Origin of the sequence: Catenuloplanes sp. NPDC051500 (assembly GCF_044454585.1) — a bacterium.
Classification (GTDB): Bacteria; Actinomycetota; Actinomycetes; order Mycobacteriales; family Micromonosporaceae; genus Catenuloplanes.
In genome coordinates this window covers 150,880-207,672 of the sequence record NZ_JBITDX010000008.1, presented here as the reverse complement: position 1 = coordinate 207,672, position 56,793 = coordinate 150,880, and the positions used below count along the sequence as shown (strand labels likewise).

General features: G+C 71.0%; 46 protein-coding genes. 22 read left to right on the top strand and 24 right to left on the bottom strand.

Features of this window, described 5'->3' with window-relative positions:
- The first annotated feature begins 714 nt into the window (after nucleotides 1–714).
- From ACIA8K_RS18525 to ACIA8K_RS18515, 3 genes are all read left to right on the top strand, one after another.
- Nucleotides 715–1,155 carry an anti-sigma factor gene (locus tag ACIA8K_RS18525; RefSeq protein WP_396060368.1) on the top strand — a complete coding sequence of 147 codons (441 nt, stop codon included), beginning with the start codon at nucleotides 715–717 and terminating at the stop codon, nucleotides 1,153–1,155.
- Between the two features lie 74 nt (nucleotides 1,156–1,229).
- The gene (locus ACIA8K_RS18520) at nucleotides 1,230–1,898 is read left to right on the top strand and encodes a copper homeostasis protein CutC (RefSeq protein ID WP_396060365.1); all 669 of its coding nucleotides are present in this window, start codon (nucleotides 1,230–1,232) and stop codon (nucleotides 1,896–1,898) included.
- 119 nt (nucleotides 1,899–2,017) lie between these two features.
- Nucleotides 2,018–2,443, top strand: coding sequence for a hypothetical protein (locus tag ACIA8K_RS18515; RefSeq protein ID WP_396060362.1), 426 nt, complete (start codon nucleotides 2,018–2,020; stop codon nucleotides 2,441–2,443).
- On the opposite strand, the gene ACIA8K_RS18510 is transcribed toward ACIA8K_RS18515, so the two are convergent.
- From ACIA8K_RS18510 to ACIA8K_RS18500, 3 genes are all read right to left on the bottom strand, one after another.
- Nucleotides 2,416–2,919 (bottom strand): DUF6924 domain-containing protein, encoded by a 504-nt coding sequence (locus ACIA8K_RS18510; protein WP_396060359.1) that lies wholly within the window; start codon nucleotides 2,917–2,919, stop codon nucleotides 2,416–2,418. The genes ACIA8K_RS18515 and ACIA8K_RS18510 overlap by 28 nt on opposite strands.
- A gap of 148 nt (nucleotides 2,920–3,067) precedes the next feature.
- Nucleotides 3,068–5,266, bottom strand: coding sequence for an MMPL family transporter (locus ACIA8K_RS18505; RefSeq protein ID WP_396060356.1), 2,199 nt, complete (start codon nucleotides 5,264–5,266; stop codon nucleotides 3,068–3,070).
- A gap of 25 nt (nucleotides 5,267–5,291) precedes the next feature.
- Nucleotides 5,292–5,852, bottom strand: a complete 561-nt coding sequence (locus ACIA8K_RS18500; protein ID WP_396060353.1) for a TetR/AcrR family transcriptional regulator — start codon at nucleotides 5,850–5,852, stop codon at nucleotides 5,292–5,294.
- A 317-nt stretch (nucleotides 5,853–6,169) separates the two neighbouring features.
- Between ACIA8K_RS18500 and ACIA8K_RS18495 the strand changes: the two genes are divergently transcribed.
- Nucleotides 6,170–6,685 (top strand): GNAT family N-acetyltransferase, encoded by a 516-nt coding sequence (locus ACIA8K_RS18495; protein WP_396060350.1) that lies wholly within the window; start codon nucleotides 6,170–6,172, stop codon nucleotides 6,683–6,685.
- On the opposite strand, the gene ACIA8K_RS18490 is transcribed toward ACIA8K_RS18495, so the two are convergent.
- The gene (locus tag ACIA8K_RS18490; protein WP_396060347.1) at nucleotides 6,582–7,457 is read right to left on the bottom strand and encodes an SDR family oxidoreductase; all 876 of its coding nucleotides are present in this window, start codon (nucleotides 7,455–7,457) and stop codon (nucleotides 6,582–6,584) included. The genes ACIA8K_RS18495 and ACIA8K_RS18490 overlap by 104 nt on opposite strands.
- 74 nt (nucleotides 7,458–7,531) lie before the next feature.
- Nucleotides 7,532–8,500: a zinc-binding alcohol dehydrogenase family protein gene (locus tag ACIA8K_RS18485; RefSeq protein ID WP_396060344.1), complete on the bottom strand. Its 969-nt coding sequence runs from the start codon at nucleotides 8,498–8,500 to the stop codon at nucleotides 7,532–7,534.
- Between the two features lie 112 nt (nucleotides 8,501–8,612).
- Here ACIA8K_RS18485 and sigJ point away from each other — a divergent pair, with 112 nt between their 5' ends.
- Together sigJ and ACIA8K_RS18475 are read left to right on the top strand one after the other, a co-directional pair.
- Nucleotides 8,613–9,521, top strand: coding sequence for an RNA polymerase sigma factor SigJ (gene sigJ, locus ACIA8K_RS18480; protein ID WP_396060341.1), 909 nt, complete (start codon nucleotides 8,613–8,615; stop codon nucleotides 9,519–9,521).
- An 83-nt stretch (nucleotides 9,522–9,604) separates the two neighbouring features.
- Nucleotides 9,605–10,756, top strand: coding sequence for an NAD(P)/FAD-dependent oxidoreductase (locus ACIA8K_RS18475; protein WP_396060339.1), 1,152 nt, complete (start codon nucleotides 9,605–9,607; stop codon nucleotides 10,754–10,756).
- 68 nt (nucleotides 10,757–10,824) lie between these two features.
- On the opposite strand, the gene ACIA8K_RS18470 is transcribed toward ACIA8K_RS18475, so the two are convergent.
- Both ACIA8K_RS18470 and ACIA8K_RS18465 read right to left on the bottom strand, forming a co-directional pair.
- A complete protein-coding gene (locus tag ACIA8K_RS18470) occupies nucleotides 10,825–13,419 on the bottom strand; it encodes an FtsX-like permease family protein (RefSeq protein WP_396060336.1) in 2,595 nt (864 codons plus the stop codon).
- On the bottom strand, nucleotides 13,416–14,147 hold the full coding sequence (locus ACIA8K_RS18465) for an ABC transporter ATP-binding protein (protein WP_396060334.1): 732 nt from the start codon (nucleotides 14,145–14,147) through the stop codon (nucleotides 13,416–13,418). The genes ACIA8K_RS18470 and ACIA8K_RS18465 overlap by 4 nt, the downstream gene beginning before the upstream one ends.
- 177 nt (nucleotides 14,148–14,324) lie before the next feature.
- On the opposite strand from ACIA8K_RS18465, the gene ACIA8K_RS18460 reads away from it, so the two are divergent.
- From ACIA8K_RS18460 to ACIA8K_RS18450, 3 genes are all read left to right on the top strand, one after another.
- Nucleotides 14,325–15,491, top strand: coding sequence for a sensor histidine kinase (locus ACIA8K_RS18460; protein WP_396060332.1), 1,167 nt, complete (start codon nucleotides 14,325–14,327; stop codon nucleotides 15,489–15,491).
- Nucleotides 15,488–16,144, top strand: a complete 657-nt coding sequence (locus ACIA8K_RS18455; RefSeq protein WP_396060329.1) for a response regulator — start codon at nucleotides 15,488–15,490, stop codon at nucleotides 16,142–16,144. Before ACIA8K_RS18460 ends, ACIA8K_RS18455 begins: the two co-directional genes overlap by 4 nt.
- Before the next feature lie 280 nt (nucleotides 16,145–16,424).
- On the top strand, nucleotides 16,425–17,426 hold the full coding sequence (locus ACIA8K_RS18450) for an MsnO8 family LLM class oxidoreductase (RefSeq protein ID WP_396060326.1): 1,002 nt from the start codon (nucleotides 16,425–16,427) through the stop codon (nucleotides 17,424–17,426).
- A gap of 53 nt (nucleotides 17,427–17,479) precedes the next feature.
- Here the strand turns inward: ACIA8K_RS18450 and ACIA8K_RS18445 are convergent, their stop codons facing one another.
- The 5 genes from ACIA8K_RS18445 to ACIA8K_RS18425 form a co-directional block, all read right to left on the bottom strand.
- Nucleotides 17,480–18,598 carry a substrate-binding domain-containing protein gene (locus tag ACIA8K_RS18445; protein WP_396060323.1) on the bottom strand — a complete coding sequence of 373 codons (1,119 nt, stop codon included), beginning with the start codon at nucleotides 18,596–18,598 and terminating at the stop codon, nucleotides 17,480–17,482.
- A gap of 75 nt (nucleotides 18,599–18,673) precedes the next feature.
- Nucleotides 18,674–19,966 carry a multiple monosaccharide ABC transporter permease gene (mmsB, locus tag ACIA8K_RS18440; RefSeq protein WP_396060321.1) on the bottom strand — a complete coding sequence of 431 codons (1,293 nt, stop codon included), beginning with the start codon at nucleotides 19,964–19,966 and terminating at the stop codon, nucleotides 18,674–18,676.
- Entirely contained in the window at nucleotides 19,963–21,510 is a 1,548-nt protein-coding gene (gene mmsA / locus ACIA8K_RS18435; protein ID WP_396060318.1) for a multiple monosaccharide ABC transporter ATP-binding protein, read from the bottom strand. Before mmsA ends, mmsB begins: the two co-directional genes overlap by 4 nt.
- 1,203 nt (nucleotides 21,511–22,713) lie before the next feature.
- Complete coding sequence (locus tag ACIA8K_RS18430; RefSeq protein ID WP_396060315.1) at nucleotides 22,714–23,967, bottom strand: N-acetylmuramoyl-L-alanine amidase; 1,254 nt, start codon at nucleotides 23,965–23,967, stop codon at nucleotides 22,714–22,716.
- Between the two features lie 329 nt (nucleotides 23,968–24,296).
- On the bottom strand, nucleotides 24,297–25,292 hold the full coding sequence (locus tag ACIA8K_RS18425) for a LacI family DNA-binding transcriptional regulator (protein WP_396060313.1): 996 nt from the start codon (nucleotides 25,290–25,292) through the stop codon (nucleotides 24,297–24,299).
- Nucleotides 25,293–25,397: 105 nt separating this feature from the next.
- On the opposite strand from ACIA8K_RS18425, the gene ACIA8K_RS18420 reads away from it, so the two are divergent.
- Nucleotides 25,398–25,523 carry a hypothetical protein gene (locus ACIA8K_RS18420; protein ID WP_396060312.1) on the top strand — a complete coding sequence of 42 codons (126 nt, stop codon included), beginning with the start codon at nucleotides 25,398–25,400 and terminating at the stop codon, nucleotides 25,521–25,523.
- A gap of 138 nt (nucleotides 25,524–25,661) precedes the next feature.
- Here ACIA8K_RS18420 and ACIA8K_RS18415 read toward each other — a convergent pair whose 3' ends face one another.
- Nucleotides 25,662–26,525, bottom strand: coding sequence for an aldo/keto reductase (locus ACIA8K_RS18415; RefSeq protein ID WP_396060310.1), 864 nt, complete (start codon nucleotides 26,523–26,525; stop codon nucleotides 25,662–25,664).
- A 111-nt stretch (nucleotides 26,526–26,636) separates the two neighbouring features.
- On the opposite strand from ACIA8K_RS18415, the gene ACIA8K_RS18410 reads away from it, so the two are divergent.
- A complete protein-coding gene (locus ACIA8K_RS18410) occupies nucleotides 26,637–27,875 on the top strand; it encodes an MFS transporter (RefSeq protein WP_396060307.1) in 1,239 nt (412 codons plus the stop codon).
- 24 nt (nucleotides 27,876–27,899) lie between these two features.
- Here ACIA8K_RS18410 and ACIA8K_RS18405 read toward each other — a convergent pair whose 3' ends face one another.
- On the bottom strand, nucleotides 27,900–28,592 hold the full coding sequence (locus ACIA8K_RS18405) for a hypothetical protein (protein WP_396060305.1): 693 nt from the start codon (nucleotides 28,590–28,592) through the stop codon (nucleotides 27,900–27,902).
- A gap of 159 nt (nucleotides 28,593–28,751) precedes the next feature.
- On the opposite strand from ACIA8K_RS18405, the gene ACIA8K_RS18400 reads away from it, so the two are divergent.
- From ACIA8K_RS18400 to ACIA8K_RS18390, 3 genes are all read left to right on the top strand, one after another.
- The gene (locus ACIA8K_RS18400) at nucleotides 28,752–29,207 is read left to right on the top strand and encodes a pyridoxamine 5'-phosphate oxidase family protein (protein ID WP_396060302.1); all 456 of its coding nucleotides are present in this window, start codon (nucleotides 28,752–28,754) and stop codon (nucleotides 29,205–29,207) included.
- Between the two features lie 618 nt (nucleotides 29,208–29,825).
- On the top strand, nucleotides 29,826–30,842 hold the full coding sequence (locus tag ACIA8K_RS18395; RefSeq protein WP_396060300.1) for a hypothetical protein: 1,017 nt from the start codon (nucleotides 29,826–29,828) through the stop codon (nucleotides 30,840–30,842).
- 26 nt (nucleotides 30,843–30,868) lie between these two features.
- A complete protein-coding gene (locus tag ACIA8K_RS18390; RefSeq protein WP_396060766.1) occupies nucleotides 30,869–33,127 on the top strand; it encodes a putative bifunctional diguanylate cyclase/phosphodiesterase in 2,259 nt (752 codons plus the stop codon).
- Nucleotides 33,128–33,158: 31 nt separating this feature from the next.
- Here ACIA8K_RS18390 and ACIA8K_RS18385 read toward each other — a convergent pair whose 3' ends face one another.
- The 3 genes from ACIA8K_RS18385 to ACIA8K_RS18375 form a co-directional block, all read right to left on the bottom strand.
- A complete protein-coding gene (locus tag ACIA8K_RS18385; protein WP_396060297.1) occupies nucleotides 33,159–33,584 on the bottom strand; it encodes an SgcJ/EcaC family oxidoreductase in 426 nt (141 codons plus the stop codon).
- Nucleotides 33,514–34,536: a helix-turn-helix domain-containing protein gene (locus ACIA8K_RS18380; protein WP_396060294.1), complete on the bottom strand. Its 1,023-nt coding sequence runs from the start codon at nucleotides 34,534–34,536 to the stop codon at nucleotides 33,514–33,516. Before ACIA8K_RS18380 ends, ACIA8K_RS18385 begins: the two co-directional genes overlap by 71 nt.
- Before the next feature lie 792 nt (nucleotides 34,537–35,328).
- Nucleotides 35,329–37,302: a glycosyl hydrolase family 28-related protein gene (locus tag ACIA8K_RS18375; RefSeq protein WP_396060291.1), complete on the bottom strand. Its 1,974-nt coding sequence runs from the start codon at nucleotides 37,300–37,302 to the stop codon at nucleotides 35,329–35,331.
- 296 nt (nucleotides 37,303–37,598) lie between these two features.
- On the opposite strand from ACIA8K_RS18375, the gene ACIA8K_RS18370 reads away from it, so the two are divergent.
- Nucleotides 37,599–37,994 (top strand): YbaB/EbfC family nucleoid-associated protein, encoded by a 396-nt coding sequence (locus ACIA8K_RS18370; protein ID WP_396060289.1) that lies wholly within the window; start codon nucleotides 37,599–37,601, stop codon nucleotides 37,992–37,994.
- A 148-nt stretch (nucleotides 37,995–38,142) separates the two neighbouring features.
- Here the strand turns inward: ACIA8K_RS18370 and ACIA8K_RS18365 are convergent, their stop codons facing one another.
- Nucleotides 38,143–39,291 (bottom strand): globin domain-containing protein, encoded by a 1,149-nt coding sequence (locus tag ACIA8K_RS18365; RefSeq protein WP_396060286.1) that lies wholly within the window; start codon nucleotides 39,289–39,291, stop codon nucleotides 38,143–38,145.
- A 394-nt stretch (nucleotides 39,292–39,685) separates the two neighbouring features.
- On the opposite strand from ACIA8K_RS18365, the gene ACIA8K_RS18360 reads away from it, so the two are divergent.
- Together ACIA8K_RS18360 and ACIA8K_RS18355 are read left to right on the top strand one after the other, a co-directional pair.
- The gene (locus ACIA8K_RS18360) at nucleotides 39,686–41,248 is read left to right on the top strand and encodes a DHA2 family efflux MFS transporter permease subunit (protein ID WP_396060284.1); all 1,563 of its coding nucleotides are present in this window, start codon (nucleotides 39,686–39,688) and stop codon (nucleotides 41,246–41,248) included.
- A 76-nt stretch (nucleotides 41,249–41,324) separates the two neighbouring features.
- A complete protein-coding gene (locus ACIA8K_RS18355) occupies nucleotides 41,325–41,861 on the top strand; it encodes a hypothetical protein (protein ID WP_396060281.1) in 537 nt (178 codons plus the stop codon).
- 14 nt (nucleotides 41,862–41,875) lie between these two features.
- Here the strand turns inward: ACIA8K_RS18355 and ACIA8K_RS18350 are convergent, their stop codons facing one another.
- Both ACIA8K_RS18350 and ACIA8K_RS18345 read right to left on the bottom strand, forming a co-directional pair.
- Nucleotides 41,876–43,378: a von Willebrand factor type A domain-containing protein gene (locus ACIA8K_RS18350; RefSeq protein ID WP_396060278.1), complete on the bottom strand. Its 1,503-nt coding sequence runs from the start codon at nucleotides 43,376–43,378 to the stop codon at nucleotides 41,876–41,878.
- 206 nt (nucleotides 43,379–43,584) lie between these two features.
- Nucleotides 43,585–46,962 (bottom strand): bifunctional proline dehydrogenase/L-glutamate gamma-semialdehyde dehydrogenase, encoded by a 3,378-nt coding sequence (locus tag ACIA8K_RS18345; RefSeq protein ID WP_396060275.1) that lies wholly within the window; start codon nucleotides 46,960–46,962, stop codon nucleotides 43,585–43,587.
- Between the two features lie 155 nt (nucleotides 46,963–47,117).
- On the opposite strand from ACIA8K_RS18345, the gene ACIA8K_RS18340 reads away from it, so the two are divergent.
- Nucleotides 47,118–48,026: a LysR family transcriptional regulator gene (locus ACIA8K_RS18340; protein WP_396060272.1), complete on the top strand. Its 909-nt coding sequence runs from the start codon at nucleotides 47,118–47,120 to the stop codon at nucleotides 48,024–48,026.
- Here ACIA8K_RS18340 and ACIA8K_RS18335 read toward each other — a convergent pair.
- Nucleotides 48,008–49,624, bottom strand: a complete 1,617-nt coding sequence (locus tag ACIA8K_RS18335) for an Hsp70 family protein (RefSeq protein ID WP_396060269.1) — start codon at nucleotides 49,622–49,624, stop codon at nucleotides 48,008–48,010. The two genes, ACIA8K_RS18340 and ACIA8K_RS18335, sit on opposite strands and share 19 nt — an antisense overlap.
- A 35-nt stretch (nucleotides 49,625–49,659) precedes the next feature.
- Between ACIA8K_RS18335 and ACIA8K_RS18330 the strand changes: the two genes are divergently transcribed.
- Nucleotides 49,660–50,595, top strand: a complete 936-nt coding sequence (locus ACIA8K_RS18330; RefSeq protein WP_396060267.1) for a serine hydrolase domain-containing protein — start codon at nucleotides 49,660–49,662, stop codon at nucleotides 50,593–50,595.
- Between the two features lie 138 nt (nucleotides 50,596–50,733).
- Here the strand turns inward: ACIA8K_RS18330 and ACIA8K_RS18325 are convergent, their stop codons facing one another.
- Together ACIA8K_RS18325 and ACIA8K_RS18320 are read right to left on the bottom strand one after the other, a co-directional pair.
- Nucleotides 50,734–51,786 carry a YbhN family protein gene (locus ACIA8K_RS18325; protein WP_396060265.1) on the bottom strand — a complete coding sequence of 351 codons (1,053 nt, stop codon included), beginning with the start codon at nucleotides 51,784–51,786 and terminating at the stop codon, nucleotides 50,734–50,736.
- On the bottom strand, nucleotides 51,783–52,619 hold the full coding sequence (locus ACIA8K_RS18320; protein WP_396060263.1) for a methyltransferase domain-containing protein: 837 nt from the start codon (nucleotides 52,617–52,619) through the stop codon (nucleotides 51,783–51,785). The genes ACIA8K_RS18325 and ACIA8K_RS18320 overlap by 4 nt, the downstream gene beginning before the upstream one ends.
- Before the next feature lie 197 nt (nucleotides 52,620–52,816).
- On the opposite strand from ACIA8K_RS18320, the gene ACIA8K_RS18315 reads away from it, so the two are divergent.
- Both ACIA8K_RS18315 and ACIA8K_RS18310 read left to right on the top strand, forming a co-directional pair.
- Nucleotides 52,817–53,542, top strand: a complete 726-nt coding sequence (locus tag ACIA8K_RS18315; RefSeq protein ID WP_396060261.1) for a CDP-alcohol phosphatidyltransferase family protein — start codon at nucleotides 52,817–52,819, stop codon at nucleotides 53,540–53,542.
- A 23-nt stretch (nucleotides 53,543–53,565) separates the two neighbouring features.
- Nucleotides 53,566–54,480 carry an endonuclease/exonuclease/phosphatase family protein gene (locus tag ACIA8K_RS18310; protein ID WP_396060259.1) on the top strand — a complete coding sequence of 305 codons (915 nt, stop codon included), beginning with the start codon at nucleotides 53,566–53,568 and terminating at the stop codon, nucleotides 54,478–54,480.
- On the opposite strand, the gene ACIA8K_RS18305 is transcribed toward ACIA8K_RS18310, so the two are convergent.
- Entirely contained in the window at nucleotides 54,470–55,264 is a 795-nt protein-coding gene (locus tag ACIA8K_RS18305) for an alpha/beta fold hydrolase (RefSeq protein WP_396060257.1), read from the bottom strand. The two genes, ACIA8K_RS18310 and ACIA8K_RS18305, sit on opposite strands and share 11 nt — an antisense overlap.
- An 86-nt stretch (nucleotides 55,265–55,350) precedes the next feature.
- Between ACIA8K_RS18305 and ACIA8K_RS18300 the strand changes: the two genes are divergently transcribed.
- Nucleotides 55,351–56,022 (top strand): GPP34 family phosphoprotein, encoded by a 672-nt coding sequence (locus ACIA8K_RS18300; protein ID WP_396060255.1) that lies wholly within the window; start codon nucleotides 55,351–55,353, stop codon nucleotides 56,020–56,022.
- Nucleotides 56,023–56,793: the final 771 nt, after the last annotated feature.

Here is a 56,793-nt window from a genome sequence, read left to right as displayed (position 1 = left end):
GGACCCCCCGTGCGGTCCGGGACCCGCTCACCCCGCCGCTCCCAATACGGTGAAAAGTCACAACCGGTTCTCCACCCTGCGTGGGTACGGGCGAGTCGCCCCATCCACGGGACGGATCGACGGGGTCGTATTGTGGCGAGTGTGACCGATGGCGAGCGCACACCGGAACCGGGTATGCGCCCTGACCTGCCCGATCCCGTTTTCGAGATCGACGACGAGGAACTTCCGGACTTCCCGGAGACGCCGCCGCCATATCGATCGTCGCCACCGGCCGGCACGCCGGTCCGGGAGACGGCGACCACCCCGCTTCCGGATGCCGGGACGGCGCCGCCCGAGTACTGGCCGGAGCCGCCGAGGGAGCGGGTCGAGTCCGAGTTGGAGCCGCCGAAGGGACGCAAGGGCTGGAAGAAGCGCGGCAGAACCATCCCGCCAACACCCACCCAAGCGCCACCACCGGTTCAGCCGCTGTCGGTGCAGCCGATGCAGGCCCAGTCGCCGCTGGCACAGCCGATGTCGGCCCATCCGCCGCAGGCCCGATCGCAGCAGTCAGCCCAGGCGGGCTCGCTGCCGGCCCCGCCACCCGCTCGGCCGGGCTCGTTGCCGCCACCGGCCCGGCCGTCGACTGCGCCGTTGCCGCCAATGCCGGCGCCAGATCAGCCCGGTGCACGGCATTCACAGTCGCGCTCCCTCCCCGTACCCGCGGATGGGTCAAGGTTGTCCCGGCGCCCGTGGGCGCTGCCGCTCGCGGCGCTGGCTGCTGCCGCGGCGCTGACCGCCGGGGTACTGGTGGTGGACCGGGCGCTGACGCCGCCGAACCCGTTCCTGGAGGGCGGCACGGAGTTCGCCGCGACCGGGGACGGTGGGGTGTCCGGGACGGTGCGGCTGGTGCCGACCGGGACCGGCACGGGCGTGGTGCTGGAGCCGGAGAACCTGCCCGCGGCCGAGGTTGGCGACTACTACGCGGCATGGCTGCGCGCGCCGGACGGGCGGACGGTGCCGCTCGGCTCGTTCACCGAGCGGCGGACCGGCATTCCGATCTTTCTGTGGAGCGCGGTCGACCCGGCCGATTTCCCGGAACTGATGGTGACCGAGCAGTCCGAAAACGATCAGCCCGCGCCGACCGGTGCCGTGGTCCTCACCGCCCGCCTGGGCTGAGCCGCGGTGCGGTAAGTCGGATCACAGACCCCGCTCAGCGTGGCGGATGCGGCGCATATGGGACCATGCCGCCTATGTCGCGCCCGCTCCTGGAAGTCATCGCGCTCGGCCCCGCCGACGCCCGCCGTGCCGCCGAGGGCGGCGCCGACCGGATCGAGCTGGTCAGCGACATGGACTCGTCCGGTCTGTCGCCGGATCCGGCAACGGTCGAGGCGGTCCGCGCGGCAGTCGACATCCCCGTCCGGGTGATGCTCCGCGACCGGGACGGCTTCGCCCCGCACGATCTGACCGCGCTGCGATCGGTCGCGAAGACGCTGCGCGGTGCGGGCGCCACCGAGTTCGTTCTGGGCTTCCTCTCCCCCGGCGGCGGCGTCGACCTGCCCGCGGTCTGCGAGCTGCTTGACGTGCTGGACGGCGCGCCGTGGACGTTCCACCGCGCGATCGACCACGCGGCCGACCGTGTTGCGGCCTGGTCCACGCTGCGCGGCCTGCCCGGACTCGACTGCGTGCTCACCGCAGGCGCGCCGTCCGGCGTCGGGGACGGCCTCGACGTGCTCGCCTCGGAGGCGGCGGCCGGCGTTCCGGTGCTGGCCGGCGGCGGTCTGCGCCCCGCTCACGTGGCCCCGCTGCGCGCGGCGGGCGTGACCGCGTTCCACACCGGCGGCGCGGTACGGCCGGACGGGCGCTGGGACCTGCCGGTCGAGCCCGGACTGGTCGCGGAGTGGCGCGCCACGCTCGCCTGAAGAATGGCCTGCACACACTGCGGCGGGGCTCACGGGCTGGCCGCGTTTGCGCTGGGGCAGGGTGGGCACGACACCGTCACGGCGCTGCTGGTGCCGCTGCGGTCCGGGTGAGAGGAACGATGACGATGCTTGCGGTCGCGGCGCAGGTGCTGCTCGGGCTGATTCTGGTGGGTACCGGGACCGGGCACCTGACGGTGCTGCGCGAGGAGTTCCATGCGCAGGTGCCGGCCTGGGTCCCGCTTGACGCCGGGTTCGTGGTGATCGCGTCCGGGGTGGTGGAGGTGCTGCTCGGGCTGGCGTTGCTCAGCGTGTGGCGGCAGCCGTACCGGGCGGTCGTGGGTGCGGTGGTTGCCGCGTTCTTCGTGGCGATCTTCCCGGGGAACGTCGCGCAGTTCACCGGGCACCGGGACGCCTTCGGCCTGGACTCGGACCTGGAGCGCGGTGTCCGGCTGCTGTTCCAGCCGCTGCTCGTGGTGTGGGCGCTGGCCGCGACGCACGTGCTGCGGACCTGGCGCGCCTACCGCCGGCGGGACAGTCCGGCGTAGTCGTCCGCGTCGAACGGCACGCCCTTCAGTGAGGCGATCGCGGCCAGGACCTTGATCTGCCCGTCCAGCCCGCCGCACCGGTAGACGCCGTCGTCGCCGACGCTGCGGACGTACTCGTGGAAGTAGCCCTTCGCGACGAACAGGCTGCTCGCCACGTGCCACAGCACCTCGGGTGCGGACCGGAAGACCTGGCCCGGGTCGTCGATCAGGTCGACGACGAGCAGCGGGCGGTCCGGCGTCGCCATCGTCACCGTGTCGGCGAGCGCGACCATCTGGTGGGCGGGGCGGCGGGGAACGAGTTCAAGCGCGCTGACCGGACTCAGCCCGGCGTACCGCGGGTCGTCGACGAACGTGAACGCGGCGGACACCAGATCCCCGCCGGGCGGGTACGCCACAGCCTTCCGGACCCTGTCCCACGCGTCCGGGTCTGCGAAGTCGGTGCGCACGACAAGCGTGCTCTCGGTGACAGGCAGCATGTCCGCAATGTAACAACCGCCCGTCCCCCAGCGGCGCGAAACGGACGACTCCAGCCGGCGGAGGGCGGCCGGATGGGTTCGCCGTGCGACTCATCGCCGACGGGTGAGCGGGCAAGCCGGTTCCGGACCCCGGCTTGCCCGCCACCGGTCAGTGACTCACGCTCTCCGAGGACGACGAAGACGACGAGGACGACGCCGTCGTCTCCGGCGTCTCGGTGACGGTGCGTTCCAGCGCCGCCCCCTCCACGTCAAGCACCGGCAGCCAGCTCAGCCAGGACGGCAGCCACCACGCCGCACGCCCGAGCAGGCCGAGCGCGGCCGGGACCGCGATCATGCGGACGATGATCGCGTCGAACAGGATGCCGATGGCCAGGGCAAACGCGATCGGCTTGATCGTGTCGTTGCCCTCCGGGACGAAGCCGGCGAAGACCGCGAACATGATCGTCGCAGCCGCCACCACCACCGGAGCCGCCTGCTTGAAGCCGGTGATCACGGCGTCGCGCGGGGAGGCGCCGTGGGCGTGGGCCTCGTGCATGCGGGAGACCAGGAAGACCTGGTAGTCCATGGCGAGGCCGAACAGGATGCCGATCACGATGATCGGCGAAAGGCTGAGCAGCGGCGCCTCGACGTCCGTGTTGACGATCTGGTTGAGCCAGCCCCACTGGAAGACCGCTGTGGTGGCGCCGAGCGCGGAGCCGATGGTGAGCAGGAAGCCGAGAACGCCGATGACCGGGACGAGGAGCGACCGGAAGACCAGGATGAGCAGGATCAGCGCGAGGCCGACGACCAGGATCAGGTAGCGGGGCAGCGCCTGGTCGAGCTTCTCGGAGACGTCGACGCTCACCGCGGTCTGGCCGGTCACGTAGATCGCGTCGTCGCCTGTCGCGTCCACCGCGTCCCGCAGCGAGTGGACCAGGTCCTTGGTCTCCTGACTGTCCGGTTCGGACTTGGCGATCACGGTGACCAGCGCGGCGGTGTCGTCGGGCCGGGCACCGCCGAGCGCGGCAAGCGCCACGTCGTCGAGTCCGCCGAAGGTCGCGGCGATCGAGGTGGCACGGGCGGTCGCGCCGGGTCCGTCGACGAGCACGACGAGCGGCCCCGTGAACCCCGGACCGAACTTCGTGGAGATCAGCTCCTGCGCCTTCTCCTGCGTGCTGCCGGGGGGCGCGGGCTGGATGAGCGTGGTCTGCATGGAGAAGAACGGGATCGAGACCACGCCGAGCACCACGACCGCGGCCAGCAGGCTCAGCGTACGGAACCGGGTGACGGTGTCCGCCCACACGCGGTAGACCGGCCGGGCCGGCACCTCCGTGGCACCGGCGGCCCGCAGCTTCTTCGGCAGTGCGCGCCGCCCGACGAAGCCGAGCACCGCGGGTACCAGCGTGATCGCGATCAGCACGGCCACGACGATCGTGGCGGCCGCGGCGATACCCATCTCGGTAAGGAACGGGATGCCCGCGATGGAGAGGCCGGCCAGCGCGATGACGACGGTGATGCCGGCCGTGACGACTGCGGATCCGGCCGTGCCGACGGCCAGGCCGGTGGCGGCCTCCGGGGTACGCCCGTGCAGCAGCTCATGCCGGTAGCGGGTGACGATGAACAGCGTGTAGTCGATGCCGACCGCGAGACCGAGCATGACCGCGAGGATCGGCGTGGTGGACTGCAGGTCGACGAAGCCGCTGAGCGTGGTGATGCCGAGCGCGCCGATGCCGACGCCGACGACCGCGGTGAGCAGGTTCATGCCTGCCGCGACAAGCGAGCCGTACGTGATGGCGAGCACGACAAGTGCCACGACCACGCCGATCGCCTCGGCCGGTCCGCCGATGTCCGCGCCGCTCTCCTGGCTGGCCTCGCCGCTGACCTCGGTGTTCAGGCCGCCGTCGCGCGCCTCGGCGACCGTGTCGAGCAGCGCCTCGCGCTCCTCCACGGTGATCTCCGGCGCCGCGACCTTGTAGGTGACGGTGCTGTAGGCCGCGCTCAGGTCAGGGGAGACGGTGGGGCGCTGCGGTTCGAGCGGGTTGCTTGCGCTCTCCACGCCGGGCAGCGCGCCGAGCTTCTGCACGTACGCTGTGATCTGCGCGGCCGTGGCCGGGTCGCTTACCTTCCCGCCCTCCGGCGCCGCGATCACGACCTGTGCGGTGCCGCCGGACCCGCCGCCGAACCGCTCGTCGATCAGGTCGAGCGCGGTGGTCGACTCCTGGCCGGGGATGCTGAACGAGGTGGACATGGTGCCGGCCAGCGTGGCCGCGCCGACACCTGTGCCGATGAAGACCAGCAGCCAGACGATGGTGACCGTCCACCGGTGCCGGAACGAGCCCAGCCCGAGGCGATGAAGGAATGTTGCCATGCCGTTGGTTCCTCTCCAATAACGTTCAGCGCGAATGGCCGAGCGCGTCGTAACTGGCCGCGATCAGGTGTTCCCGGAGCTGCGTGCGCGGTTCGAAGTCGCTGAGCGCCACCACCGGGATGACGATCGCGCCGAGCGCCGCGATCACCCGGACCGCGCGGCCGAGGTCACCGTCCTGGTCCCGGCCGATGCCGAACGCGGTGAGCAGCGGATCCGCGATCATGCCGATCTCGTCCCGGTCGTCCTCGGCCGAGGCGCGGCTGAACATGGCGAGCGTGAGCGACATCAGCCCCGGGCTGCTGAGTCCGAGGTCGACGAGCCCGGCCAGCAGCAGCCGGTCCCGTTCCGGCCCGACCGGCAGCTCCTCGACGCCGGCGATCTCGTGGATCACGCCCGCACACTTGCCGATCGCCGCGTCCCAGATCGCCCCCTTGCTGGGAAAACGATGCAGCAGCCCGGTCTTCGAGTACCCCGCCGCATCAGCGATCCGCTGCACCGACGTCTCCGCGAACCCGTGCCTGGCGAAGAGCGCCGCCGCATGCTCGAGGATCTCTTCGTCGATCTCTTCCTTGGTCTGTCGCGGCATAGGACCAACCTAGTCCGTACCGGACCACACTGGTCCGCACCCGACCGTAACGGTCCTCACATTCGTCGCCCGATTTATGCTCTCATTCCAGACAAGTCAGACAAGCAATATGCCCAAAGGCCAGATCAAGATCATCCAAAGGCCGCCACGGTACGACAGCGGCGCGCCCACCCCGGCCTGCGAAGCGAATACCTCTGACTGCGCGGTTCCGCCTCCGGGTCGTACCGTGGCGGCGTTCGATCTTTGATCTTCGGCATCATCCGGGGTGAGCCGTCAGGAGCGAAAAAGCGCTTTCCCCCGGCACCTATCCTGCGGGCATGAGACTTGAGCTCGTGACGCCGGCCAATTACCAGGCGGCGCTGGCGCTGTCCGTGCGCGACGATCAGCAGGGGCTTGTCGCACCGGTGGTGAAGTCGCTTGCGGAGGCGTATGTCTTCGGGGAGACGGCCTGGCCGCGATTGATCTACGACGGAGACCGGCCGGTCGGGTTCGTGATGGCGTTCATCGATCTCGCGTGGGACGACGACGAGTCGGACCGGCGCTCCGGCCTGTGGCGGCTGCTCATCGCGGCGGACGCGCAGGGCCGGGGCTACGGCCGGTTCGCGGTCGACGCGGTCACCGAGGAGCTGCGGTCGCGTGGCATCGACCGGACCTATGTCACGTTCGTGCCGCGGGACGGCGGGCCGGAGCCGTTCTACCTCAGGCTCGGGTTCGTCAAGACCGGCGAGATCAGCGAGGGTGAGACGGTCGCGGTACGGACGCTGCGTCAGGGACCGGGGGTGCCACCGCCGGATCCGGCCGCGCCAGGAACTCCCGCGCGCCCCGCAGCCTGACACTCAGCCGCTCCTGAGTCCAGGCACAGTCCAGGCGGAGGTCGAGCGGGCCGGGCGGCCCGGTCTCCGCGCGCAGGCCGGGGTGCAGGGTGGTCTCGTCCAGCCCGTCCCGGCGGCAGATGAGCCGGGCGAGTTCGTAGCGGCTGATCGCGTCCGCGCCGGCGACGTGGTGGATGCCGGTGTGCTGCCCCCGGCCCAGCTCGAGCAGCGCGGCCGCGAGGTCGGCGACGTGGATCGGGAGGCGGATGTCGTCGGTGAACAGCACCCGCTGCCGCACGTTGCGGACATGCGCCACCTCCCCCTCGCCGATGATCAGCGAGGTGCGCGCGATGACCGCGTCCGGCAGGAGGCCCCGGATCGCCAGCTCGGCCGCGGCCTTGGCGGCGCCGTAGGGCGTGGTCGGGTCCGGCGTGCTGCGCTCGTCGTAGGTCGTCGCGTTCCCGGAGAAGATCGCGTCGCTGGAGACGTGCACGAGCCGCGCGCCGGTCCGCGCCGCCGCCGCGGCCACGTGCATCGCGCCGTCCGCGGTGATCGCCCAGTCGTGCTGCCGATAGGCCGCGTTGATGATCAGCCGCGGTTGCAGGCGGTCGACAAGCTCCGCCACCGCGGCACGGTCGCGGATGTCCAGGCGGTGGCGGTCGCGGAGGTCCAGGCGGTGGCGGTCAGGCGCGTCCGGCGGACTGCTGTGGTAGGTGGCGGCGGCGCCCGGCCCCGCCTGCGTCACGATCTCGCGCCCGAGCAGGCCACTGCCACCCACCACCAGAAGATCCACTCCGGTACGGTACCCCGCCTGCCCGACCACCCGGCGAGTCCGGATCTCCCCGGCGACCGCGCGGCGGTGTCACGTCACGGAAGGAGTACCACCCGGCCGAACGCCTTGCGCTCCTCGATGTACCGGTGCGCCGCCTCGGCCTCGGAGAGCGGGAACTCCCGGTCCACCACCACTGTCAGCTCGCCCGCGGCGATCCGGGCGATGAGCCGCTCGACGAGCGCGCGTACCCGCACCGGGTCGTGCTGCATCTCGGCCGCGAGGTAGACGCCGTTGAGCGACGCGCACTTGGCCATCAGCGGGCGGATCCGCGGCGTGTGGTCCTCCCGGCCCGCCTCGCCGATCCAGCTGATCCGGCCGCGGTGCGCCAGCACCTCGATGCTGTGTTCGAGCGTGCGCCCGCCGACCGGGTCGAGCACCAGGTCCACGCCGCGGCCGCCGGTGATCTCCCGGACCCGCGCGACCACGTCCTCGGTCCGGTAGTTGATCGCGTGGTCGAGGCCGTACCCGGCCAGCCGGGCCAGCTTCTCGTCGCTTCCCGCGGTGCCGATCACCGTCGCGCCGGCCGCCTTGGCGAGCTGCACCGCGGGGATGCCCACGCCACCGGCCGCGGCCTGCACAAGGACTGTCTCCCCCGCGCGCAGCCTGCCGAACTCGAACAGGCAGTCGTCCGCGGTGGCGAACTCGACAAGGATGCCGGCCGCGACGCGTGCGTCCATGTCGTCCGGGACCACGTAGACGTTGCGCTCCTTCACCGCGGCCAGCTCCGCGTGCGAGCCGGACGGCATGAACGCGACCACCCGCTGCCCCTCGCGTACGCCTGTGACGCCGCCGCCGAGCGCGACCACGGTGCCGGCCGCCTGGTAGCCGACGATGTGCGGCGCGGCAGTGATCGGGGCCAGTTGCCGGTGCAGCAGGTCACCGCCCTGTACGCCGATCGCCTCGACCCGCAGCAGCACCTCGCCGTCCGCCGGTACCGGGTCCGGCACGTCCTCGTACCGGAACACCTCGGGTCCGCCGTTCTCGTAGTACACCGCTGCCTTCATGGCCTGCCTCTCCTCGATCGACTTGTCGACTTCCCAATCATCCGTTCTACCCCCGTGACGGCGGACCACACGGCTGACCACACCGCGCATGCGCACGATAAGCTCGGCCGCGATGACGCTCAGTTCGCACGAGGTGGATCTGTTCGAGCGCTGCCGGGGACGCCTGGAGGCGATCGCGTACCGGATGCTGGGCGGGGCCGGCGACGCGGAGGACGCGGTGCAGGACACGTTCCTGCGGTGGCAGGCGGCGGACCGGGAGCGCATCGAGACGCCGGAGGCCTGGCTGACCACCGCGCTCACCCACGTGTGCCTCAACCAGCTCAGCTCCGCGCGGGTACGGCGTGAGACGTACGTCGGCCAGTGGCTGCCCGAGCCGCTGCTCGCCGGGGACCCGATGCTCGGCCCGGCCGAGACCGCGGAGCAGCGCGAGTCCGTGTCGATCGCGATGCTCACGCTGATGGAACGGCTCTCCCCGAACGAGCGTGTGGTCTACGTGCTGCGCGAGGCGTTCGGCTACCCGCACGGCGAGATCGCCCGGATGCTCGACCTCACCGAGTCGAACTGTCAGCAGATCCACCACCGCGCCCGGCAGCACCTGGCCACGGCCCGGGTGCGGGTGGAGACCTCCCCCGCCGCGGCCGAGGAGATCGCGGCGAACTTCCTCAGGGCCGCGCGCAGTGGCGAGATCGAGCCGCTGCTCCGGTTGCTGAGCGGCGACGCGGTGAGCATCGCGGACGGCGGCGGCCAGGTTCCGGCCCGCACCACGCCGATCGTCGGCGCGCTCGCGATCGCCCGCTTCGTGCGCGGGCTCCTCAAGCCCTCGTCCCGCCGGCTGTACGACGAGAACCTCACGCTTCACGCCGCGGTCGTCAACGGCGGCCCCGCGGTGCTTGCCGTCAACGGCGACGGGAGCATGGCCGGCGTCATCTCGCTTCAGGTGACGCCGGACGGGATCGCGGCGCTGCACAACCAGGCGAACCCGGCCAAGCTCGCGCGCATCGCCCGCGCCTGGGCCGGGTGACCCGGACCACAGCCGACTCCTGTCAGGGATCGCCTCGCTGCCCGGTTCAGGTAGCGACCGCATCACCGAGACGGGAGCTCACCATGAAGCACCGCATCGTCGTCCTCGGCGCCGGCTACTCCGGCGTCCACACGGCCGGCCGCCTGGCCCGCCGCCTGCAGGCCGCAGACACCGAGATCACGCTCGTCAACAGGGACCCGGACTTCATCGAGCGGGTACGCCTGCACCAGCTCGCCGCCGGTCAGGAGCTGCCGCCCCGGCCGTTGCGGGACGTGTTCGCGGGTACGCACGTGACGCTGCGGGCGGCCAGGGTCACCGAGGTCGACGCCGCCCGCCGGGTCGTCACCACCGACGCGGGCGACCTGCCCTACGACACGCTCGTCTACGCGCTCGGCAGCACTGTCGCGACGCCTGGCGCACACGTAGACCACGTCGGCAGCCGCCCGGCCGCGCTGCGGTTGCGGTCCCGGCTGGCGGCCCTCTCCCCCGGCGCGTCAGTGCTTGTCGTGGGCGGCGGCCTGACCGCGATCGAGGCCGTCACCGAGATCGCCGAGTCCTGGCCGGGCCTGCGCGTCGCGATCGCGAGCCGGGACGAGGTCGGCGGCCGTCTCGGTGCCCGCGCGCAACGGCACCTGCACGCCGTGCTCAAGCGGCTCGGCGTGACAGTCCACTCCGGAGTGTCGATCACCGGCGTGGACGAGTCCGGCGCGCTACTGCCGGACGGGCGGCGCATCGAGGCCGCGGTGACGGTGTGGACCGCCGGCTTCGCGGTGCACCCGCTCGCGGCCGCAAGCGGGCTGGAGGTCGCGCCGAACGGCCAGATCATCGTGGACGCCACCATGCGCTCGGTCTCCCACCCGGACGTGTACGCGGTCGGCGACGCCGCGCTCGCGGCCGGGCCGAACGACACCACGCTGCGGATGTCCTGCGCATCAGGCATTCCGATGGCCTGGCAGGCCGCGGATGCGATCGCCGCGCGCCTGACCGGCCGGCCGGTGCCGGAGAGCCCGATCCGCTACTACACCCAGTGCATCAGCCTCGGCCGCCACGACGGCATCATCCAGCTCGTCACCGCGGACGACCGCCCGAAGCCGACCGCGGTCCTGGGCCGCCCGGCCGCCCGCATCAAGGAGATGATCGCGGCGGGCGCGGCCTGGAGCCTCGGGCACCCGACGCTGCTGCTGCCCACCCGCCGCCATCAGGTCACCGCGCCGGAGCCGGTAACCCACAGTTGATCGTCGTCCGGGAGCATGCAGGAAGCGGGGCCCGGCGCACCGCCGGGCCCCGCTTCCGGTGACCGCGGTCAGTCCATCGCGAGCGCGGCGGTGGGGCTGACGCGGGAGGCGCGGCGGGCGGGGAGGACGCCCGACGCGGCGGTCAGCAGGCCGAGGACCACGATGACAAGTGCGAGCTGGCCCCAGGGCAGCGCCAGCGGGCCGTTGAGGCCGATCGCGGAGAGCATCAGCGACGCGAACGGGATGGCAAGCGCCAGCCCGAGCAGCGAGCCGACCACGCCGTAGAGCGAGGCCTCCAGCAGCAGCGTCGCCCGGAGCCGGCCGCGGGACATGCCGACCGCACGGAGCAGGCCGGCCTCGCGGAGGCGCTCGACCACGGAGAGCGCGGTGGTGGTGCCGACACCGACGACCGCAACCGACACTGTCATGCCGACCAGGCCGAACGCCACGATCGTCAGGAGCAGCAGCTGCTCGGCGAAGTCGTCACGCTGGTCGGCGAGCAGTTGCACGCCGCCGCCGGGCACCAGAGCCCGTGCGGCATTGAGCGCGGCCGTGCGGTCACCGGCAGCGTCCGCGAGCAGGCCGGTCGGCGCCGGGGCGGCGCCGAGCGCGGTCATGTCGGCCGGGTCGAGCAGCACCCACGCGTCGCCGGGCAGGCCGGAGACGGTGGCGACGACGGTGACCGTGATCTTCTTGCCCTCGTGGGTGAGCGTGGTCTGGTCGCCGTAGCCGAGGCCGTAGTCGCTGCCCATGTCGCCGCCGAGGTAGTCGACCGCGACGACCTTGCCGGGGCCGACCTGGTCCAGGCTGCCCTCGGTGATCTGGATGTCGTCGATGGTGCTCAGCGAGCCCAGGGACAGGTCCGAGACCTTGGCCGTGGTCTTGTCCGGGGCCTCCTCGCCGGGCGCGACGTACATGTTGCCGCCCGGCTTGATCGGGACGTCCGCCTCGACCAGCCGGTACGGGAGCACATTCTTCAGCTCCGGGCTGGCCTTGGCCGCCTCGAGCGCACCTGCCGGAAGCGTGGTGCCGGTCTCGGCCGCGACCTGCAGGTCGGCCGGGGCCATCAGCGCGAGCTGCTGGTCCATCTCGACGCGGGCGGTGGAGAGCGCGACGACAGCGGCGGCGATGAGCGTGACCGCGAGCGCGACCACGACGCTCACCGACGCGGCGCGCTTCGGGGCGCCGCCGACGCCGCCGACCGCGAGCCGCCCGGTCGGGCCGAGCGCGCGCAGCGGCAGGCCGACAAGCCAGAGCACCGGCCGCAGCACGGCCGGGCCGAGCACGACGAGCGCGAAGAACCCGAGCGTGCCGCCGGCGACCGTGGCCAGCATGACCAGCTCGCCTGTGGTGTTCGGCGTGTTCGGCTCGGGCAGGTTGAGGACCGCGACCGCGAGCAGCGCCACCGAGCCGGCCGTGATGAGCAGGCCGAAGACCCAGCGGACCGGGCCGAGCGTCGAGGAGGCGCCGGTGACCGCGGCGGAGCGCAGCGCCTCAAGCGGCGAGACCCGGGACGCGGAGATCGCGGGCGAGAGCACCGCGATGATCGCGATGATCGTGGTGCCGGCCACGACCAGGATCGCGGGCAGCAGCGGCAGTCCGGGCGACGCGAGGTCGGTGTCCAGGAACACCCGGGCGGCCGGGGCGGCGGCGAGGCCGAGCAGGTAGGCGACGAGCACGCCGGCCGCGCCCGCGACCATGCCGGTGAGCGCACCCTCGATGATCAGCGCCCGGGTTAGCGGCCCGCGTCCGGCGCCGACCGCCCGCAGCAGCGCGAGTTGCCGCATCCGCTGGGCGAACACGATCCGGAACGTCGACGTGGCGACCAGCGCGGCCGCGGCGGCCGCGATCGCGACGAAGATGCCGATCAGGAAGAAGACCTCGTTGAGCGAGGCGGCGGCGTCGAGCGCCTCCTGCCGGCGCAGCTCCGGGCCGAGCGCCACGTCAATCGAGACCTTGTTGTTCTCGTCGTTCACGTCCTGGATCTTCGGGAGCGTCTGACCGAGCTGCTGCGCGACCGCGGCCGGGTCGGCGCCGGACTGCAGGTGGACCTCGATCCGCGGCATGTACGGCGTGTACGCCGGGCCGTCCGCCGCGACGAGCGCGTTCACGAACTCGGTTGTGGTGTAGCCGGTGCCGGACCAGCCCTCGCCCTTGGCCGGCTCGACGATGCCGGTGACGGTGAGCGTGTGGTTCGGCGACTCGGAGCCGCCGCGTACCGAGACCGTGCCGCCGACCGTGAGACCCATCCGCTCGGCGGTGCGCGGCGTGACAGCGATCTGGTTCGCCGCCGTTGGGAACGTCCCGGAGATCGTCTTCACGTCGGAGAGCGGCCCGGCCCCGGGGTCGGCGGTGATCTCCATCCACCCGCCGGACGTCGGCGCCTCGTAGTAGGCGGTAACCCTGGAGATCGCGGAGTCGACGCCTGGCGTCTTCAGCACGGTCGCCAGCGCCTCGGGCGAGCCACCGGTCTGCGCGCCGACCACGACGTCCGCGGCCGCGGACGTACCGCTGAAGGTGTTGAGAATGGTCTGGGTGGTGATCCGCTGGGCGAGCACGGTGCCGAAGACGACCGTCGCGGCCACGATCAGCGCCAGGCCGGTGAGCAGCAACCGGGCCGGCCGCCGTGAGATGCCGGCGAGCTGGGTGCGCAGGACGCTCATCGGGCGCCAGCCAGCTGGTTCAGGGCCTCGGCGACGGACTCACGGGTGGGGTTGGTGAGCTGGCCGGAGATGCGGCCGTCGGCGAGCATGACCACGCGGTCGGCGTAGGACGCGGCGATCGGGTCGTGGGTGACCATGACGACGGTCTGCCCGTACTCGCGGACCGCGTTGCGCAGGAACGACAGCACCTCCGCGCCGGTACGCGAGTCCAGGTTGCCTGTCGGTTCGTCCGCGAAGACCGCTTCCGGCCGGGAGACCAGCGCGCGGGCCAGTGCGACGCGCTGCTGCTGGCCGCCGGACAGCTCGCTCGGCCGGTGCTTGAGCCGGTCGCGCAGGCCGAGCACGTCGACGAGCCTGGCGAACAGCGCCGGGTCCGCGCTCTTGCCGGACAGGTCGAGCGGGAGCGTGATGTTCTGCGCCGCGGTCAGCTGCGGCAGCAGGTTGAACGCCTGGAAGACGAACCCGATCCGCTCGCGGCGCACCTTCGTCAGCACGCGGTCGTTCTGGCGGCTCAGGTCGACGTCACCGAGGAGGACGGAGCCGCTTGTGGCACGGTCGAGCCCGGCGAGGCAGTGCATCAGCGTCGACTTGCCGGAGCCGGACGGGCCCATGATCGCGGTGAACTCGGCGCGGCCGAAGCCGACCGAGACACCATCCAGCGCGCGCACGGCGGTGTCGCCGCGGCCATAGACCTTGACCAGGTCGCGGGCCTCGCAGGCGAGCATCATCGTCGGTGTCCTCTCGGTAATGGAAAAGCGATGGGCCCAGCCTGTCGAAACCGGGCATCCCTCACATCCGCCCGTGGACCGGAGAACGGCGTCCCGGACTCGGCCGAAAGTCAGAGACCACAGCCTGTCGAACGGCAGACCCGGCCCGCCCCGGACCCGCACTACGCTGGGCGGGCGATGACGAAACGAAGAATGGGCGTCCGTAAGACCGGCGTCCTCCTACTGACCGTGCTCCTCTCGTTGCTCGATCTGATCCTCACGGTCGAGGCCTCCTACGGCGGCGGTGAGATGCTGTGGCCGCTCTCGCTGATCCTCTCGATCGCGGCGGTGGCGATCTGGATCCCTCGCCGGCGACGCGGCTCGATCCGCCTGGTCGTCTACGCGATCCTGCTCAGCTTCTTCTCCATCACGGTGACCGTGCTGGCGAGCGGCAGCGGCGGCACGCGCGGCGGCGCCATCGGCTACGCCGAACTGCTCGGCTTGATCGTCGTGCTGTTCATGGTGGCCCGGTTCGGCCACGAGCGGCTCGGCTGGGTCGCCGCGGGCGCGCTGCTGCTGGCGATCGTGCTGCAGCCACAACGTGCCAACAGCGGCATCGACATGTTCACCATCGGCCTGCTGCTGGTGATCCTGGCCGCGAGCATCGCCGCGATCGGCATCTGGAACCGGTTCAGCGAAGGGCAACGGGAGCGGCAGATCGCCACGGTCCGGGCCGAGCAGCGCGCCGAGTTCGCCAGGGACCTGCACGACTTCATCGCCCACCACGTGACCGGCATCGTGGTGCAGGCACAGGGCGCGCGGTTCATCGCGGAGCAGGACCCGCAGCGGGTGATCACCGCACTCGACCAGATCGAGCACGCGGGCGCGGAGACGATGGCCGCGATGCGCCGGATGGTCGGCGTGCTGCGCAGCGGTGACGCGGCCGCCCCGCTCGCGCCGCTGGCCGGGGTGGCGGACCTGAAGCCGCTGCTTGACCAGTACACCGCGGCCGGCGGCGCCAAGGCACGGCTGTTCGTGGAGGGCCCGCTCGACGATCTGCCGGTGGACGTGAGCACGTCCGCGTACCGCGTGGTGATGGAGGCGCTTACAAACGTGCGCCGGCACGCGGTGGAGCCGAGCCGGGCGGACGTGCAGCTGCGGCGTACCCCCGAGTGGTTGTTCGTGCGTGTGACAAACGACGGCGCGGCGCCGCTGCGCGCCACCGACCGGAAGGGTTACGGCCTTGACGGTCTGGGCGAGCGCGTAGCGTCGGTCGGCGGGTGGCTGCGCGCCGGGCCGGGCATCAACGGAGGATGGGTCGTCGACGCGGCGCTCCCGATCGCGGCGGGTGAGGAGAGACAGTGACGATCCGGGTGCTTGTCGCGGACGACCAGGCGATGGTCCGCACCGGTTTCGGCATGATCATCGGCGCGCAGCCGGACATGGAGCTGGTCGGCGAGGCCGCTGACGGCGTGGAGGCCGTCGAGCTCGCCACCCGCCTGCGGCCGGACGTGGCGCTGATGGACATCCGCATGCCGCGGATGGACGGCCTGGAGGCGCTGCGCCGGCTGGCCGGTCAGGGCGTCGCGAACCCGGTCAACGTGGTCGTGGTGACCACCTTCGACCTGGACGAGTACGTGCATGCCGCGCTGCGCAACGGCGCCTGCGGCTTCCTGCTCAAGGACTCCGGCCCGGCGCTGCTGATCGAGGCGGTGCGTGCGGCCGCGACCGGTGACGCGCTGATCAGCCCGTCCATCACGGTCCGGCTGCTTGAGCACCTGACCCCGCCCGCGCCGGTCCGCCAGGACCTCGGCGACCTGTCCCCACGCGAACTCGACGTGGTCCGGCTGGCCGCCCAGGGCCGCACGAACGCGGAGATCGCCGCCCAGCTCTTCATCTCGGTCGGCACCGTCAAGACGCATCTCAGCAGCGTCCAGGCCAAGCTCGGCGCCAGGAACCGGGTGGAGATTGCGGCCTGGGCCTGGGAACGCCGCCTCGTCGCTCCGGGTGCCCGCTAGGGCGTGTGTGACGGACCGGCACGTGTGAAGGGGAATGTCCCGGCGCGTGGATCATCGCGATGCCGGGACACCCCCTCACGCTCGCCTCTCCCGTGGCGCCCGCTGGGATCATCATGCGCTAATTGCAAAAGCATGGCAATAACATCTGCCCACTTCCGCGGCGGTCCGGCCCGCACGCTCCCGCGGGCACCGGCGCCGCGGTGGTCCCGCCCAGACCGAAGACCACGGGGCTGATTCCGCCGTCAATCTCCTGTAGATCACCCTGACTAGGGTGATAAGTATGGATATAACGCTGTCCGCACTTGAAGTGGCGGGAACCGAGAACGGGCGCACCGGCGCCGAGGCGCTGGAGGCCACGGCGCGCACGGTGCGGCGCGTCGATGAGCTGGGATACAAGCGGGTCTGGTTCGCGGAGCACCACGGTTCGCCGTTCGCGTCGAGCGTGGTGCCGTCGGTGCTCATCGCACACTTCGCGGCGCAGACCCGGCGGATCCGGCTCGGGTCCGGCGGGGTGCTCGCGCCGAACCACGCGCCGCTCGCGCTCGCGGAGCAGTTCGCCACGCTTGCCACGCTCTACCCGGGCCGCATCGACCTCGGAGTGGGCCGGGGGCCGGGGACGCACGACCAGTCGATCGCGCGGGCGCTGCGACGCGGTGGCGAGCCGGCCACTGACGCGGAGTACCAGGCGGACGTGGAGGCGCTGTTCGACTACGTCTCCGACAAGACCGATGTGCGGCTGATCGCGGGACAGCGTCTGGGCCTCGGCGGGCCCGCGCCGTGGCTGCTGTCGTCCAGCCCGAACGGGGCGGAGTTCGCCGCGCGGCTTGGCGTGCCGATCGCGCTGGCGCATCACATCCGGCCGCACAACACGGTCGCGGCCGCGCAGCGGTACCGGGAGCTGTTCACGCCGTCGCAGTGGGCGGACCGGCCGTACGTGATGGTCGCCGTCGAAACGGCAGTGGCCGAGACCGAGGAGGAGGTGGCGTTCCTGAGCCGGCCGATGGACCTGGCGAAGGTCGCGCTGGTCGCGGGCCGCGGCGAGTCCGCACTGCACGCACCGGAGCAGGCCGCAACGATGGAGCTCCCGGAAGACCTGCGGCCGATGATCGCGGAGCACAGCGCGGCGCAGGTCCGCGGCACCGTGGAGACGGCCGGCCGGCGGTTCGAGGAGCTCACGGCGCTTACCGGCGCGGACGAGCTGATGCTGATGACGGTGATCTACGACCCGGAGGCGCGGGTCCGCTCCTACGAGCTGGCGGCCAAGGCGGCCGGGCTGTCCTGAGCCCGCGAAAAGGCCCCCGGGAGGATCTCCCGGGGGCCTTCACATGAGGTGGATTACTTGGTGAGCGCGGAGAGCGTCGGGTCGTTGGCGTACGCCTCGGCCGCGTTCGCCTTGGTCACGATGACCGGCGGGAGCAGGTAGGACGGGACGACCTTGACGCCGTTGTTGTACGACTTGGTGTCGTTCACCTGCGGCGTGGTGCCGGCCTGCAGCGCCTTGGCCATGTCGATCGACGCCTTGACCAGGTTGCGGGTGTCCTTGTTGATCGTCGAGTACTGCTCGCCCGCCATGATCGACTTGACCGACTCAACCTCGGAGTCCTGGCCGGTCACGACCGGGATCGGCTTGCCGGCGCTCTTCACCGAGGTGATGATCGCGCGGGCCAGCGTGTCGTTCGGGGACAGGACGCCGTCAAGCGTCTTGGTGCCGTTGTAGGTCGAGGTGAGCAGCGCGTCCATGCGACGCTGCGCGCCCTCGGCCTTCCAGCCCTCGATCGCGGTCTGGTTGACCGCGGCCTGGCCGGAGCCGACGACCACGTTGCCCTTGTCGATCTCCGGCTTGAGCACGCTCATCGCGCCGTCGAAGAAGACACCGGCGTTGTTGTCGTCCGGCGAGCCGGAGAACAGCTCGACCGTGTACGGGCCGGTCGGCTTCTTGGCCTTCATGCCCTCGAGCAGCGCCTGGCCCTGCAGCTCGCCGACCTTGAAGTTGTCGAACGCGACGTAGTAGTCGACGTTCGCGGTGCCCTTGATCAGGCGGTCGTAGGCGATGACCACGGCGCCGGCGGCGTGCGCGGCGTCCACCTGGGCGGAGAGCTGCGCGGCGTCGGTCGCGCCGATGATGATGACCTTGGCCTGCTTGGTCGTCATGGCGGTGATCTGGTTCTGCTGGTCCGCCACGGTGGTGGAGGCGCCGGCGTACTGCACGTCGGCCTTGAAACCGGCGTCCGCCAGGCCCTTGGTGAACAGGTCACCGGCGAGGACCCAGTTCTCCGAGGTCTTGGACGGCAGCGCCACACCGATCAGCGAGTCGGCGGGGAAGCCGCCGGACGCGCCGCCGCTGCTGCCGCCGGACGGCGTCCCGCCCTCACGCTCGGAGCCGCACGCGGTGACGGTCAAAGCCAGCAGAGCGGCCGCGCTGATCGCGACGCTTCTGGCGAGGTACTTACGCATGGTGGGAGGTGCCCTTCTTATGGTGTTGGTACGGGGCGAGCGGACCTGCCCGCCCCGCGTAGAGGTGGACGGCGGTCAGCCGGCCACCGGGGTCTGTTCCTTCTGCACCGGGCCGGTCGCGGCCGGTGTAGAGGGACCACTGCCACGGAATCCCTTGGTGATCGAGCCGATGATCGAGAATCGGCCCTGGCTCTTGTTGTAGACGTCGAGCGCGACCGCGAGCAGCAGCACCACGCCCTTGATCATCTGGACCAGGTCGGCGCCGATGCCCTTGAGGATCAGGCCGTTGTTGAGGATGGCCATCACCAGGCCGCCGACGATGGAACCGGAGACCGTGCCGAGACCGCCGGAGACCGCGGCGCCGCCGATGAAGACGGCCGCGATCGCGTCCAGCTCCCAGCTGAGGCCGTCCTGCGGGCCGGAGGCCCGGGACCGGGCCACGAAGATCATGCCGGCAAGCGCGGCAAGCACGCCCATGTTCATCATGACCATGAAGTTGACCCGCTTGAGCTTCACGCCGGACAGCTCGGCGGCGCGGGAGTTGCCGCCGACCGCGTAGATGTGCCGGCCGGCCGCGGTGTTGCGGGTGTAGAACGAGTACACCACGACCAGGACGCCGAGGATGATGCCGGAGATCGGGAAGCTGGTGCCCACCCGGCCGCCGGCGAACCGGAACGTGGCGAACAGGATGACAGCGATCAGCACGCCGACGCGGATGGCGGCGACCCAGAGCGGGGCCGGGTCCGCGTGCATCCGGTTACGGGTACGGCGCTGCTGCCACTCGCGGACGATCACCACGACGCAAATCAGGAAGCCCAGCAGCAGCGTCGGATTGTTGAAGTTCGTGTTCGGGCCGACGTCGGGAAGGAAGCCGCCACCGATGTCCTGGAAGCCCTCCGGCACCGCGATCGACTGCGACTTGCCGACCCACTGGTTGGCGCCGCGGAAGATCAGCATGCCGGCCAGCGTGACGATGAACGCGGGTACGCCGACGTAGGCGACCCAGAAGCCCTGCCACGCGCCGACCAGCGCACCGACGCCCAGGCCGAGGAGCAGCGCCAGGAACCAGTGGATCTGCTGGTCCTGCATCAGCTTCGCGACCACGATGCCGGTGAACGCGGCGACCGAGCCGACCGAGAGGTCGATGTGGCCGGCCACGATCACCATCAGCATGCCGATGGCCAGGATCAGGATGTAGGAGTACTGGCTGACGACCGCGATCAGGTTGCCGGAACTGAGCGTCAGGCCCTCGGTCCAGACCTGGAAGAACAGCACGATCGCCACCAGGGCGAAGATCATGCCGAACTGGCGTGCGTTGCTTGTCGTACCCCCGAAGAGGTTTTTCTGAAGATCCTTGATTCGGCTCATCGCGTCTGCATCTTCTTGTTGGAGGTCATCTGCTTCATGAGGTTTTCCTGGGTCGCGTCGGCCCGCTCGATGACACCCGTGATGGCGCCCTCGAAGACGGTGTAGATGCGGTCACAGAGGCCGAGCAGCTCAGGCAGCTCCGAGGAGATGACGATCACGCCCTTACCCTGGTCGGCGAGCTGCTGGATGATGCCGTAGATCTCGTACTTCGCGCCCACGTCGATGCCGCGGGTGGGCTCGTCGAGGATCAGCAGGTCCGGGTCGGTGAACATCCACTTCGCCAGGACGACCTTCTGCTGGTTGCCGCCGGAGAGCTTGTTGACGCCCTCGTCGACGGTGGGCGTCTTGATCCGCAGGCTCTTGCGGTAGCCCTCGGCCGCCTCGTACTCGGCGACCTCGTCAAGCTTGAAGAGCTTGGTGATCTTCGACAGCTTGGCCGCGACGGTGGACGTCTTGATGTCGTCAAGCAGGTTGAGCCCGACCGCCTTACGGTCCTCGCTGACGTAGGCGAGGCCCTGGTCGATCGCGTCCGAGACCGTCTTGATCTCGATCCGCTTGCCGTCCTTGAAGATCTCACCGCCCTCGTAGACGCCGTAGGAGCGGCCGAAGATGCTCATCGCCAGCTCCGTGCGACCGGCGCCCATCAGGCCGGCGAATCCGACGATCTCGCCGCGCCGCACAGTGAAGTTCGAGTGCTTGGCGACCAGGCGGTCCGCGGAGATCGGGTGCCTGACGGTCCAGTCGCGGACCTCGAAGAAGACCTCGCCGATCTTCGGCGTGTGGTCCGGGTAGCGGTTGGTCAGCTCGCGGCCGACCATGGCGCGCACGATCCGGTCCTCGTCGACGCCGTCCGCCTTCACGTCAAGCGTCTCGACGGTCTTGCCGTCCCGGATGATCGTGATGGAGTCCGCGATCGCCTCGATCTCGTTGAGCTTGTGCGAGATGATGATCGAGGTGATGCCGCGCTCCCGGAAGCCGCGGAGCAGGTCCAGCAGGTGCTGGGAGTCGTTCTCGTTCAGCGCCGCGGTCGGCTCGTCGAGGATGAGCAGCTTGACGTCCTTCGCGAACGCCTTGGCGATCTCGATGAGCTGCTGCTTGCCGACGCCGAGGTCCTTGACGAGCGTGTCCGGGTCCTCCTCGAGGCCGACCCGGGCCATCAGGTCCATCGCCTTGAGCTGGGCCGCGGTCCAGTCGATCGCGCCGTTCTTCTTCGGCTCGTTGCCCAGGAAGATGTTCTCGGTGATCGACATGAGCGGGATCAGCGCGAGTTCCTGGTGGATGATCACGATGCCGGCGTTCTCGCTGGCCCGGATGTCACCGAACCGGACCTCGGAACCCTGGTAGACGATCTGCCCGTCGTAGCTTCCGTACGGGTAGACGCCGCTGAGCACCTTCATCAGGGTCGACTTGCCGGCGCCGTTCTCACCACAGATCGCATGGATCTCGCCGGCGCGGACACGCAGCGAAACGTCAGAGAGCGCTTTCACACCAGGGAACTCCTTGGTGATCCCGCGCATCTCCAGCAGAACCGGGGCACTGCTCATGGCCTGGGCTCCGCGGCCCTGGACCGTACGGTGCACGGACGGGAATCCCCGTGCCGCTTCACGACCGTCATGGTTGCCTCCGGGAGGATGATCTACATCAGCTGACGTGCATTTGTTGCGGGGAAGAACTTATTTTAAGGCGAACACGTTTCGCAAGATCCCGCACGACCGACGGTGGTAACAATTCGGTAGTCGACGTGTGCTATAGCCCTCACCGTCACTCGCTAAATCCCCAAAAATCAAGATATAACGGTACGAATCAGCGCACTTGAACTCACGTAAAGTGATCAACCTGCGGCCGTGCCGTGATCCACATCCTGTGCTCGCTCCACAATCCGGGACCCCGCGCCCAGAATCACGCCCCCTTTCCCCGCCCCCTGATGCCACAAACCCGCCCTTGTTTGTTGCCCGGCCACCCAAACACCGCCCCGCTTCCGCCGTCGCCGGCCGCCCCATCACGCAAGATCGCTTCCGCCGCAGGTGAGGGCCCGCGCGGGTGCCGGAGCCGGACTCGACGATCACCAAACGTCGCCCGGCCGCCCCGCGGACAACAGTGACCAGCGACACGGGCAAGATCACCTCGACGTCGTCGTTCTGCGGCTCGGCACCCACCACTGCGCGACCCGTCACGCTGCGAAGCAGGTCCTCGACAGGACGCCGCGCCCCGCGGGTCGCGTGGACTCCACGAGGGGCACGCCGGGCACGCACGGCCGCGCCGAGTTGCGAGGTTGTGCGAGCCGCAGGGCCGAGTCGAGCCGCAGGGCCGCCAGGCCCGCCAGACCCGCCAGGCAAGTCGCGAGGCCGCGGGGCCGCGGCAAGTCACGCCATCGCGGGACCGCGGCAAGTCACGCCATCGCGGGGCCGTGGCGAGTCACGACATCGCGGCGAGCACGGCGCGAAGGCGGGTGGAAGCGGAGCACCGGCGAAGCCTGCGAGAGGTCGAGGTCTGTCGCCGAGGCGGCCCTCTTGCACCTACTGAGGTTCGCGGTCAGGGGCGCGGGTTCGGGCACTCCGTGCCCGAAATTTCGGCATATAGAACCCTGACGCGCGCTCACCCTTACCGCGAATCCTCAAGAGTCACCGTCGACTCGGATGCACACCTCGGTTACCACCTTCCCGAACAGTCCAGCGCGCCCAGTGTGTGGGCCGCACAGTCGCGGACCCGCAAGGCCCGAGCCACCCCGGGAGCGGGAAGGCCAGGACTCAGGGCTTGGTCATTGCCTTCTTGACCAGGGCGGCGGCCTGTTGCCGGATCGACGGGAGCTGGTTGTAGAGAGCGGTGCCGGGGCACTCGGTCAACACACCGTCGCGGTGGGCGGAGATGCGGGCGAAGATGACCGTGTTGCCGATGTTGTAGCGATTCTTGGCATGGGATTTCAGGATGACCTGGCCACTGACGTCCGCGGCCTCCGCCCCGAGTTTCCAGGCGGCGATGTGGGCCAGCGAACGGAGCGCAGCGGCGGAGGCGCCCTTCGAGGTGTAGGTGCCGAGCACGACGACGCCGACCGAGTCGTCGTTGAAGCCGAGCGTGTGGATGCCGTACACGGGGAGTTCGGCACCGCCGGCACGTCCTTCGTAGACGGTCCCGCACTTGTCCACAAGGAAGTTGTAGCCAATGTCGCCCCATTTGCGACTCTTGGTATGGTAGATGTGGATGCTCCGGATGATCGCGGGTGACTGGGCGCAGGTGTAGTTGTTCGTGCCGGCGGTGTGGTGCACGAACATCACCTTGGGCGCGCCGGTGTAGGCGAATCCCGGATCGACGATTGACTCGTCGGCCTTCCAGGCGGCACGGTCGACAAGTGCCGGCGCGCCCACCAATGGTGTCGGGAGAACAGCGGCCGCTGCAGGTGCGGCGGTTACGGGCGGCGCCGTCGGGTAGGCGGTCGCCTCGGTGCGGGCAGAGCCGCCGACAGAGGTCCGAGCGGACACGGTGGCAGAGTTGGGAGCGGACGCGGTGGACTGGCTCCCAGCCGCATCACGGTCTGAGACATCCGGATTGACCAGTTCCAAGCGCAGCGCCGGCGGGAGCGGTGCGCGGCCGAGCGAGCGGATGCGAACCTCCACACCGTCCGCTCGGCCGATCCACAGCGGATCGGTGCCGCCACGGGCCGCGGGTGCGTCGTCGGGACCGTGTTGCTGCTCCAGGTCGAGCGGCGTCCATCCACTCCAGACGTTGTCCGTTCGGGTGCGCACCGACGCCGAGCCAGCGATCGACTGCGCCGCGTCGGGCCAGGTGATGCCGATCAAGCTGAACGGGCGGACCGTACGCGGCGGCAGCGTAACCGTGCCACCGTCCCGGGCGGCGGCAAGCTCCAGTTGCTGCACCGACGGGTCGGTCCGGTCGGTCACCGCGACGCCCACGCCACCGGCGCTCAGCGTTGCGACGGTCAGGGCGGGCAGAATCCATCCGCGCATCGGCACTTCGACACCCCCGTGATCGGCCGTTGCTTCCACGCGAGGCTAACCCTAGAAAGGCCCCCTGATCGGCCGAAACCGGCATAGCGCTCGTTTCCGGGATGGCCGGCTGGTACACCCGCCGGTCCGCGCGTCGCGAAGTGTCACAGGTGCCCGAGAAAACCGTGCGCCTGTGAATCCGTGCGCCCGTGAAACCGTGCGCCCGACAAACCGCATGCCCGAGAAAACCGTGTGCCCGAGGGAACCGTCCGCCCGAGAAACTGTGCGCACGAGAGAACCGTGCGCACGCAGACCTCGATCACGGTCCTCCCGAAACGTCCGGATCGGTCCGTCGGCCGCTCCATCAAGGGCCCGAGTAGCGGCGGTCGTTACGCGCTGCCGCGGACCACAAGTTCGACCGGCAGTACGGTCCGGCCGGGCGGTTCGCCGGCCAGCAGGCGTGCGGCCTCCGCGACCGCCACCGCCCCCATCCGCCGCTTGTCCAGGCTGACGCTGGTCAGCGGTGGATCTATCAGCTCCCCGATCGGCAGTCCGTCAAAGCCGACCACCGCACAGTCCCCCGGGATCGTCACGCCCAGGCGGCGGGCGGCCCGGTAGGCGCCGAGCGCGAGCAGGTCGTTGAAGGTGAACACCGCGGTCACCTCCGGCCGGGCGGCGCGCAGGCGGGTGAAGGCGTCCTCTCCCGACTCGACCGCCTGCACCGCGTCGACGATCGCGCCGTCCGGAACGGTCAGCCCGTGCGCGGCCGCGGCGGCCAGGAACGGTGGTCGCCGATCATGATCGGTCCCGCCGGTGCAGTCGATCATGCCGATCACTCGGTGGCCGCGGGATGCCAGGTGTGCGACTGCGGCCTGCACGCCGGCCGCCATGTCCGCCTCGACAACGCCGAACGCGGGCTCGCGCACCGGGCGGCCCATCACCACGAGCGGCAATCCCTCCAGCGCGGTGACGAGCGTGGCGTCCGGCGAGCTGAGGTAGCCGACGATCACGTCCACCTGGGCTCCGAGCGTGCGGATCAGGTCCGGCTCGCGGGTCTCGTCGTCCTGGGTGCTGCTGATCAGGACCTGCCAGCCGCGCTCTTCCGCGGCCTCGATCACGCCGGCGATCAGCTCGGGGAAGAACGGGTTCATCACGTCGGAGACGATCAGGCCGAGCGTGGTGGCGCCGGGGCGGACCAGGCCACGGCCGAAGCGGGACGGCCGGTAGTTCAGATCGCGGGCCGCGTCGAGCACGCGGCGGCGGGTCTCAGGGTCGATCTCGCCCTTGTCGTTGATCGCCCGGGACACGGTCTGGTGGGAGACGCCGGCCAGTCTGGCTACGTCCTTGAGGGTGACGCGCCGGGGCGGCTGCTGCTGTTCGCTCACGATCGTCGCATCGTATCCGGCCCACCGGAAAAGCCACTGGACGCCGGCCGCGCCTTCCCGTTAACGTTAACGTGATCGTTCACGGGAACGTTAACGGAGGAGATCATGGATATCCTGGCACTGCTCCTGAGCGTCGAGGCGACGAAGCGCTCATCCCGGTCGGCCCTGCCGGACGCGCCGGTAAAGAAGGAGAAACGGCGCTGGTGGCGGCTCACCAAGCGGCCAGAGTGACCCCACAGCCGCGCCCGCTCAAGCAGGCGCGCCTGCGCACCCTCACCAGCCGGCGCAGACGCACCACGAAGCCGGACCCCAGGAACGCGGCGAGGCCCGGCCGCACCGGCCGGGCCTCACGTCGTACCCGCGAAAGGTTTATGCCGCTGACAGGGTTTCGAAGTCGTCGTCGGAGAGGGTGATCTGGGCGGCGGAGACGTTCTGCTCAAGGTGCTTGACTGAGGACGTGCCGGGGATCGGGAGGATCACCGGGGAGCGGCGGAGCAGCCAGGCCAGCGCGACCTGGGACGGCGTGGCGCCGAGACGCTTCGCCGGCGCCTCAAGCGGGCCGCCGGCGCGCGCGAGACGGCCGGTCGCCAGCGGGTGCCACGGGATGAACGCGATGTCGTTCGCCTCCGCGTATTCGAGGACGTCCTCGGCGGCGCGATCCGCCACGTTGTAGCGGTTCTGCACGGCGACGATCGGCGCGATCGCGCGCGCGGCCTCGATCTGCGCGACCGTCACCTCGGACAGGCCGATGTGCTGGATCTTGCCCTCCGTGCGGAGTGCGTCCAGCTCGCCGATCTGGTCCTCGAGCGGAACCTTCGCGTCGATGCGGTGCAGCTGGAGCAGCGGGATGCGCTCCAGGCCGAGGTGGCGCAGGTTCAGCTCGGTCTGCTGGCGCAGGTACTCGGGGCGGCCGACCGGGGTCCAGATGTTCGGGCCCTGGCGGGTGAAGCCGACCTTGGTGGCAATGACCAGATTGTCACGGTACGGGTGAATCGCCTTCTTCAGCAGCAGGTCTGCCGTGTACGGGCCGTACGCATCCGCGGTGTCGATAAGCGTGATGCCGAGATCGACGGTACGGCGGAGCACGCGCAGCGCCTCGTCCGGGTCGGCCGGGTCACCCCAGACGCCAGGGCCGGTGAGCTGCATCGTCCCGTAGCCGAGCCGGGTGACGGGCAGGTCGCCGCCGATCGCGTACGAACCGGACGGCGTGGCGGACAGCAGGGTCTCGGACATGCGATGCCTTTCCTCAGGGGCGGTACACCATCATCTGACACCCATCATTTCCCGCCTGCCATGTAACAAAAGTCATCCCATGTTTCCGGCGTGTATGGGTAGCGTGTCCGGGTGCTCGGACCCTACAGAGACCTGCTGCGTGACCCGCGTGTCCGCACGCCCTTCGCGCTCGCCGTGATCGCCCGCCTGCCGTTCGCGATGGTGCCGCTCGGCCTGGTCGTGCTGGTCGAGGAGATCCGTGGCGAGTACTCCACCGCCGGCCTTGTCACCGGCGCGTTCGCCCTGGCCACGGCCGCGGGAACGCCTGTGTGGGCGTCGATGCTGGACCGGTTCGGACAGCCGCGCGTGGTGGCCGGGACCGCGGTCGCGTCGTCCGCGTTCCTGGTGGCGCTGACGCTGCTCGCCGTGCAGGGCGCGCCGGACGCGGTGCTGGTCGCGATGGCCGCTCTTGTCGGCATCATGTTCCCGCCGCTGAACCCGGCGATGCGGGTGGCCTGGTCCGCGGTGATCCCGGACGAGTCGCGCCGGGAGTCGGCGTGGGCGATGGACGCCGCGGCCGTGGAGACCATCTTCGTGGCCGGCCCGCTGCTGCTGACACTGCTGCTGACCGGCCCGCCCGCGCTGCCGCTGCTTGTCACAGCCGGGCTGATGACCGGCGGCGCGATCGGATACGTCCGGACCTATGCCGCCATATCCTGGCGGTCCGACGCCTCCACCTCCTCCCGGCGCGGCAGGTCCCCGCTGCGCGCGCCCGGCGTGCTGCTGACAGTGCTCACCGCCGCCGGCGTGGCGATCGGATTCGGTCACTTCGACGTGGGGCTCACCGCGACCGCGGAACGCATCTTCGAGTCGACCGGGATGCTCGGCGTTTTGTTCGCGTTCGTCGCCAGCGGCAGCGCGGCCGGCGGACTTGTCTACGGCGCACGGCGCTGGCCCGGGCAGCCCCGCCACCGGCTGCCGCTGACAATCGCCGGCTACGGCCTCGGCACCGGGCTGATCGCGCTGCTGATCTCGGCCACCGGCCACCCGCCGCTGCTCGTGCTGCTGCCACTGCTCACCCTGACCGGGCTGACAATCGCGCCCAGCCTGATCATCCAGCAGTCGCTCGTCGACACGTTCACGGCCGCGGACCGGCGCAGCGAGGCCCAGGGCTGGCTCTCCACAGGCATCACCGCGGGCAACGCGGGCGGGATGGCGATCGCCGGCCCGCTCATCGACAACGCCGGGCCGGCCGCCGCGTTCGCCGGCGCGGCCGTGGCACTGCTGACCACCGCCGTGCTGGCGACGGCGGCGCAACGCTGGTGGCGGCCCGTCCCGCGCGATCGAGGTCTCGCGCGGGACGGTGCCTGAGAGGACGTCCGTCGCGGCCCGGCCTCAGCTGACCTCTTCCACCTTGATGCTCGGGCCACCCGGCAGGATCGTGACGGTGTCGAAGCCGGCCTCGGTCCGCTCCTTGTAGGTGACCTCAACCTCCGTGACCACCTGCGCGACAATGCCGGCCGGCGGCACAACCTCCAGGTCCAGCAGCAGGTCGCGCGGGTTGAAGCCCTGCGGCGAGGTACGCGTCAGCGTCACCGTGTAGCCGGGCGTCGGCATCTGCAGGCGGCCGGCGACCCGCAGCGTGAACGGGCCGGGCGGCTGACGGTTGACGAACGCCGTCCACTCCGCCTCGATCGGCAGCGCACTGCCGGGGTTGTCGAGCACGTCGATCCGCTCCCGTGTGGTGGCGCCGACCACCTCGACGCCGACGGTGCCGAGCGTACTCGTGACCGGCAGCGACACCTCGTACGGCGTCTCCACCGGCAGGCCCACGCCAGCAAGCGTGCCGACGACCTCGATCTCCCAGTACTCGGGCTGGCGCACGTACACAAGCGGCACCAGGCCGACCGTCATGTTCGCCCACGGCTTGGTGCCCTTGACCCGCAGAACGTACTGCGGCGGGAACGTCTTCAGCATGATCACGTCGGCCGACTCGAAGTCGATCAGCCGGCTGGTGGTGGCGGGCGGCGCTTCGGTGAACGTCCTCAGCTGGACCTCGTCCGGGCCCAGGTGGCTCTCGCTGGTCATCCGGCTCTCCCTTCTGTTTCAAGGAGGAGCCGGCGGCCCCGCGCGCGGATACTGTCGGGTTCTGTCGTACCCCATGTCGAGGCGCGGTCCAGGCGGTGCGCGGCGCGGAAGCCCTCTCCCTCGCGCCGGTCACCGAGCAGCCGTGACAGCATGGGCCGCATGACGACCTGGCGGGACGTGGAGGAGGCGGCGCCGGAGTTCGCGGCGCGGGTGCGGGGGCTGTTCGACGCGCACAAGCACAAGACGATCGCGACGCTGCGGGCGGACGGTGGGCCGCGGATCTCCGGGATCGAGGCGTCGTTCGACGGGGGCGAGCTGACGTTCGGGTCGATGACGCACGCGCGCAAGGGGGCGGATCTGCACCGGGATCCCCGCTTCTCGCTGCACAGCGCCACTGTGGATCCGGTCGAGGGTGCGGAGGCGGACTGGCCGGGTGAGGCGAAGGTGTCCGGGCTTGCGCTGCCCGCGGGGCCGATCGTCGGCGGGCCGCCCGGCGAGCTGTTCCGCGCCACCATCACCTCGGTCACGCACACCCACCTCAACCCCGAGGCCACGCTCCTCGTCGTCGAGTGGTGGACGCCCACCCACGGCCTCCGCAGCCGCGAGCGGGAGTAACCACGCAACAACCACCCTGATCGCGTGCCGAGCCACGCCCGGATTCGTGAATCAGCCACCTCCCGGACCGGTGAACGCCCGGACGGGCCCGCCTACAGGGCGTTCCACGCTGCCGGGAATTCCACTTCCCAAAGGTCCCTGCGAATGAACGTGAATCACGTTAAGTGAAAACTATCTGACGTTCCGTGACGCGGGACCGGTAGATGATAATCGATGCGGGCAGCGATTCGAAAGGTCTTGCGACGCGGGGCCGATGCCCGCGGGAGCAAACGGCACGCGACCACGACGAGAGTGGGAATATCCGCTTTTGATAGGGTTTGGTGGTTCTCATGATCTATGCAACCGCCCGGAGGTCCACCGATCCGCCACCGCGCCACCCGACGCCGCACCATGATGACCGCCCTCGGCAGCGCCACGCTCGGCGGACAGGCCGGCAGAGGCGTCCGGCCGCGACCCGAACGGGTACGGCGCAGCCGCTCGCCTGGGTGATCTTCGCGGGGTCTGCGCCGAATGTCCGTAGGCGCACGCCGGGAGCGCATACCGTGATCGCGTCAACCTTGATCAGCGCCATCCGGGAAGGCGTATCGCCTCCGGCCTTCCATATAGGACAGTGAAGACATGGGTCGATCTTCGCTCACCGCCCTGGTGCCACTGCTCATCCTGACCGCCACGACCTCAGCCTGTGGGGTGGTGAGCCGTAATCCGGCCGCCACACTGCCCGCCGGCACCGTGCACGTGCTCCACTCCGCGAGCGTCGCACAACTGCCCGGTGGACGGGAGGCGCGTGGCGCGGGGCTCGTCGGCGGGCATGCGCTGCTGCACGTCCGGGAGACCGGCGTGGTGACGCGGGTCGACCGGCTCACCGCTCAGCGGTGGGGTCTGCCGGACGAGGTGCGCGCGGACGACGGCCACGAGCTGGTCTGGGCGTCGCTGTCGCTCGGCGGGCGCCAGTGGCGCAACAGCGACCGGGACGTGGAGTGGGCGACCATCTCGGTGCTGGCCGGCGGCGTGCGGACCACGCTCACCGTGCCGCTGACCGGCTCGATGGACCCGCAGGCGTACGCGGACGCGGTAATTGTCAGCGTGCCGCACGACGCGCCGGTGCTGCTGCAGCTGACCGACGACGGCGTCACCCAGAGCATCGACGTCCGCGCGGGCGCCAGGATCGACGACGCGCGCGGCGAGTACCCGCGCCCGCTGCAGGACCAGGGCCTCCGGTACGCCGGGAACGGCGCCTACCCCACCGGCGAGACAGTGCGGTTCCAGGCGCTCGCGGACGGGTACTCGCTGGAGCCGTGGGCGCCCGGCCTCGGCTGGGCACGGGACGGGCGCGCCTGGCTGGCGATCAAACGGCTCCGGGTCTCCGGCGGTGAGCCGCGGGAGGAGCTGACGCTCGACCCGTCGCGCACGTTCTCCGTGACGACCCCGGAGGGCGACGTGCACGTGGCCGACTCGGACCGGATCGCGGTGGATCTGAGCAGCGGCATCATCCCGCACGGCGTCTACGTCGAGGTGCCGGCCACGTTCCGGTACGGCGTGCTGCGGTTCGCCCCGGCCGGCCTGAAGCGCGGCCTGGACCCGGTCGACTGGCAGCGCCCACCGGCCCCCGCGGACTTCCCCATAAGTCTCAGCTGAGTCCAAAGCACGCCGATGGGCAGTTGGTGGAGGCCCGGGCCGAGGGACGTGACACGCGTGACTGGGGGTCCGCGGTCACCAACACCTCGATCGTGCTGGTCGGCGCCTACTTCGTCTGGTACGCGGCCGGCTGGGGCTCGGAGTGGACCCGCACTGTCGTCACGGACATCGTCTACGTACCGCTGGCGCTGGCGTTCACCGCACTTGCGGCGCGGGCCGCGTGTTACCGGCGGCTCGACCGGGCGGTCCGGCGCGCCTGGTGGGTGATCACCGCCGGATTCGCCTGCCAGCTGGTGGCGCACACGTCGTGGCTGATCGAGGAGACAGTCCTGCACCGGGACGTGTACCCCGCGTTCGCCGACTACTGGTTCCTCGCGTTCGTCCCGGTGATGTTCGCCGGCCTGCTGACGCTGCCCGGCGCGAACCGGAGGCAGCGCGACCACATCCGGTTGACGCTTGACGTGCTCACCGTCGGCGCCGGCACGTTCATGGTCTTCTGGTACCTGGTGCTCGGCCCGGTGATCGCCGCGAACGATTCAAGCCTCGGCACCAAGCTGCTGACAGTGGCGTTCCCGGTCGGCGACCTGGTACTCGTGCTGGCGGTGAGCACTGTGGCGCTGCGCCGCGCGACCCGGTCCGTGCAGGGCCCGGCCACGGTGCTGGCGTGCGCGATCGTCATGTTCGTGATCGCGGACATCAGCTACGTCTACATCCAGCTGCACGGCGGGTTCACCGGCGGCGACTGGCCGGACATGTTCTGGCTGGCCGGCTGCCTGCTGCTGGTGCTTGCCGCGGACCGGCAGTACCGCTGGGCGGAGAACCTGCAGATCCGCAAGGAACGGCGGCTGGTCGGCGCGCACCTGATCCCCTACGGCGCGATCGTGGTCGCCTACGGGCTGCTCGGCGTGGTGGCCGGTGCGGAGGGCGCGTACCCGTTCGGTGGCATGGTGGTCGGCTCGATCGCGCTTACCGGGCTGGTGCTGCTGCGGCAGGTCTACGCGCTCAAGGAGAACCAGGAGCTGGCCGTCACCGACCCGCTGACCGGGCTGGCCAACCGGTCGCTGGTCAACGACCGGCTGGCCGCGGTGACCGCCCAGCCGATCCGCGCGCACCGGCGTACGGCAGTGCTGCTCATCGACCTCGACCGGTTCAAGCCGATCAACGACGGCTACGGCCACGAGGCCGGTGACGCGGTCCTGGTCGCGGTCGGCGCCGCACTACTGTCCTGCGTGCGCCGCAAGGACACGGTCGGCCGGCTGGGCGGTGACGAGTTCGCGGTGATCCTGGAGGACCTGCCGGACCAGGCCGCGGCCGAGACGACCGCGCAACGCATCCTTGAGGCGCTGCGCCTGCCGGTGCTCTTCGGTGCACACCTGCTCGGCGTGGAGGCAAGCATCGGCGTCGCGTTCCGGAACACACCCACCGCGGACGGCGACACGCTGCTGCACCAGGCGGACGTGGCCATGTACACAGCGAAACGCGCGGGCCGCGGCCGGTACGCGGTCTACGCGCCGGAGCTGGACGGCAGCACCCGGGACGCGGGCCTGCGCCGGGCGATCGAGACCGGCCGGATGGTGCTGCACTACCAGCCGGAGTTCGCGCTCGCGGACGGCCGGATCACCCGCATCGAGGCGCTGGTCCGCTGGGACCACCCCACGCACGGCCTGCTGATGCCTGAGGACTTCATCGACCTCGCGGACGAGACCGGCGCGATCACCCAGCTCGGCGAATGGGTGCTGCGGAGGGCGTGCCGCGACGCCCGCCACTTCCCGTGCGGTGTCGCGATCAACGTCTCGAAACGCCAGTTGGCCCAGCCCGACCTGGTCGCGTCCGTCCGCCGGGTCCTGCACGACACCGGCCTGCCCGCGAGCCGCCTCACGCTCGAGGTCACCGAGACCGCGCTGCTGCCCGCTGACGACCAGCTGCACGCCCGTCTCAACGACCTGCGCGCGCTGGGCGTCTCGCTCACTGTCGACGACTTCGGAGTCGGCGATGCCGCGCTCAACGTCCTGCGCCGCCTGCCGGTGTCCGCCTTCAAGATCCATGGCTCGCTCACCGCCGGCGTCCACGCCGACATCTCGGCCCGCGCGCTTGTCGCCGCGCTTGTCGACGCCGGTCACGCGCTCGGCCTGGAGGTCGTCGCGGAGGCCACCGAAAACGCGGAACAGGTGGCCGCGCTCCGCACGATGGGCTGCGACCGGGCCCAGGGCTTCCAGCTCTGCCCGCCTCTCCCGCACGCGGAGCTGGAAGAACGCCTGGCCACTCTGCTCAGCGCGCAGAGCTGAGACCCGCCGGTTGGCTACGATCCAGCGGCGGTCAGGACTCCAGCGCCATCATCGCGTCGATCGAGAGCACCCGGGCGTTCTGCAGCGCCACGACCTCCCAGCGCTCGTTCTGCCGGACCACCGTGATCAGCTGCATCGTGGAGCGGTGGGCCGGCGGCGCGTCCTCGCCGGGGAGCTGGATGCCGGCCCGGTGGTGCAGCACGCCCCAGCCGGGACGGATGATCCGGGCGATCGGCACCTCGCTGCGTTCCAGCCGGGAGCCTTTCATCACGGTGTCGAAGATCGGCTGGGTGACCGCGATCAGTTCCGCACGTCCCTTGAGGATCGTGCCGTCGAACTCGACGAAGTCGGCGTCCTCCGCGAAGTCGCCGAAGAACGCGGCGGCGTCACCCGCGTTCCAGCCCGCGCACATCCGGGCGGGGATCGCACGCATCGCCTCGATTGACTCTTGTTCCATGCGCTCCATCCTGACCCGGACCGGACGCGAGCGCCTTGACCGTCCGTGCACGGCCGCTGGACGTGAGCGCCGCCGCGTTGTATCCGTAGGCAGCCTTGAACAACCGGCTGAAGTGCGCCGGGTCGGCGAACCCCCAGCGCGCGGCGACTGATGCGACAGTGCGCCCGGTCCCGGCCAGGTCCGCGTGGCATCGTTCCAGCCGGCGGCGGCGGATCAGCGCGGCCACTGTCAGCGGTGCGCCCTCGAAGAGCTTGTGCAGCCGGCGCACGGACATGTGGTGGGCAGCCGCGATCGAGGCCGGCGTCAGATCCCGGTCCGCCAGCCGCGCCTCGACGAATCCGGCGATCCGGTCCCGCAGCGCCTCGTCGTCCGGGACCGCGCCGGCATCGCCGAGCTGGGCGGCGAGCGCCACCGAGATCAGCTCGACCACCGCGGCCGCGGACCGGACCTCCTCCACCGCGCGAAAGCCGGTAAGCGGCCGGGCCATCTCCCGGACCAGCGAGGACACCAGCGCGGCAGGGCCACTGTCACCGCGGATCCGCACGCCGGCCAGCCGGTCCGCGTCAGCCGCGCGGAGCCGTAACGCCTGCCGCGGCACCAGCATGCTCACCCGAGTGGCGTCGGTGCTGGCGAACCAGACCGGCCGGACCGGGTCGATCAGGATCAGGTCCGCCGGTCCGAGCTCGGCGGTGCCGCCGCCCTGTTCAGCCCGGACCCGCCCGCGCAGCATCACGTCGAGCTGCCACATCTCCGCGTGCGCGGCGAGCCCGGACCGCGCGTCCCGGAAGCACTCGCCGCCGGGCGTGCGGATCTCGGCCAGCCGCAGCGGGCCGAGCGTGCGGGTCACCACCCCGGCGCGGAAGTCGTCACCGAGCCGCCGTGCGCCGCGCAAGGGCGGGAGCCCGCTTGTCGCGAGCGTCTCCAGGAAGGTCTCGGCACCGGTCAGGATCATGAACCCACGGTAACGGCGCCCCGGTAGGGGCGACCAGGATCGAGTGGGCGTAGCGGCGATGCCCGCATCGGCAGCACGGGCGCCACCCTGAGGAGCGGCGGCCGGCACGAACGTAATGCAAGGTTTCTGCGACCGTTGCTGCCTAATAGGTCACGCTATCCGAGGCCTTATTGGCTGATTCCCACAAGGTGCACATGGCGAATTCATGACGGTGCCGGAAATCGGCTTTCCCCTCCATCCCGTGACACCATGTATCAATGCGGCAACTACAGATGTTCACGACTGTCCAGCTGGCCACGATGCGCGATCGCACCGCCTCACGGTCTTATTCACCCGCGGCCGAGGAGTTCCGCCGCGTGCACGAGCGCCACCGCGCCTGGGGTCTCGCGATCCGGAACGCCAGGCGCCTTCGCCTGGCCCGCGGTGGTGCTCCCGAACCGGAGTGACACGATGGCGATGAGCCCGCGGTCGCGACGGAGAGGGGTGATCCCCTCGCACTGGCCTGCGCGACGTCGATGGGCCGGTCCGGCGACCCGCCCGGTCATCTCCGCCTCCGCATGATTTCTATTCAGGCGGCTGTCCGCCCGGCGCAACGCCGTCCTCACATTTATATGCCTTGTCGCAGGCGAAGCCCGAGACATATCCGCCGCAGCTGCGGACTCCACCCCGTCGTCACCGAGATTGCGGCGGCCTGGATCGGATAGCCGACGCCCACCGCCTGATGGAGTCGAATGCACAGGTTCGGGTGCCGTGAGCGCCGGCACCCCACCCAGGGTGCCGGCGCTGGCAGCGCTACCCCCAGGGCGAGGGCGCCGGCGGTGCGACCACCGGGGGACGGTCGTCGCAGGTGATCGTGTTCGGCAGCATCCAGGCCGCAAGCCAGCCGCCGTCGTTGCCGCCACCGTCCGTCAGTGCGAACTCGGACCCCGCCGGGGTGAAGCCGAAGCTTCCGCAGTTGTTCACCCCGACCGCGCCCACGTTCCGGGCATCCACGTCGGACAGGTAGACCGACCCGGCCGCCCGCGCGCTCAGCACCGACGTCCCAGTCCCGTCCACCCGTGTCCGGGTGACCCGGACGTTGCTGATCGAGTAGAGGTCCTTCACCGGCCAGTCGGACACCAGCATGATCGCGTTGTAGGTGCTGTCCAGGAAGTGGTTGCCGTCGGCGGAGATGCCGGACGAGATACTGCTCTCCAGCGCGTAGATCCAGAGTGCGCCCAGCCCGACCTTCCAGTTCAGCTCGAACGTCCCGGCCCGTACCGTCGTGTTGTCGGTGAAGTGCAGGACGCCGGCGAACGGGAGCGCGCCGAACCGGGAGCCGGCGTGCAGCGCGCTGCCCTCCCGGATCGGGTCCGCGATCAGGTTGCGGGAGACCGTGTTGTCAGTGCCGCCGTAGATCGCGATGCCGTTGGCCAGCACCGGCGTCTGCACTGTGTTCCTGTCGAACGTGTTGCGCGCGTTGGCGGCCGTCTCCGACCACATCGCCAGCCCGTCGTCGCCGGAGTTGCGCACAACGTTGTTGCTGACCACGGAGTCCGTCACGCCGATGTGGAAGTTGAGCCCGTCGGCAATCTGATCGACGATGATGTTGCCGAGGATCCGGGTGCGCGTCATCGGCCCGTCGAACCACAGCCCGACCTTGGTGTGCCGGATGTGCAGTCCTTCGATCACGGAGTCGCTCATCGCGCCGCCGACGCCGTTGACCTGGTCCTTGTCGATCCGCTCCCGCACATCGCCCTCGATGGCGAAGTGTGCCAGACGGACATGCCGCGAGTTCTGGCCGTAGAACCCGACGCCGGTATGCGTGGACCCGTCCGGAGCAGGCGTCTCAAGCGCCACCGACCGCCCCTTGACGATCGTGTACCAGTTACCCGCGCCCTCGATCGTCACGTCGTCCACGATGATGTGCCGATTCACCTGGTACGTCCCCGGCGGCAGATACACCGGCACCCGCGCCACCCGCGCGAACCGGATCGCCCGCTCGATCGCCGGCGCCGCATCCCGCCGGCCCGTCGGGTCCGCCCCGAAGGCCAGCACGTTCGCGGCTTTGAGCAGCACCCGCGGCGCCCCCACCATCTCCGAGTCGAGCAGATCGATCACCGTCCAGGAGGCCGCCGCGGACGCGGTGAGCCGTACCCGGTCGCCCGCCTGGTAACCGCGTCCCAGCAGCAACCGCTGCTCGTCGTAGAAGTGACTCGGCCGGAAGGGCTTCGAGATCACCGGCGTCGGCGTGGTCTCCGCGGGCACACACCCGCACTCGGTGATCCACCAGTCCGGGTGCAGCAACTCGGCACCCGGGTCGTTCGTGAACGGATACTGGTTGTACAGCCACGAGTATTCCGAGGTCAGCGTCATGGTGCGGGCATCGCGTCCGTTGACCGTGACACCGAGCGGCGCCGTGATCCCACCCCCGCCCGGCGCGTCCGGGATGCTGTACCGCACCGTGATCGCGTTCGCCGCGCGCGGCAGCGTGAACTCCACCCACTGTCCCGGCGCGAGTGACACGGCGCTCCGCCCGGACGCCTCCGCGGGCAGTGTGTACGCGTCCCGCCCCGGCCCGATGACGGTGCCGCTGGTGACCGCGCGCTCCGCCTCCTGCTCCAGGAACGGCACGTCCGCCCCGCGCCCGGCGGTGAGTGCGGGATCGAGGGCGGCCCGGGTGACGGGCGTGGATGGTGCGGCGGCGGAGGCGGGGGCGGCGACGAGGCCGGTGAGGAGCACGGCGGTCGCGATCACCCCTCCCGCGCGGCGGTGGCGCAAGGACATGGCAGCGCTCGATTCATCGATGGAGGACCGACTCTAAAAAGCGCGTACCGTCCCGCACAAGGCCACTGCGCAATATTTCCGTAATCTCGTCGAATTCTTGCGGACCAAACCACACAATCAGACAACGCTGAGGGGAGACTGCCGTGGCCCGGGAACCCGGCCGCTCCCCGGCCCGTCGGACTGGTCACCGGCACATACGATGTCCGCGGCGATCGCGGACCGGTGGGAGGAGGCGCATGGAGAGCGGGGCTCTGGGCGGGGGCGGGATTCTGGATCCCGACGGTGCCATGGATCGGATGCGTGCCTGGAAGGGCCGGATCGACAAGCTGGCGGCCGACACCAAGACGATGAGCGACCGGCTGGGCGAGCTCCGGGTCACGCTCGCGGACGAGCACGACCTGGTCGAGGTCACCATCGACTCCACAGGCGCGCTGCTCGACCTGAGGTTCACCCGCGGCAGCCAGCGGGTCAGCCCGGACGAGCTGGCGCGCACCGTGATGGCCACGATCCGGCTGGCCAAGGCGACGGTCGCGGACCGCTCGCAGGAGATCATCGCGGAGACCGTGGGCACCGATTCGCCTGCCGCGCGCGCGATCGCGGAGCGCGTCGACAAACAGCTGCGCCCCGAGCCGGAGGCGCCCGGCTGGGAGCCCGGCACGTCGGGCTACGACGGTCACGGCTGGCGGGGGTAGCCCGACCAGCCTCGCCACGCTGATCAACGGCAGACCCACACCGCAGATTTTCCCGCTCCCGCCGGGCTCGAGCCCCGCGTGCTCCCGCGGGCCGCGGCATCCGTGGGCGCACGATCAAACCCGGGGTGAGGAACGCCTGACCCGGGCGTCAGGCGGCCACCGGGGCCGCGGTGTGGAACCGGTCGGAGCCGAAGACCTCGTAGCGGATGCGCTCGGTGGGCGCGCCGCGGGCCAACAGCGCGGCCCGGACCGCGCGCATGAACGGGATCGGCCCGCACAGGTACACCTCGGTCTCCGGCGTCACCGGCAGCAGCTCCGGGTCCATCCGCTCGCCGTACCAGACGCGGCTGTCGAAGTTCGGGATCAGTGCGCCGTGCGCGGCCACCCAGTCGCGCAGCGCGTGCCGCTCCGGCGTGCGTTCCGCGTGCGCGAGCGTCACCACGCGTCCCGGCTGGGTGGCCGCCACGTGCGCCAGGATCGACGCGATAGTGGTGACCCCCACCCCGGCGCTGATCAGCAACAACGGCCCGTCGCCCGGGGGTGGCGAGAGGTCGCCGTACGGCGGGCTGACGGTCAGCACGTCCCCGGCGTGCACGGACGCGTGCAGCCACCCGGAGACCGCGCCGCCCGGCACGTGCCGCACGGTGATGCGCAGCGGCTCACCCGGCGCGCCGGTAAGCGAGTACTGCCGGATCTGGCGGGTGCCGTCCGGCAGGTCCGCCGCGACGCTGATGTACTGCCCCGGCTGGAACGGCGCCGCCCAGTCCACCGTGAATGACACGGTGTCCGCGGCCGCCTGCTCGCGGCCAAGCACTGTCACCCGGCGGAACGGCTCGGTGCCGGTGACGCCTGCCGACGCGTAGAGCCGGGCCTCCCGCCCGATCAGCCGCACCGCGAACAGCCAGTAGACCTCGTCCCAGGCGGCCGCGACCGCGGGGGTGACCGCGGCGCCGAGCACCGTGCCGACCGCGCCGAGCAGGTACTTCCCGACCAGGGTGTACTGCTCCGGGCGGATGCCGAGCGCGGCGTGCCGCTGGGCGATCCGCTCCACGATGCGGTCCACGGTGGAGGTGGGGAGGCCACCGACGCCGGCCAGCTGCGCGCCGTACGCCGCGATCGCGCCCGCCAGCGCCGCCTTCTGCTCGCCGGTCGCCTGCGCGCTGCGGCTGAACAGGTTCAGCAGGTCCGGGTGGTCACCGAGCATCGTGTCGTAGAACGTGCCGGTGATCGCCTCCAGGTGCTCGCCGACCGCGGGCAGTGTGGCCCGCACGATCGGCGCGCTGGCTTCTGAGAGCACTCTTCCTCCAAGGGGTCGCAGAACGACTGTCTCAGCGACCCGTCGACGGCATGATCGTGTTCGGCGTAGGTCACACGCACGGGTGGTGCCGCCTCCGACGGCCGATGAATGCAACGCGGCGGTAACGTAAACGTGGTGCGTCATATATTCCGCACGTGACGCTCGTCTCGGGAATGCGATTTCGGATCGATGGCGTCAAACCGGAACAATGGCAACATCTGTCACTGGAAAAGCCGCCGTGACCAGCGCCGAAAAGCGGAGCAAAACTCGGCAGGACGGGTTCGGTGCGCAGCTCACGCCGTACCCCCGAAGTGTTGTTGGGCTTTCTAACCGATGTGCGCATGCGCCTGGTTAATGATTAGGCTTGGCCCGGAATTTGTCCCGGGGGGAGCCCATGAGTAGCCAGTCAGCGCCCGTAACATCACAGAAACTTGATGGTGCGGTTCTAAAAATCGCCGGGGTAGTCGTCCTCGGCGCCATCATGTCGATCCTGGACGTGACAGTCGTCAGCGTGGCGCTGCCGACGTTCCAGGAGGAGTTCGGCGCCACCTACGCGCGCGTCGCCTGGACCATGACGGGGTACACGCTGGCGCTCGCCACAGTCATCCCGCTCACCGGCTGGGCGGCCGACCGGTTCGGCACCAAGCGGCTCTACATGGCCGCGGTCGCGCTGTTCACGATCGGCTCCGTGCTCTGCGCGCTTGCCGACTCGATCAGCATGCTCATCGCGTTCCGGGTGCTGCAGGGCCTCGGCGGCGGCATGCTGATGCCGCTCGGCATGACGATCATGACGCGCGCCGCCGGCCCGGAGCGGATCGGCCGGCTGATGGCGGTGCTCGGCGTGCCGATGCTTCTCGGCCCGATCGGCGGCCCGATCCTGGGCGGCTGGCTGATCGACATCGCCTCCTGGCACTGGATCTTCCTGATCAACCTGCCGATCGGCATCATCGCGCTCGTCTACGCGTGGCTGGTACTGCCGAAGGACAACCCGGAGCCGTCCGAGTCGTTCGACTTCCTCGGCATGCTGATGCTGTCGCCGGGCCTGGCCGCGCTGCTGTTCGGCCTGTCGTCGCTGCCCGAGGAGGGCACTGTCACCGCGACGAAGGTGTGGGCACCGATGCTCGTTGGCGCGCTGCTGGTGATCGGCTTCGTGCTCTACTCGTTCAAGCCGAAGCACCCGCTGCTCGACCTGCGCCTGTTCCGCAACCGGAACCTGGCGGTCGCCTCGATCACGATCACCGTGTTCATCGTCGCGTTCATGGGCGCCGGCCTGCTCTTCCCGAGCTACTTCCTTCAGGTGCGCGGCGAGTCGACGCTGCACGCGGGCCTGCTGATGGCGCCGCAGGGCCTGGGCGCGATGGTCACCATGCCGATCGCGGGCATGCTCGCGGACCGGGTGCCGGTCGGCCGTACCGTGCCGTTCGCGCTGCTGCTGATCGCGCTCGGCATGTTCACCTTCACCCAGCTGGACGCGGACACGTCGTACCTGCTGCTCTGCGGTTCGCTGTTCGTGATGGGCCTGGGCATGGGCGGCACCATGATGCCGATCATGACGTCCGCGCTGAAGACGCTCACCAGCCACGAGGTCGCGCGCGGCTCCACGCTCGTGAACATCCTCCAGCAGATCGGCGGCTCGGTCGGCACCGCGATCATGTCGGTGGTGCTCACCAGCCACCTCGACGGCTCCACCGCCGTTCCCACCCCGAACGGGGGAACTGTCACCGAGGCGCAGATCGCGATCGGCTCACAGTTGAACCCGGCGTCCGCGCAGGGCGTCGACCCGTCGCTCATCCAGCGCGGCCTGGACTTCGCCGCGAACTCGTTCGGCAACACGTTCTGGGTCGCGTTCGGCCTGGTGCTGTTCACACTGGTCCCGGCGTTCTTCCTGCCGCGCCGCCGCGAGGTCTCCCACCTCAACGACGACCAGCCGGCCGCCGCGCCGATCATGGTGCACTGACCGACCATCCGTGCGGCCCCGGGATTGACGACCCCGGGGCCGTTTCGTGTTCTCCTGACCGCTACCGTCCCGCGCCATGGACGTCGGTCAGTTCTACGCCGCGGTCGCCGGCATCAACTTCACGCTTCTCGGCCTCTGGTGGGTCGCGGTCACTGAGCGCCGCCAGCTCCGTGAGGGCGGCCCCCGGGTCCGCCGGATGGCCTACACGGTCTCGCTGCAGTTCCTCATCCCCGGCGCGCTGTCGCTGCTCGCCCAGGTCGCGCCGGAGGTGCCGGCCTTCTGGCGCACCGCGTTCGCGCTGGCCGGCGTGCTCGGCACGGTCTCGATCCTGATGCTCTCGCCCGAGGTCGTGCGCGAGAACGAGATGACCCGCCGCGGCGCGCTCCTGCTCCGCCTCCTCGGCCTCCCGCTCTACCTGCTCGTCACGCTCGTCGCGGTCCTCCCGTTCCGCGGCCTCCCGCTCTCCTCGATCCAGATCGAGGGCATCATGCTCTCCATCCTGGTCTTCCTCGGCGCCCACACCGCCTGGACCGTCGGCATGGCCACACCGCCGGAGCCGGTGGAGTCGAGTCGGGGCTCCGCCCCCGCAGAGAGCCGGTCCCCGACGGGCTAGAACTACGGTGGCGGTCAGTCGCCGCTGCGGCGGATGAGGGCGGCCAACTCGGCCACGGCCGGATCGGTGGTACGACTGGCGGCCGCGTCCGCAAGCGCGATCAGGTCGGTGTGGCTGAGGGCCGCTCCGTGGTCGCTGTGGCGGAGCTGCTCGGCGAACCAGGCGGCGACATAGCTGACCTGCAGCCCGGTGGCGGCGCCGGGAAAGCCGCCGGCAAGCGTCGCCGCCGAGACGTCCGCGCCGGACTCCTCGGGACGGCGGGTGCCCGGATCCTGCCAGCGCAGCTGGGTGTGCGCGATCGTGCCGGAGGCGCCGGGGCGGAGGCGGACCAGGTAGAGCGCGGTCACGCTCTGGCCGGCCATCACCTCGCCGCCGTCCACGCCGTCGTCCCGGAACTCGCTCGCGTCCAGGCGCCGGTTGTCGTAGCCGATCAGGCGGTACCCGGCGACCTCGTCCGCGTCGAACGTGACCTGGACCTTTGCGTCAAGCGCGCGGACCGGCACCGCGGCCGGCAACTGCCGTACGAACGTCTCCCGCGCGTCGGCCGAACCGGACACGTAGACAGTGAAACCGTCGCCGCTGTCCGCGAGTTGCTCCATCAGCCGGTCGCCGTAGTCGTTGCCGACCCCCACGCCGAGCAGCGTGATCTGCTTGGCGGCGGCCTCCCGAACCTCGGCGAGGATCGCGTCCGGCGCGGTGTTACCGGTGTTGGCGAGCGCGTCCGAGACCAGCACCACCCGGTTCGTGGCACCCGGGCGGAAGGCGGCGCGCGCCACCTCGTACCCCCGGGTCAGTCCTTTTTCGAGGTTTGTGCCGCTGAGCGGGCGCAGGCTGTCGACCGCGTCGAGGAACCCGGACGAGTCCCGCACCGGCGTCATCTCGCGGAGCAGCTCGGCGTCGTTGCTGAACGTCACGATGGCGACCTCGTCCGTGGGGCGCGCCTGTGCGGCGAACGCGCGCAACGCGTCCTTGACCACGTCCAGCTTGCCGGGATCGCCCATCGATCCGGACACGTCGAGCACGAAGGTGAGCCGCGCGTCCGGCCTGCTCGCGGCGTCGTCCGCGCTCGCCTGCAGCCCGACGCGGAGCAGCCGCACATCGCCGCCCTCCGGCGTGACCCGATGCCCGCCGGGCAGCCGCGCGCCGTCCATCGTGATGCTGAATGCGCTACCGGCCGGCTGCGGATAGTCCTGCCGGAACGAGTTGATGAACTCCTCCGGCCGGATCCCGTCCACACCCGGCGCGAGCCCTTGGCCGATCATGTTGCGCGCATAGTGGTAGGACGCGGTGTCCACGTCCATCGCGAACGTCGACTCCGGCGTCCGCGCCGGATCGACCTCCCCGGAACCGGACTCCGACTCGGCCGCGGGCGCGGGCGCGGGCGCGGTGCCCAACAGCAGCCCCGGCTGCGCCGCCGATCCGGAATCGCTTGCGGTGTAGCCGTTCCCGGTACACGCGCCGAGCGCCAGAAGAAGTGCGAGCGCCACTGCCGGCGCCCTGAACTGTCGTCCCGCCATTGTCTTCCTCCCGTGGGTGAAGCCTGGGAGGTCTGACGCCCGCGGGCCGATTCCGGTGCCGCCGGTGATCCAGACGTGACCGATCGAGTATCGCTCCGTGACAAACGGATCGTGACGGCCTACCCCGGCCCGGGTCGACGAGCGCGGCGTCAGAACAAAGGTCACGATCCGGCGGGGGTACGCGTACCCCCGCCGGATCGTGACCTTCAGAGGGCTGCGGCAGCGACGCCGTCGGGGTTGCCGAAGCGGTGGGCGGTGAGGCTGATCGCCTGTTCGCGGAGGAAGGGGAGGAGTTCGAGGCGGCCGGATTCGGTGGCGGGGCCGCCGTAGACGGCGAGGTCGGGGCGGCCGCCGGTGGCGGTGACCACGTCGGAGACCGAGCCGCCGATCAGGCGGGCGCGGCCGGGGCCGAGGCGGGAGGTCCAGGCGTCGAGCGGCTCCACTGTGTGCGGGATGGCGAGGGCCGGCGGCAGCGGCACGGCTGAGGAGACGGTCAGGTCGGCGCCGGCGAGCGTGCCGGCGGCGACGAGGCGGACCAGCTCGGCGACTGAGCCGCCGGATTCCAGGCGGAGGTCGACCGGGACCGGCAGGTAGCGGAGGACGTTGCGTTCGGCGGTGAGGGCGGAGACGTCGGACGGGGCGAAGTGGCCGGTCCAGGCCTCGGCGTCGCTGCGGGCGGCGCGCTCGAGGTAGGCGGCCTCGTCGCCGGTGAGCACCGCGCGGGCGTGGTTGAGCAGGACGCGCACCCGGGCGGACGGCTCCGCGACGGCGGTCGACGGGCGTGAGTCCCAGGAGCCGAGGCCGACCAGGTAGTTCGGGCCGCCGGCCTTGGTGCCGGGGCCGACCGAGGAGCGCTTCCAGCCGCCGAACGGCTGGCGGCGGACGATCGCGCCTGTGGTGCCGCGGTTGACGTAGAGGTTGCCGGCCTGGATGCGGTTGAGCCAGGTGCGCAGCTCGGCGACGTCGAGCGAGTGGATGCCCGTGGTCAGGCCGTAGTCGACCTCGTTGACGATGCCGATCGCCTCGTCGAGCGTGTCCGCGGTCATGATGCCGAGGATCGGCCCGAAGAACTCGGTGTGGTGGAACGCGGAGCCGCGGCGCACGCCGTCCCGGACGCCGGGGCTCCACAGCCTGCCGGAGTCGTCGAGCTTCTGCGGTGCGAGCAGCCAGGACTCGCCGTCGCCGAGCACTGTGAGACCGTCGAGGAGCTTGCCGGCGGCCGGCTCGATGACCGGGCCGACCTGCGACGCGGGGTCCCACGGGTAGCCGACGGTGAGCGAGGAGACCGCGTCGAGCAGCTGGGTACGGAACCGCTTCGAGCGGGCGACGGAGCCGACGAGCACGACAAGCGAGGCGGCCGAGCACTTCTGGCCGGCGTGGCCGAACGCGGAGTGGACCACGTCCTTGACCGCGAGGTCCAGGTCCGCGCTCGGCGTCACGATGATCGCGTTCTTGCCGCTGGTCTCGGCGAGCAGCGGCAGGTCGGGGCGGAACGAGCGGAACAGTTCCGCGGTCTCGTAGGCGCCGGTCAGGATGGTCCGGTCGATCCGCGGGTGGGCGATCAGCCCGGCGCCGAGCGCACCCTCGTCCACCTGCACAAGCGTGAGCACGTCGCGGGAGACGCCGGCGTCGTCGAGCGCCTCCCAGATCGCCTCGGCCAGGACCGCGCCGCAGCGCTCCGCGGGGCCGGCCGGCTTGAGGACTGCGGCGGATCCGGCGGCGAGCGCGGCCAGCACGCCGCCGGCCGGGATCGCAACCGGGAAGTTCCACGGCGGCGTGATGAGCGTGATGCCGGCCGGCGTGAAGACCGCGCCGTCGACTGTGTCGAGCTCGCGGGCCAGCTCCGCGTAGTAGTGGGCGAAGTCGACGGCCTCGGAGACCTCCGGGTCGGCCTGGTCCGCGGTCTTGCCGGCCTCGGCGGCCATCACCTCCACCAGCTCGGCGCGGTGGGCCTCGATGCGCTCGCCGATGCGGTGCAGCACCTTCGCGCGGTCCTCACCTGTGACTGTGCGCCAGGTGGTGGCGGCGGCCTTCTCGAGGAGGTCGTTGAGCGCGGCCATGCTGTCCACCCGCGCCTCGTTGATCACCGCCCGGCCGATGTCGGACTTTTCGGCCCTCTTCACCGCGGCGCGCATCAGGTCGCGGTTGGCGCGGACGGACGGGTCGGTGTCGGGGGTGTTCTCGAAGTGCCCGGTCGTCGAGGCGGGCACCACGGCGTGCCGGTCGGCCACCCGGTGCGGCGCCGGCACCTCCTCGGAGAGCGCGGCAAGCGAGGCCTCGAAACGCTTCTGCTCCCGCGCGAAAAGCTCCTGCGAAGAGTTCAGCTCGAACACCGCGGACATGAAGTTCTCGCTGCTCGCGCCCTCTTCCAAGCGCCGGATCAGGTACGCGATCGCCACGTCGAACTGCGCCGGCTTGACCACGGGGGTGTAAAGCAGCAGCCCGCCGACCTCGCGCCGTACCGCCTCCGCCTGTCCCTGCGCCATGCCGAGCAGCATCTCGAACTCGATGCCGTCCCGGACGCCCCGCCGGCCGGCGAGCAGCCAGGCATAGGCCACGTCGAACAGGTTGTGACCGGCCACGCCGAGCCGCACGTTGCCGATCCGGTCCGGGTGCAGCGCGTAGTCAAGCACCCGCTTGTAGTTCGTGTCCGACTCCTGCTTGCTGCCCCAGGTCGCCAGCGGCCAGCCGTGAAGCGACGCCTCGACCTGCTCCATCGGCAGGTTCGCGCCCTTGACCAGCCGGACCTTGATGCCGGCGCCACCCCGGGCGCGCCGGGCCGCGGACCACTCCTGCAGCCGGATCATGGCACTCAAGGCATCCGGGAGGTACGCCTGCAGCACGATCCCGGCCTCGAGGTGCTCAAGCGAGGGCCGGTCGAGCAGGCGGGTGAAGACCTCGATCGTCAGGTCGAGATCCTTGTACTCCTCCATGTCGAGGTTGATGAACTTGTTCTCCCGCGCGGCCCGCTCGAACAGCGGCGTCAGCTCGGTCTCGATGTGCGCGACCGCCTCGTCGAACGCCCACGGGTTGTGCGGGGCGACTGTGGCGGACACCTTGATCGACACGTAGTCGACGTCCGGGCGGGCGAGCAGCCGCTCGGTCTCGGTCAGCCGGTGCGACGCCTCACCGCGGCCCAGCACTGCCTCGCCGAGGAGGTTGACGTTGAGTCGTACCCCCTGGCCTTTGATCTTGGCGATCGCCTTGCCCAGGCGGGCGTCGGTGGCGTCGACGATCAGGTGGCCGACCATCTCCCGAAGCACGCGGCGGGCGATCGGCACCACCACGCCCGGCATGGTGGGGGCGAGCGCGCCACCGGCCTTCACCGCGGCACGCAGCGGCGCGGGCAGGAAGGACGGCACATCGCGGGACAGGCGGCTGAGTGCACGCGCGCTGACCTGCAGATCCTCCGGCCGGACGACGCCGTCGACGAAACCGACCGCGAACGCCAGGCCCTTCGGGTCGCGCAGCACGCCGGCGAGCTGCGCGGCGGAGCCGGAGACGGGATAGGTCTCCGCTTCACGCAGCCAGCGGCGGACCAGGTCAACGGCCTCGGCGCTGAGCTCGGGATCGGTGGCGTTCATATGGGCGATTCCCTCCATGCTTGTTGATGCCCAGTTTCCGACCACCTTTGCGTTAGGAAAAGCGACGCTTTATTACGCATACTCTTCAGCTGAGATTAACTGTCTCCCGTTTGTCGGGAAGCGGGCGCGGTTCCTGTGAGCGGGAGGTGGACGGCATGCTTGAGATCAGACGACTGGTGCTGCTGCGGGAGCTCGCCATCCGCGGCACGATCGCGGCCGTCGCCGAAGCGCTCAACTTCTCCCCCTCCGCCGTGTCCCAGCAGCTCAGCCTGCTGGAGAAGGAGACCGGCATGGTGCTGCTGCGCAAGTCCGGGCGGCGGCTGCAGCTCACCCCGCAGGCCGAGGTGCTTGTCGCGTCCGCGGGCGAGGTGCTTGACTCGCTCGAACGCGCGGAGGCCGCACTTCAGGCGTCGCTCACCCGGGTCAGCGGCCGGGTACGGGTCGCGGTGTTCCAGTCCGCCGCACTGGCGCTGATGCCTGCCGCGCTGCGCAGCATGGCCACCCAGCACCCGGACGTGCGCGTGGAGATGGTCCAGCGCGAGCCGGAGGAGGCACTTCGCGAGACCTGGGCGCGCGACTTCGACATGGTGGTCGCGGAGCAGTACCCGGCGCACGCCGCGCCGCACCACCCGGGCCTGGACCGCCGCGACCTGACCACGGACGCGATCCGGCTCGCGCTGCCGCCGGTCTCCGAAGCGCTGCGGCCGGTGTCGACGCTCAGCGACGCCCGGGAGCTGCCCTGGGTGATGGAACCGCACGGCACCGCGTCCCGGCACTTCGCGATGCAGCTGTGCCGGGCCACCGGCTTCGAGCCGGACGTCCGCTACGAGACAGCTGACCTGCAGTCGCAGATCCGGCTTGTCGAGTCAGGTAACGCGGTCGCGCTGATCCCGGACCTGGTCTGGGCCGGGCGGTCGACGTCGTGCCGGCTTGTCGACCTGCCGTCGTCGCCACGCCGCACGATCTTCACGGCGCAGCGGGTGGCCGGCGCGGCGTCACCGGCCGCGCGCGCGTTCCGGCAGACGCTTGAGCGGGCGGCGGCCGTTCACTCCGCCGGCGGATAGACCCACTTCACACCGACCACCGTGTGATCCGGGCCGAACGTCAGGATCAGGCCCTCGGCGCGGTGCTCACCGGCCCGCGCGTTCAGATCCTGGAACAGCTCGTCGACGCTTGACGGCGTGTCATCGACGCGCCGGACCTCCGCGGACCCGTCCACGAGCACTGTCACCCACGGGTCGGTGCCGTCGATCGTGATGTAGCCCCTGCCGTCGTCCTGGGCCGCCTCGCGCACGCTGATCAGCAGCGTGCCGTCCGCGCCCTCCCGCACCGTGTTGATCTGCATGAAGACGTCGCCGTCCCAGTCGTTCTCCGGCACCTCGGGCGACGACGCGCCGGAGTCCGCCCGGTTACCCAGGTCCACGGCGTAGGCGACGCCGCCGCCGACCGCCACCGCGCCCAGCAGCACGGCCGCCACCAGGAACCGCCGGCGGCGCTGGGTGCGGCTCGTCTTCCCCTTCGGTGGCTTCCGGACCGGGATCTGGGCGGCGGCGTACACCTTCGTCCGGTCGAGCGGCTTCGCGGCCTGGACTGTCAGCTCCATGTCCGGGCCGCTCACGTCCTCGGCCGTGACCGCGCCGCGCGCGACCGCCAGCTCCCGCTTCTCGGCCGGCCGCGGCGCCACGCCCAGCGCACGGTGAAGCATCGAGGTGAGGACCGGAACCCGGGTGCCGCCGCCGACCAGGAACACGCCGTGCAGCGCGGACGGCTCCACCCGCGCCTCGCGCAGCACCGCGAGCGCGGTCGCGGTGGTCCGCTCCACCACCGGGCGAGCAAGCGACTCGAACTGCTCGCGGCCCAGCGGCGCCTCCGCCTCGAGGATCGGCAGGTGGATGTGGGTGGACGGCGCCCGGGTCAGCTGCTCCTTGCCGACCCGCACGGCGGTCCAGAACGCGCGCGACGCGGCCCGGTCCGCGGGCGTGGACGGCGCGACCAGCCGCTGCCAGGCGCCGCCGTTGCGCGGCGCGTAGACGGTGCCCAGGTAGGCGACGATCGCGGCGTCCAGGTCCAGGCCGCCGCCGTCCGCGAGACCGGTGCTGGCCAGCACCTCGAAGCCGGTGGGCGTGCGGCGGACCACCGAGACGTCGACAGTGCCCGCGCCCACGTCGCACACCACCACGCTGCCGCCGGCCGGGACGGTGTCCCCCGCGTTCGCGGTGAAGTGGGCGGCGGCCGCGACCGGCTCGCTGACCAGGCGGACCGAGCCCAGACCGGCCCGCGCGGCCGCCTCCCACAGCACCTCGCGGCGCTGCGAGCCCCAGGCGGCCGGATGGGTGAGCGTGACCCGCTGCGGCGGCGCGGGCAGCTGCGCGACCACCCGGCGGAGCACTGCCGCGATCAGGTCCGCGACCGCGAACTCGACGCCGCCGAGCAGCACTGACTGCTCGTCGATGTGTTGCTTCGGGAACGGCTCGTACCGTTCCGGCGCGGTCCGGGCCGCGTGCTCCGCGTCCACGCCGGTCAGCAGGCGGCCGGTCGGGTCCGCGCAGACGCCGGACGGCAGCGACTGGACGCCGTCGAAGATCACGGGGCGTACGCCCTGGGGGCCGGCCAGCACCGCAACCGTGCTGGACGTGCCGAAGTCGATGCAGAGGTGCGTCACCGCACCAAAATAGTGGCTCGGCTATACCTGTACGCGTGGGGTTGGATGCTCATTTTCTGCGCGATGTGCTGGCGTCGTCGCCTGCACCCGCGACAGCGGTGTCCGTGTTCGGCCCGGACCGCGTCCTCGCACAGGTGGTGCACGGCACCGCGGACCTGTCCACCGGCCGCCCGGCCGCGATCGACGACTGGTGGGACCTGGCCAGCCTGACCAAGGTGCTCGTCACGCTGCCGGAGGTGCTCGCGCTCGGCCTGCCCCTCGACGCGCCGCTCGCCACGATCTGGAAACCCTGCCGGGGGTACGCCGTGGGCGGCGCGACGATCCGGCAGCTGCTCACGCACACCGCCGGTCTGCCCGCGTCGGTGCCGTTCTTCCGCACCGTCTCCGGCCGCGACGCGGTGGTGCGGGCCGCCCTGTCCGTACCGCTCGGCCCGCCCGCTGAGGTTTACAGCGACCTCGGATTCCTCCTGCTGGGCGAGGTGGTGGAGTCGCTGACCGGACGGTCGCTGGCCGCCCTGGCGCTGGACCGGACCGGTCTTCGCTTCGGCGCGCCGCCGTCGTCCTCAGTCGCGACCGAGGATTGCGGGTGGCGGGGGCGGCTGATCGTGGGCGAGGTGCACGACGAGAACGCGGCAGCGATGGGCGGGGTGGCCGGGCAGGCGGGTGCGTTCGGCACGCTGGCGCTGGTCACGGCCGCCGCGCAGGGGTGGTTGCGCTCGCCGCCCCCGCCCCCGCCGCCGTCACCGGGTGCCGGGTTCGGCCTGGGCTGGATGGTCACGCCGCGGCCCGGGCTCGGTGCCGCCGCGCTGCCCGGGTTCGGCCATACCGGATTTGTCGGGAATAGACTCTGGCTCTCCCCGGCGCGCGAGCTGGGCGTGGTGGTGCTCGGAAACCGGGTGCATCCGCGCCGGGAGGGGACGGCCGACCCGTACACCCGTTGGTGTTCCTCGCTCTTCGAACGCCTGGTCTGATTCCCGCCAGACCGGGGCGAGCCCGCGCGGCGGTTTTGTGGACGCGCAGCGCCCTGGGCCCGGCCACGACGGGGCCGGCGGCCCGCGGGAGCGTGCGGGCCGGGCCACCGCGGGAGCGGGAAGATCGCTTGACGCTTGTCAGACCGTCGCGGGCTCAAGCTGCTTACGGGTGCGGGCCGGAAGAAGATCCTTCGGGACGACCGGGGCCGCGGGCGTGGCCGGGGGCCGGAGCGGCTCGGGCTCGGCGGCCGGCTCGGGGGCGCGGTGGCGGGCGAGCAGGCGCAACGCCAGGACCGCGACGCCGGGCAGGCTCGCGACCAGGGCGAACAGGCCGTAGACGACGGCGACGGTGATGCCCTGGGTGGCGCTGAAGCCGACAGTGCCGAACGCCCAGGCCAGGAAGCCCTCGCGCGGGCCGAAGCCGCCGATGCTTACCGGCAGCACCATCACCAGCAACGCCATGACCAGCAGCGGAAGCAGCGTGAGCGTCGGTGCCTGCGAGCCGGCGGCGCGCGCGGCCAGCAGGAACGTGGCGACGTGACCGCCGAGGATCACCGCGGACGCGAGCAGGATGCCGGGCCAGTTCCGGCGCGACAGCAGGCCCCGGCGGATGTCGCCGGTGGCGGTGTGAAGCGCCCGGCGGAGACGGCCGGGGCTGCGGCGGAGCTTGACCGCGACGAAGGCCAGCACCGCGACCAGTGCGACAGTGCTGCCGGCGACCGCGACCGGGTTGATGGTGACCATGTCGAGGACCGCGAGCGCAAGGCCGGGGTCCGCCAGCAGCACCACGGCACCGACCGCGAACAGCATGAGCTGGCCGGCGGTGCGCTCAAGCACGACCGCGCGGACGCCCCGTCCGACGTCGCCGGTGTCGCGGCCGTTGCGGACCGCGCGGTCGACGTCGCCGAGCAGGCCGCCCGGGAGCGTGGCGTTGAGGAAGAGCGCCTGGTAGTAGTCGGCGATCGCGCCGCGCAGCGGGAGGCGGATGCCCAGGCCGCGGGCGGTCAGACACCAGCGCCACGCGCTGAACGCGGTGGTGAGAAGTCCGATGCCGGCGGCCGCGAGAAGCATCGGCCAGGTCAGCACGCGCAGGCTGTCGAAGAACGCGACGGAGCCGAGGCGCCAGAACAGCAGCGCGAGGATCGCGGCGCCCGCGATCGGCTTCACCCAGGACAGGACCTTCTGCATCATCGCTGATCCCCCGGCAGTGCGAGCAGGTCGGTGTGGTGGACGGTGACCGTCAGCTCGCCGGCCGCGGCCTGGGCGAGACGGCGGCTGAGGTAGTCGTCGATCTCCGTCTCGACCGCGGCGTCGCGGCCCAGCCGGGTGGAGGCGGCGGTGACCCAGCCGCGTAACCATTCGGCAGTCAGTTCGCGCTGGTCCGGGCCGAGGCGCCACAGGCTGGGTACGGCCTGGACCGTGGCTCCCTTTTCCGTGAACGCCTGCGCCACGGCGTCGGCCGCGTCCGCGCCGAGCAGCGTGCGCCCGGCCACGTGGTGGCGCAGGTGGGCGTTGAACGCGCTGTTCAGCGGCCCGTCAAGCGGCTCGGCCGGGGTCAGTTCCGCACGGCCGGCGACGGAGAGCGTGAGCAGCGCGGGCGTGCCGGACTCGGCGCAGGCCGCGGCGATCCGGGCCGCGTCATCCGCGTCAAGCAGGTCGAGCAGCGCGGACGTGGTGACGAGCGAGACGCCGTCCAGGTCCTTCGCGGTGAGCTTGGTGATGTCGCCCTGCCGGGTCTCGACAGTGATCGCGGCGCCGGTGCCGATCATGCTCGCCGCCGCGACGTCGAGCAGATCCGCGTCGTGGTCCTGGAGGATCCAGTGCTGGCGGCCGCCGAGCCGGGGCGCCAGCCACCGGGCCATCGAGCCGGTGCCGCAGCCGATGTCGAGGATCACCGGGTCCGGGACCTCCGTCAGGTGGCCGCGAAGCACATCGACCAGCTCCGACGCGCGGGCCGCGGCATCCGCGGGCTCACGCAGGTCCAGCCACGACGAGGCGTACCTCGGCGCTTCGGCGACACTCATCCGGTCCTCCACTGACGGTAACGGTCTGCTGCACGCCGACCGGCTGGTCAAGATCCCCAACCGTCGTCGTCACCAGGGAGTACGGATGTTTCGCCGATCCGGTTCGAAGATCCGATGAACCGTCTGCCGCGCATTTCCGTGTTGACAGAACGCGACCGCCGGTGAGTTACCGCGGTCAACGGCATGGAGGATGCGTAGTGACTGCAGGCGTATGGACCGGCACGGTCAGTCCCCTTCGCGGGCCCGCGGCCGGGCTGCTCGCCCAGTTCGCAGTGCTCGGCGGGCTCACCGCCGCGGCCGGGATCGGGACGGCCGGGTGGGTGGCCGGCACGATCTACGCGCTGGCCCTGTGTGCTCTGGTGAGCGGCGCGATGCACCGCTCCGGGATGCGCGCGTTCGGGCCGGCGAACGCGGTCACACTGTCCCGGGCCACGCTTGTCGGCGGCGTGACCGCGCTGGTGGCGGACCCGCACCGTACCCCCGTGGCGGTGTTGATCGTGCTCGCCTCGGTGGCGCTGGTGCTTGACGGTGTGGACGGCGTCGTCGCCCGCCGGACCGGGACGAGCTCGCCGTTCGGGGCGCGTTTCGACGGCGAGGTGGACGCGTTCCTCATCCTGGTGCTGAGCGTCTTCGTCGCGCTTCATCTCGGGTGGTGGGTGCTGGCGATCGGCGCGTTCCGCTACGTGTTCGTGGCGTTCGGGTGGCACTTCACGTGGCTGCAGGGCGATCTCCCGGTGCGGTACTCCCGCAAGACCGTGGCGGCGGTGCAGGGCGTGGTGCTGGTGATCGCGGCCTCCGGGCTGCTGCCGGGGCTGTACGCGGGCCTGCTGGTGGGGGCGGCACTGACCGCGTTGACGTGGTCGTTCGTTCGCGACATCGTTTATCTGCACCGGACCCACGCCGCGGTGCCGTCGATGGTCTGAGCGGGCCCTGGCATGATCGTCGGGTGCGGACGAGGATCATCGCGGCGGGGGCGGTGCTGCTTGCCGCTCTGATCGGGTTGCACCGGCTGGTGCCGAACTGGGGGCCGAGGGCCGGCAGTCTGATCGAGGCGTTCCTGCCCTGGCTGGGCCTTGGCGTGCCGTTGCTGCTGCTTGCGGCGCTACTAGCGAAGTCACGTACCGCGGCGATCGTAACCCTGCTGCCGGTGCTCGCGTGGCTCGTCGTCTGTGGCGGAAAGCTGCTGCCCGGCCGGGACGCGCCGCACGACCTGACAGTGGTGCAGCACAACCTCAGCGACGTCAACTCGGACCGCACCGGCACCGCGCACACACTGCGGGACGCGGGCGCGGACCTGATCGGCGTCGAGGAGCTGCTGCCCGCGGTGACCGAGGAGTACGACGCCGTCCTCAGGTCCGCCTACCCGCACCACGCCACGCACGGGACCGTCGGGCTGTGGTCGCGTTTCCCGATCACCGAGTCGCAGCTTGTCAACATTCGGCCGTCGACAGTGGACGACCCGTTCTGGAACCGGGCCCTGCGCGCGGTCGTGGAGACGCCGAAGGGCCAGGTCGCCGTCTACGTGGCGCACCTTCCGTCGATGCGGCTGGGCCCGGGCGGGTTCGCAAGCGAGCGCCGGGACGAGAGCGCGATCCTGCTCGGCAAGCGGCTCGCCGCGGAGCCCCTCGGCCGCGTCATCCTGATCGGCGACCTGAACAGCACCACCGAGGACCGCGCGTTGCAGCCGGTTCAGGACGTGGTGAGCACCACCGGCCGCGGATTCGCGTTCTCCTGGCCGGCCCGGGCGCCGGTGGCCCGGATCGACCAGATCATGGCCCGGTCGCTCACCGTCACGAGGGTGTGGACGCTCGACCGCACCGGAAGCGACCACCTGCCGCTCGCGGCCCGCCTCACGTTCTGACCGCCAGCCACTCCAGGGCGCGCTCGGCCGTCGGCGGCAGCACCGAGATGTGCCCCGCCCCCGGCGTGATCCACAGCTCCGCCTCCGGGTGCACGTGGCGTGCGTGGGCCGCGGGCACCACCAGGTCGTCGGCGCCGTGCACGAGCAGCACCGGCACGGCGATGCCCGCGGGGTCGAAACCCCACGGGCTCACGTAGGCGCGGTCGTCGGCGCGCTGCGGCTCCGGCCCGCTCGCCACCGCCGGGCCCACCACCTCGCCGAACCAGCCCCACTCCCCCTCCAACGCCGCCCAGTCCGCGGGCGTGAAGTCGACGCCGGAATCCTCCACGGCACGGCCGTCACGCGCGGCCCTGAGCCCGGCCACGCCGGACGGTCCCATCCCGGCGAACCAGTCCCACTCCTCGGAGAACGGGGCCAGCCCGGAGATGGACGCCGCGGCCGTGACCCGGCCGGGCAGCAGCGCGGCGCAGGCCAGCGCGTGCGGACCACCGCCGGAGTGGCCGAGCACCGCGAACGTGCCGACGCCGAGCGCGTCCGCCACCACCGCGGCGTCCCGGGCGGCGGAGGCGATGTCCCGGCCGGGCAGGGGCGTGGAACCGCCGTACCCGGGTCTGTCGTACCCGATCAGCCGCACACCGAGCCGGTCCGCCGCGTCGAAGAGCGGGCGCGGCGGCGTGCCGATATTGGGCGTCCCGTGATGCCACAGGACCACGCGCGCGCCGGAGCCCCTGTCGTACACGTGCAGGGTTCGCCCGTCGGCGGCCGGAACGGTGAGCTCATCCATGCGGCCCATGATCCCCCGTGAGGCGGACCGCCGTGGTCCCGCGCGCGGCGGACGCGCGGCTGGCAGGCCGGAAATACCATCGGGTCATGACGATTTCGCTGGCTGAGGAACTGGTGCTGCTCGCCTACAACAACGAGGGCGCCCCGCAGGGGACGAGCATCTGGATGGACTACGGCGTCGCCGGCGCCCATCTCGTCGAGCTCGCGCTGGCCGAGCGCATCGAGGTGCGCGACGACCGGATTGCCGTCATCGACCCCACCCCGACCGGCTCCCCGGCCGTCGACGCCGCGCTTGCCACGATCGTGGCGGACGACAAGCCGCGCAAGCCGAAGGACTGGATCTACAAGCTCTCCAAGAAGGCGCGCAACCCGGTGCTTGACGGCCTGGTCGAGGCCGGTGTGCTGGAGCGTCGCGCCGACAAGGTGATGCTTGTGTTCCCGGTGACCCGCTACCCCGCGCCGGAGGGTGGCGAGCCCGCTGTCGAGTCCGAGCGCCGCCGGCTGATGCGTGAGGCGATCGGCGACCCCGCGGTGGAGGCTGACGCCCGCACCATCGCGCTCTGCACGCTCGTCGACGCGCTGGACTGGGTCAAGCCCGTCTTCCCGGAGCTGCCGACCCGGGAGACGAAGAAGCGGCTGAAGGAGATGGGCGAGGCGCACTGGGCGAGCGTCGCGGTGGGCACGTTCATCAAGGAGATCCAGGCCGCGGTGATCATGTCCACAATTGTCGCCACCACGGCCGTGACCACCATCTCCTAGCCCACCACCTCAAGCCGGCCGCCCTCCCCCACAGCCCCACCCTCCACGACCACGATCAAAAAGCCGATCTTCCCACTCCGCGGGTGGTGCTGCCCGCACGCTCCCGCGGGCTCCAGCCCCGCCGCTGGTCACCCCACACCCGTCCGGGCGTGGCAGACCGCCCGGCGACTGTTCCACGACGCAGGTACAGCCACCGCCCACCCTGCCCCCACGACACAGCCGGGACACGCCCCGGTCAAGTGACGGCACAGTCCGAGCCACGACACAGGCTGAAGCGCGGCAGGTGGACGGTGCGCGGCGGGATCGCGGAGGTTTCGGGGGCCGGGGATCACGGAGGTTTCGGGCGCGGTGCGGGGCCGGCTCCGATGCGGAGCGAAAAGGAGCGCCAGCGGCGTCTCTGCCCGCAGCGAGGCTCCCGGCCGCCTGGATCCGCCGGTCCAACTCCGACGCGAACACGATGTTCGCGAACTTCGACTTGCCTGCGGTTCGAAGCCGTGCCGGGCGCTGAGCCAGTCGAGCGGCAGGGCCACGATCACCGCGTCGGCTCGTACCTCCTCGGAACCCTGCCGCCCATTCGGCAAGCCCGGAACGCTTGATCAACCCCATGCTCGCCCGAAATATCAGGATAAGGCCTTCACCGCTGGCACAGTGCAGCCGTCATCAAGCAACAATGATCGATAGATCAACGACGAGGTGAGGCGTGGGGGGGGGTTTTTGATAAAAAAAAAAGAAAAAAACCCCCCACAAACCCAACCCCCCCCCCCCCCACCC

Coding starts and splice junctions, on each gene's coding strand:
- ACIA8K_RS18520 (WP_396060365.1), top strand. CDS start 1,230: ATGTCGCGCCCGCTCCTGGAAGTCATCGCGCTCGGCCCCGCCGACGCC.
- ACIA8K_RS18515 (WP_396060362.1), top strand. CDS start 2,018: ATGACGATGCTTGCGGTCGCGGCGCAGGTGCTGCTCGGGCTGATTCTG.
- ACIA8K_RS18510 (WP_396060359.1), bottom strand. CDS start 2,919: ATGCTGCCTGTCACCGAGAGCACGCTTGTCGTGCGCACCGACTTCGCA.
- ACIA8K_RS18505 (WP_396060356.1), bottom strand. CDS start 5,266: ATGGCAACATTCCTTCATCGCCTCGGGCTGGGCTCGTTCCGGCACCGG.
- ACIA8K_RS18500 (WP_396060353.1), bottom strand. CDS start 5,852: ATGCCGCGACAGACCAAGGAAGAGATCGACGAAGAGATCCTCGAGCAT.
- ACIA8K_RS18495 (WP_396060350.1), top strand. CDS start 6,170: ATGAGACTTGAGCTCGTGACGCCGGCCAATTACCAGGCGGCGCTGGCG.
- ACIA8K_RS18485 (WP_396060344.1), bottom strand. CDS start 8,500: ATGAAGGCAGCGGTGTACTACGAGAACGGCGGACCCGAGGTGTTCCGG.
- sigJ (WP_396060341.1), top strand. CDS start 8,613: ATGACGCTCAGTTCGCACGAGGTGGATCTGTTCGAGCGCTGCCGGGGA.
- ACIA8K_RS18475 (WP_396060339.1), top strand. CDS start 9,605: ATGAAGCACCGCATCGTCGTCCTCGGCGCCGGCTACTCCGGCGTCCAC.
- ACIA8K_RS18470 (WP_396060336.1), bottom strand. CDS start 13,419: ATGAGCGTCCTGCGCACCCAGCTCGCCGGCATCTCACGGCGGCCGGCC.
- ACIA8K_RS18465 (WP_396060334.1), bottom strand. CDS start 14,147: ATGATGCTCGCCTGCGAGGCCCGCGACCTGGTCAAGGTCTATGGCCGC.
- ACIA8K_RS18460 (WP_396060332.1), top strand. CDS start 14,325: ATGACGAAACGAAGAATGGGCGTCCGTAAGACCGGCGTCCTCCTACTG.
- ACIA8K_RS18450 (WP_396060326.1), top strand. CDS start 16,425: ATGGATATAACGCTGTCCGCACTTGAAGTGGCGGGAACCGAGAACGGG.
- ACIA8K_RS18445 (WP_396060323.1), bottom strand. CDS start 18,598: ATGCGTAAGTACCTCGCCAGAAGCGTCGCGATCAGCGCGGCCGCTCTG.
- mmsB (WP_396060321.1), bottom strand. CDS start 19,966: ATGAGCCGAATCAAGGATCTTCAGAAAAACCTCTTCGGGGGTACGACA.
- mmsA (WP_396060318.1), bottom strand. CDS start 21,510: ATGAGCAGTGCCCCGGTTCTGCTGGAGATGCGCGGGATCACCAAGGAG.
- ACIA8K_RS18420 (WP_396060312.1), top strand. CDS start 25,398: ATGGATATCCTGGCACTGCTCCTGAGCGTCGAGGCGACGAAGCGCTCA.
- ACIA8K_RS18415 (WP_396060310.1), bottom strand. CDS start 26,525: ATGTCCGAGACCCTGCTGTCCGCCACGCCGTCCGGTTCGTACGCGATC.
- ACIA8K_RS18405 (WP_396060305.1), bottom strand. CDS start 28,592: ATGACCAGCGAGAGCCACCTGGGCCCGGACGAGGTCCAGCTGAGGACG.
- ACIA8K_RS18400 (WP_396060302.1), top strand. CDS start 28,752: ATGACGACCTGGCGGGACGTGGAGGAGGCGGCGCCGGAGTTCGCGGCG.
- ACIA8K_RS18395 (WP_396060300.1), top strand. CDS start 29,826: ATGGGTCGATCTTCGCTCACCGCCCTGGTGCCACTGCTCATCCTGACC.
- ACIA8K_RS18385 (WP_396060297.1), bottom strand. CDS start 33,584: ATGGAACAAGAGTCAATCGAGGCGATGCGTGCGATCCCCGCCCGGATG.
- ACIA8K_RS18380 (WP_396060294.1), bottom strand. CDS start 34,536: ATGATCCTGACCGGTGCCGAGACCTTCCTGGAGACGCTCGCGACAAGC.
- ACIA8K_RS18375 (WP_396060291.1), bottom strand. CDS start 37,302: ATGTCCTTGCGCCACCGCCGCGCGGGAGGGGTGATCGCGACCGCCGTG.
- ACIA8K_RS18370 (WP_396060289.1), top strand. CDS start 37,599: ATGCGTGCCTGGAAGGGCCGGATCGACAAGCTGGCGGCCGACACCAAG.
- ACIA8K_RS18360 (WP_396060284.1), top strand. CDS start 39,686: ATGAGTAGCCAGTCAGCGCCCGTAACATCACAGAAACTTGATGGTGCG.
- ACIA8K_RS18355 (WP_396060281.1), top strand. CDS start 41,325: ATGGACGTCGGTCAGTTCTACGCCGCGGTCGCCGGCATCAACTTCACG.
- ACIA8K_RS18350 (WP_396060278.1), bottom strand. CDS start 43,378: ATGGCGGGACGACAGTTCAGGGCGCCGGCAGTGGCGCTCGCACTTCTT.
- ACIA8K_RS18345 (WP_396060275.1), bottom strand. CDS start 46,962: ATGAACGCCACCGATCCCGAGCTCAGCGCCGAGGCCGTTGACCTGGTC.
- ACIA8K_RS18340 (WP_396060272.1), top strand. CDS start 47,118: ATGCTTGAGATCAGACGACTGGTGCTGCTGCGGGAGCTCGCCATCCGC.
- ACIA8K_RS18325 (WP_396060265.1), bottom strand. CDS start 51,786: ATGATGCAGAAGGTCCTGTCCTGGGTGAAGCCGATCGCGGGCGCCGCG.
- ACIA8K_RS18320 (WP_396060263.1), bottom strand. CDS start 52,619: ATGAGTGTCGCCGAAGCGCCGAGGTACGCCTCGTCGTGGCTGGACCTG.
- ACIA8K_RS18305 (WP_396060257.1), bottom strand. CDS start 55,264: ATGGATGAGCTCACCGTTCCGGCCGCCGACGGGCGAACCCTGCACGTG.
- ACIA8K_RS18300 (WP_396060255.1), top strand. CDS start 55,351: ATGACGATTTCGCTGGCTGAGGAACTGGTGCTGCTCGCCTACAACAAC.